Below are 57671 nucleotides of genomic sequence, written 5' to 3' on the forward strand. Positions count from 1 at the left end.
GAGATGATTGCTTGTTCGATTGGTTGGGGAAAAATCAAAGTTATTGAGATTAATGGTTTTGATTTGAATTTAAATGAAACAAGATCAGCTCTTCTTATTATGAACAATGATCATTTTGGTACCATTTCGTCTGTAACTTCTATATTAGCAACACGTAAAATTAATATTAATATGATACGTGTATCGCAACAGGAAAAAGGAAAAATATCTCTATTGGTAATTGAAACTGAGGAACTATTAAATCATGAAGTAATTGAGGAAATTAAAGGATTACCAAAGATTTATCAAACACTAGCCTTAAGTTAGACAGTTTTATTAGGGTTCTGTTGCAAAGTTTGAAAAAAGCATAAACAGGTTGGTAAATGAGGAACAATGTTTAGGAAGTGGCTAGTAATTGTTGAAGTTCATTGTACGTTGAAAAGGCGGAGTCTATTTGAAGACTTCGCCTTTGTTTATATAGGGTAACTTTGCCCATCATTGAATCAATTCGATTTCATTACTACCTATGGCCAGATACTCTCACCCCTCTAAAAGAAAGGGGTTTTACATTGCCTTCTTGATTTTCTCTAACACTTCTTTACTATCAAACCCGCGCTCGCCCATACCGAATACTTCAATTAAACGATTATCTTCATCTAATAAGTAAGAGTTAGAAGTATGAATGTAAAGGCCGCTTCCAGGATCGCGGTAGCGGAAGTTAAAAGATTCGGCTAGTTGTTTCGTTTCTTCCTCATCGCCGCGCAGTAGATGCCAACCTGGTGTTTCCTTCATATCAAACGTTTTAGAGTAATGCTCTAGAATTTCTTTCGTATCATACTTCGGATCAATTGTAATTGTAATAAATTCGATTTTTTTTCCAAACACTTTTTGTTTCTCAAGTTCATCGCGTAAATGTTTCATTTTATATGTTGTAACTGGACAAATATCTGGACATTTTGTATACATAAATTCGACTAACTTTAATTTTTTCGGTAATTGATCAAATGATACAGATGTTCCGTTTACATCTTCCATAACAATCCCCTTTGGTATTTCTGCTGATGCTTTTCGGTAACCGGTAAAATAAAAAATTCCAATCCCGATTGCGATAATCAGTCCGAGCGTAAAAGTAATGTACAACTTCTTCATTCCAATCCCCCCAATTTTTATTTTATAAGAAAAATCTGAAAAATAAGGAGGTAATGAGTGAATATTACATGACAATTCATGGTTCTGGTGCAAAAAATATGAAACTTGGACATACTAATCTAAAGAGGATGGGGATTATGTATGTACCTCTACTGTGCGATACATTCCATAAATTTACGCTTCCTCTACGTCAACTGCTGATACAACACGAGTTATTGTGGAATAAGTTGTATTGATTACAAAATAAGGAGGTAATTAAAATAGCAAAGCATACCTTTAGAGCATTTAATCTTAATAATCAAGTTATTTCTAGGTTGGACGACCCAACCAAAGTCGTATTTCCAATGGTGGAATTTGATCTATCCCATGAATATGATCCAACAACATCTACGTTTGTTCCTTCTGCTAACGGGGTATATTCCATTTGTGCTGGTCTATACATTGACCCACTTTCAGTAACTCAACCTCTTGATATGGCTATTCGGATTAATGGCGTATTAAAAACGTTTCTTTTTGGAGAACCTTCTGTAGAACCAGGAACTATAGTAATGGGGTGTAACATAGTGCGACTTTCCGCTGGAGATACAGTTGATATAATTATAGGTCATGGTTCGGACATCACTTTAGGCGGAGGTAATGATAGATTTTATTTCACAGCTTCTTTGTTTTAAAAATCCTATAAGGGGTAGAGATAGCATCCGGCGATTACGATATTATTCCCCAGTAAATGGTGAAATGACTTGAGAACCTAAGTGATGTCTCAAGTCATTTCACGTTATGTATGGTTTTATGCAATGTAAAAGCGGCAATGGTTTTAACTACCTTGCTGCTTTATTTTCCTTTTAGCTTGTTCTATTTTCCAAAGAACGAACTACAATATTAATAGACAGGCAGCAATGAGGAGGAGAAATCATGCGAAAAGTGATGAGTTGGACACTTTTTTTGTACGCTCTATTTGCATTATTTATATATTGGTACTTATTTGGATGGAGTCATGAGATCATACCGGAAGCGTATAAAGGAACGAGTGCAGATCCAGCAACATTTATGAATGCAAGGGAGCTAACGCTTAGTCAAGATTACTCGCGGGTAAAGGATTTATTATTTTTTTTAGCAACGCCGCTGCAATGGATTGTTTTATTATTTGTACTTATTTTCGGTGTATCAAAGCGGTTTGAACAATGGGCGAAAGATACAACAAAATTCCGCGTACTACAAATTGCGATTTATTTGTTTTATTTATCGCTTGTGACAACGGTGCTCGCATTGCCGCTGCAATGGATTGGTCATCAAATATCTGTTGATTACGGCATTTCAACACAATCAACAGCAAATTGGATAAAGGAGCATATACTTGATTTTTGGATCAATTTTTTGCTTATGTTTCTGATCGTGACGGTGCTATTATGGCTCATTAAAAAATATCCGAAACGCTGGTGGCTGTACGGCTGGGCGCTTTCTGTTCCATTCACGATCTTTTTAACATTCATTCAACCAGTAGTCATTGATCCGCTCTATAATGATTTTTCAACGCTGCATAATAAGGAGCTTGAGAAAAAGATTTTAACATTAGCGGACAAAGCGAATATTCCAACAGAGCATGTGTATGAAGTGGATATGTCAAAGAAAACAAATGCGTTAAATGCATACGTAACGGGAATTGGCTCAAATTCTCGCATCGTTTTATGGAATACGACGCTCGAGCAGTTAAAAGATAAAGAGATATTATTTATTATGGCGCATGAAATGGGTCATTACGTGATGAAACATATATACTGGGGTGTTGGAAGTTATATCGTTTTAACTTTCGTTGGTATGTACCTCATTAGCCGTATTATTCAAGCGTGTATTCGTAAATGGGGCGATACACTGCATATTTCTAAAATTGCTAGTTTCTCAGTTTTACCACTATTTTTCCTTGTCTCTTCGGTGCTTTCCTTTGCGGTAAGTCCTGCCACAAATTACGTATCGCGCGTTGAAGAAAGGGCAGCCGATCAATACGCATTAGACATGACAAAGGATAGTAAGTCGGGAGTTAAAACATTTCAATATTTATCGAAGACGAGCTTAAGTCAAGTGAACCCGCCGGCTCTGGTGAAATTATTCATGTACACACATCCGCCAATTTTTGAAAGAATTCTCACGTTTGAAGAATATAAGAAGAAATAGTCGTTAAGAACAAGAATTGTGTAAAAATGAAAAGAACAAGTAATTTTCTAGTATAAAGACTAGGAAGTTACTTGTTCTTTTTATATATCTATGGAGAATACAACATGCTTACTTTACCCCTTTTGTTTTAAACCTAGCATATGGCAGGAAAGGACCCTGACCGTTCCTATGCGCGGCCAGATGCTCTGGTCTCCTTCCTAAAGAAAGAGGTTTTTTAATAAGTATATAGTTTACAATGTAAATTTAGTATCTTGATCAGTTAGGTCATTATCAAATACATTAGCGGTACTAACCCCATTAAAGACTTTCAGTTCCTTTGCTGCATTTGATGATCCAGAACCATGATATTCTTTATTACGGAATTCAGGAGCTACATTGTATTTGTCTCCTAAATTTACAATCCCATTAATTCTTGAAATGACAATGCTGTCCACAATTGCAGGCATATTCTTCACCTCTTTTTTATTTTTAGTGTATGCTGCTTATTTTGAAAAAAAGATTGTTTATAAAAATTCCTTTCATTTTGCGAAAAATATTTTTTAACCCCCATAAAACTTATTTTTTCTCCGAATATGTATAGTGAAGAAAGCAAATGGAGGAAAAATGAGATGAAAAAGATACTATTAAAAGGAACTATGGTAACAATGATGGCATGCAGTCCATTTTTAATGGGAACGGCGGCGTATGCTAGCAGCAGCACAGACGCAGTAAAAACAACAGAGTCAGAAAAGCCGACTCTAGTGCAAGGAGATTTCTTCTATTTCGTAAAAACGATGGTCGAAGATATAAAAATGGCGCTTGCGAACAATGATTTAGCTAAGGCAAAGTTACTATCTGAACAAGCTAAGGAGCGAATTGCTGAAGCAGGCGTATTAATGCAAAAAGGGAAAGATGATTTTACAAAAGATACATTAGAGAAAGCAGCAGAAAACTTAGAAAAAGCGGACAAGCTTTCAGGAGAAACGAAACCGGAAGTAGAAAAGACTGCTGAAGCAAAGAAAGAAGAAGCAGAAAAAACTGCTGAAGCAAAGAAAAAAGAAGCAGAAAAGACTGCTGAAGCAAAGAAAGAAGAAGCAGAAAAAACTGCTGAAGCAAAGAAAGAAGAAGCAGAAAAAACTGCTGAAGTAAAAAAAGAAGAAGCAGAAAAAGCTGCTAAAGCAAAGAAAGAAGAAGCAGAAAAGGCTGCTAAAGCAAAGAAAGAAGAAGCAGAAAAGGCTGCTAAAACAAAAAAAGAAGAAACAAAGAAGCCAGCTCATAAAGAAAAAACAGAAGCAGAAAAAGTAAAAGTGAATATAGGAAACAATATCGAAGCATTAGCAAAAGCGCTTGATAAAGTGAAAAATCCGAAAGCAAAAGCTGCAATTATCAAAAATATAGAGAAGAGTTTTGCAAAAATTGCTGCTAAAATAGAGAAAGTGCAAGAAAAGCAAGCGCGTGCTGTTGCAAAGGAAAACAAGCCAGCAGAGCCAGCACAACCAGCACAACCAGCACAACCAGCACAACCAGCACAACCGGCACAACCAGCAGAGCCAGCACAACCGGCAAAGCCAGCAGAGCCAGCACAACCAGCACAACCAGCACAACCGGCACAACCGGCACAACCAGCAGAGCCAGCACAACCGGCAAAGCCAGCAGAGCCGGCACAACCAGCACATAAAGCTGTTGTTTCTCATGAGAATCATGGACAATCCAAGCAAAAGGAAAATCATGAAGATAACGGTAAAAAAGTTGGTCATGAAAAACATGAAGATAACGGTAAAAAAGTCGGTCACGAAAAACATGAAGAAAATCATGAAGATAACGGTAAAAAAGTTGGTCACGAAAAACATTAAGAAAAACAAGGGAATACTGTGGTAAAATGGTCACTTCATTAGTGACCGTTTTGTTATTTATAGCAGAGGGGAGGAGAGGGACTACCTGTGTTAAGTTTATTGATGAAAGTCGTAAAAAAAGCGGCAATAGAAGATGTAGTATTAAATATACAAAAAAATGAAGAGGATAAGGAAGCTTTTATCGCTCAGTATCGGCCTTTTATTCTAAAATCGATTTCGGCAGTCTGTCGCCGTTATATTACAGAACAGGACGATGAATATAGCATTGGACTGTTTGCATTTCATCAAGCCATTGAACAATATTCATATAAAAAAGGGAAATCTTTTCTTTCGTTTGCTGAGCTTCTTATAAAAAGAGATGTAATTGATTATATACGTAAGGAGTCTAGGCATAACCTCGTCTTTTTAAAAGAAGACCAGCAAGAGGAAACAATAGAAACGCAGACGGCGCTTACGGAATATATGAAAGAGATAGAGAACAGCAACCGGAAGGAAGAAATTCTTCATTTTCAACGTGTGCTATCTGAGTTTAAAATTTCGTTTACTGAGCTTGTGAAGGAGTCTCCGAAGCATCGTGATACGCGGGAGCATTTAATGGGAATTGTAAAGATTATTATAAAAGAGGAGAAAATGATAGAAGAGCTATTCCGAAAGAAAAAGTTACCTCTTAAACAAATTGAACCATATGTTAGAACAAGTCGCAAAACGCTAGAAAGACATAGGAAATACATCATTGCAATGTGCATTGTTTTTGTAAACAACTACATATATATTCAAGAATATATAAGAGGTGGGCAGGGGAATGAATAAAGGAATTGTGATGGATATAAAAAAACACAGCATAATTGTGTTGACACCGGACGGAGAATTTATTAATTGTAAGAAGAAATTAAACTCTTATATAATCGGACAGGAAATTGTATTTCATGAACAAGAAAAAAGAAAAATGCCTTTTTCAGTTCCTTCAATATTAAAACCGGCATCGCTTATGTTAGCTTGTTTTCTATGTGTTTTTTTATTTTTATTTAATCAGCCGAAAGAACAAGCGCTTGCCTATGTTTCTATCGATATTAACCCAAGCATAGAAGCGAGTGTGACAAAGGATCTTCGTGTTACGGAATTACGAGCTTGCAATGATGATGGCAAGCGAATTTTAAAAGAAATAAAAGGGTGGAAAAATGAGCATTTGCAAGACGTAGTGCGTACGATTGTAAAACAAAGCAAAGAAGATGGGTACTTAACGAGTGATAAGCAAGTTATGCTAACATCTGTTGCGAAAGAAAAGTCACTAGAGTCGCAGTTGCAGAAGGCTATGAAAGAGTTAAAAAGCGAGTATGACGCAAAACACGTTACAGTCATATATCAGGAAAGTACTATGCAGATCAGGGAGAATGCCCAAAAAGCAGGAGTCAGCACAGGGATTTATTTGAAACAGGAAAATGAGAAGAAGAAATCGTCTGTCTCGCCGGCATCGCCGCAAGTGCAGGAGGAACAACCTTCTGAAGTACATTCACAGCCGGAGTCATCAACTCATTCTGATTCGCCATCGAATTCCTCTTCTTCTGTGCAACAAGAAAGAAATGAGCCGAAAAGGCAACAAGAAAAAGAACGAGAACCAGCTCACGTGCAGCCGCCGCAGGAAAGAAATAACGGCCATAGAGAAGAAAATAATAAAGAACAAAAAAAGGAATATAAGGAACAGAAAAAAGAGGACATAGAGCAAAAAAAGGAACAGAAAAAAGAATATCACGAACAGAAAAAAGAACAAAAAGAGTATGAAAAAGGGCAGAAAGAACAACAAAAAGAAGATAAACATGGAAATTCTTCAAAGCATGAAGAAAAAGAAAAGGGAAAACATAATCAATAAAAAGGTATCTTTGTATACGAAGTAATTCCGTTCTCATAACACGGTAATTCATATTATAAATCCTATGCCTAATAAAAAAGCAACGCTTAGAAATCTATCATTCTGAGCGTTGCTTTTTTTGCGTCCCCGTTAGTTTAGTAAACTATTTTCATTTCAGGAAATACCTCTATTAAGTTATTACATCACCACGCAGTAAGATAGTACTCCTACTCAGGACTTTGTAGTTCGTCTTTTACAGAAATATGAAAAGTGCATATAAACCAATTTTGCAATATTGTTAAAAAATTCTAAAAAGTCCTTCCTTTTTGATTTTTTTGTTATATAATATAAACATAAAAACCAAAACTGTTATAAAACAGTTTGTAAAAAGGAGAGGCTAATATGTCGACGCAAACTTCGCGGGTTACACTCGTTGGAGAAGTAATACCGGCGTATTTGGATATTTTGACACCAGAAGCACTCACATTTATAAAAGAGTTGCATGAGAACTTTAACGGACGCCGCAAGGAATTACTGCAGAAACGAGTGGAAAAACAAAAGAGAATTGATGCAGGAGAGTTGTTGCATTTTTTAGAGGAAACTGCAAATGTTCGGGCAGATGATTGGACGATTGCACCGCTTCCGAATGATTTACAAGATCGGCGCGTAGAAATTACCGGGCCAGTTGACCGTAAAATGGTTATTAATGCTCTTAATTCAGGAGCGCGTATCTTTATGGCGGACTTTGAAGATTCAAATGCGCCGACATGGCAAAATGCAATGGAAGGCCAAATAAATTTACGAGATGCAGTTAAGAGAACGATTTCATATACAAATGAAAATGGTAAGGAATATCGTCTCAATGAACGAACAGCTGTATTAATGGTGCGGCCTCGTGGATGGCATTTACAAGAAAAGCATGTGTTAGTAGATGGTGAAGAAGTATCAGGTAGTTTATTAGATTTTGGATTGTTCTTTTTTCATAACGCAAAGGAGTTAATGAAAAAGGGGAGTGGCCCATACTTTTACTTACCGAAAATGGAAAGTTACTTAGAAGCTAGGTTATGGAATGATGTGTTCGCATTTGCGCAAAAATACATTGGCATTCCAAATGGAACAATTAAAGCGACGGCACTGCTCGAGACGATTCACGCTTCATTTGAGATGGATGAGATGTTGTATGAGCTTCGTGATCATTCAGCAGGGTTAAACTGTGGACGCTGGGATTACATTTTTAGTTTCATAAAAACGTTTCGCAATCATGACCAGTTTTTACTTCCGGACCGGGCACAGGTGACGATGAGTGTTCCGTTTATGCGCGCGTATTGTTTACGCGTCATTCAGACGTGTCATCGCAGGGGGGCACCAGCAATTGGCGGAATGGCAGCGCAAATTCCAATTAAGAACAATCCGGAAGCAAATGAAGCAGCATTTGAGAAAGTGCGTGCCGATAAAGAGCGCGAGGCTTGTGATGGACATGACGGGACTTGGGTTGCCCACCCGGGACTTGTTCCTGTAGCGATGGAAGTATTTGATCGCATCATGACAACGCCAAACCAAATTTATCGAAAACGAGAAGAAATTTGTATAACAGAACAAAAATTATTAGAAGTTCCGGCGGGAACGATTACAGAAACGGGCCTACGTACAAATATTAGCGTCGGTATTCAATATATTGCATCGTGGTTAAGCGGCAGGGGAGCTGCACCTATTTATCATTTAATGGAAGATGCGGCAACTGCAGAAATTTCAAGGGCACAAGTGTGGCAATGGATTCGTCATAAGGAAGGAAAGCTTGAGGATGGAAGAAAGGTTACACTTGCATTAGTAGAGCAATTTAAAGCAGAAGAACTAGCCAAAATAGAGCAAGAGATTGGTAGTGATCGTTTTGAAAAAGGACGATTTGTCGAAGCTACGAAACTATTTACGAATCTAGTTCGAAATGATGATTTTGTATCATTTTTAACGTTACCGGGGTATGAAATTTTATAAAGGAGATGGAAAAAATGGGAAATGAAAGAATCGAACAATTACAAGAGAGCTGGGAAATGGATACACGCTGGCAAGGAGTAACACGTCCGTATTCTGCAGAGGATGTTATTCGTCTTCGCGGATCGGTTGATATTGAATATACGTTAGCACGTCGCGGTTCAGAAAAACTTTGGAATTCTCTTCATAGTGAAGACTACGTTCATGCGTTAGGGGCATTAACTGGAAATCAAGCAATGCAGCAAGTAAAGGCTGGATTAAAGGCAATTTATTTAAGCGGCTGGCAAGTAGCGGCCGATGCGAATTTATCAGGTCATATGTATCCAGACCAAAGTTTGTATCCAGCAAATAGTGTACCGGCAGTTGTAAAACGGATAAATCAAACGCTGCAGCGTGCCGATCAAATTCAGCATATGGAAGGAAGCGGCGATGTTGATTACTTCGTGCCAATTGTTGCTGATGCAGAGGCGGGATTTGGCGGACAACTAAATGTATTTGAGCTGATGAAAGGAATGATCGAGGCAGGAGCATCTGGTGTTCACTTTGAAGATCAACTTTCTTCTGAAAAGAAATGTGGTCATTTAGGCGGAAAAGTATTGTTGCCAACACAAACGGCAGTGCGTAATTTAATATCAGCACGTCTTGCAGCAGATGTAATGGGAGTACCAACGCTCATTATTGCCAGAACAGATGCTGACGCAGCTGATTTAATTACAAGTGATATCGACCCTGTTGATCAACCATTTATTACGGGAGAAAGAACACCAGAAGGCTTCTTCCGAACGAAAGCTGGACTGGATCAAGCAATTGCGCGCGGCTTAGCGTATGCTCCGTATGCCGACCTTGTCTGGTGTGAAACATCAGAACCGAATTTAGAAGATGCAAAACGCTTTGCAGAAGCAATCCATGAAAAGTTCCCAGGAAAACTATTAGCTTACAACTGTTCACCGTCCTTTAACTGGAAGAAAAAATTAGATGATAAAACAATTGCAAACTTCCAAAAAGAAATTGCATCTTATGGATATAAATTCCAATTTGTAACACTTGCTGGCTTCCATGCTTTAAATTATGGCATGTTTGAGCTAGCACGCGGTTATAAAGAACGCGGTATGGCTGCGTACTCAGAGCTGCAGCAAGCAGAATTTGCAGCAGAACAGTACGGTTACTCAGCAACACGTCATCAACGTGAAGTTGGTACAGGATATTTTGATGAAGTAGCACAAGTCATTACGGGCGGAACTTCGTCAACGACAGCATTGAAAGGATCGACAGAGGCAGAGCAGTTTACACGATGATAAAAGAGAGGGGCAGCTTTCAAGGGCCACTCAAAAAATCCATTAAAAATAAGAAGATAACTCCTATTGTATATAGGGGGTTATCTTCTTTTTGATTTCTGTATATTGATAAAGCAGGCAATTTTTCATGTGTACTTTCACTATAGAATCAAACCAATGAAAGACTTTTGTAACATTTATGAAAGAGAAATGAAAGGTATTTAAACTAAAATAAATGTATCGGAATTGATTTTAGTTTAATTCGTAGTAAAAATCACATGTGACTTGCATTATAATTTCATGTTGCTAAAGAAGAATTGCTGTATGAGGAAAAGGGCACTGTCGGAAGGCATTGCTTTTTTAATATTAATATAATCTAAATATAAGGAGATAACGAATAATGAATAAAAACATCGTAGACATATCAAAATATAATGACAATATTAATTGGGACGTAGCTGCTCCGAATCTTGATTTAGCAATTTGTCGTGTGCAATATGGTTCAAATAAAGTAGATCATCTATATAAACAGCATGTGGAAAATTTAGAAGCACGTGGCATTCCTCACGCTGCATATGCATATGGTTGTTATGTATCTGTGGAAGATGCAATTGTAGAAGCAAAAGACTTTATGGCTCGCGTTAGTCCTAACGCTAAATTTCTAGTACTAGATGTTGAAGATGACACTTTAGCTAGTTGCGGTTCTACTAATCTAGCAAAAGCGTCACAAGCGTTCATTAATACTTGCAAAGCTGCAGGATGGAAAGTAGGTTTCTATGTATCTCATCATATGTATAAATCATATGGATTACAAAATGTAAAAGCTGATTTCCTTTGGATTCCTCGTTATGGAGCAAAACCTGCATATGCATGTGACTTATGGCAATATGCTGATAATGCAACAGGTGGTTATGTTGAAGGGATTGGGAATTGCGATGTAAACCGTTTAAATGGGGACAAGTCTCTAGAGTGGTTTACTGGTAAGGGAAGTAACAACAGTGCAGGAGATAATAAAGATGTTGTTTTACCTCCAGATTGGCAAACAAACAACTTGGGCGGTATCACTGTAACAGCGGATGTTGCGAATGTGCGAGAAAATGCATCTGCTAATGCAAAAGTTATGCGTCAAGTACAAAAAGGAAGCGGTCATGTTTACCTTGATTGGCATTATGATGGCTCTTACTTCTGGTACAAAATCGCGAATAATAACTGGTTACGTGCTGATGTTTGTAAAATCAACAAAGATGGAAAAAATAAAGGTGTCGTTTGGGTAAATGGTACTGATATCAACCTTAGAAAAGGTGCAAGTACTGGTGATGCTGTTGTTGAGAAGATTAATAAATCTGGAGCATATGATGTACATTATCGCCATGAAAATTGGATTTTCGTAAATGGTGGTGGATTGAAAACTGGCGGTTGGATGTATTTTGATGAGTCTTATGTAAGCTGGATTAGATAAATGAAGAAAGCCGCCCATTTTTAGTTGGGCGGCTTGTTCGTTAAGCTTGTGATGAAGGAAGATTAGCATGACTATAAGTGTTCCCACCCACTTCATTGAGCGCAGCTGCAATAAATGTAGTAATTAAGTCAGCTTTCGAGCTGGCTCTCTCTTTTATTACAAATATTTCAAAATAAAAAAATTGAAATTGTATATAAGATAATTTTATTTTTTATAGGAAGAGTATGTAGTTTCATTCTGTTATTCATACAGACGTATAAAAAGAAATTTTAATTTATTACTAATTAATTGTAAAAAAATTGAAAATATCAGGTATTTTACGTATAAAATGGTACAATTATCCATGTAGATAATTGCATGAAATTATCCAAATTTGACAAAGGAGAGGAAGAAAATGACTGGTAAAGTCGAAAGGTACACACCGCAGTACATTGTGAATTCAAAAACGATTGCACTGCTTCCAATCGTTTTAAATGATAAACGTATTGTAACGCGTGTGATTGAAGAAAATGATGAATTTTTTGTGTATCAAAAGCCACTTGAGATTGTGGAACAAAGTTGTCGTCAATATGGAGCTAGCTTTGGCGGACGAAAAGATGGTACAAAAGAATACACAGGCTTTACGCATAAAGCACCGATTGCAATTAGTCCTACAGATTATATCTATTTCTTCCCTACATTTTCTTACTCCCGCAAAGAATGTGCCTGGTTGTCGCATTTTCATATTGAAAATATAACAAAACTTCCACATGGAAATATTCTAATTGAATTCATTAATGGTCAAACAATTAAGCTAGAAGTATCTAAAAACAGCTTTGAAAATCAACGAAATCGAACAGCACAACTTCGAGCAGAATTTGAAGATAGAAAAAGAAAACAGGCGGCGACAAAATTTTTACTAGTGAATCAAAATGAGGTTTTAGAGTTAACGCCTGCATACGAAAAAATGTATCTTTTTAAAAAAGAAGATTGATAATATGAAGTGAAAATGAGCCAAAAGGCAAATAAGTGCCTTTTGGCTCATTACTTTTTTCCGTTATTGACAATATATCGGCGCTTTTCACGATATATCGACCACTTTTTAGAATATATCGGCGCTTTTCACAATATATCGGCGATTCGACACGATTTAAAGACCCTTCGACGGCATTCGACACAAAAGTAGTCGATCTGCCGAGCTGAAACAGATCCTGATCGGCTTTCCCCTCTAAAAAGAATTTTTTCCTTTATTAGCAGAACTTTTTTTCTGTTTTAAACAGTCATTATGTGAGATAATTTAAATATATATAAATCCATTTTAATTTTTCGACATCTCACTTTATGCGCGGCTAGATGGCTCGTCCATCTAAAAAGAAAAAGTGTTTTTATGTCATTTTTTAATTTGTATTTATATAGATGAGTCCCCAAAGCATATCTATTATCGTATAGTGTGCGTTCTACTATTTCTCAATCTCCCTAATAAAAATTTAACTGGGGCTTTATATATATTCATTTTAATTTGTCGACATGCTTGCTTTCTCCTTTTGTTTTAAATATTGCGTATGGTAGAAATGCGCGGCTAGATGCTCTCGTCTCCCCCCGAAAAAAGGAGATTTTTATGTTGGTTTTTTAACTTGTATATATAGTTATTTGTTCTACATAAATTAAACAAGATTTTTTGAAGGTGATGAAAAATGAAACCTATTAAACTGCTATTTTCTGTAACTGTAGCATCTATTACGTTATTAACCTCGGTTAATAGTGCGTTTGCTAATAGTACACTTATTATTCCAGAGTTACCTAAGGAACCATACCGCAATGGTATAGGCATGTACGAAGGAGTTATAGCACATTCAACTGCTACTCCTGAGGTACCGGCAATTAACATTCAACGTTTTCAGTCTCGTACATGGTCAAACGCTTTTGTTCATTATGTTGTGGATTGGGATGAGACGATTCAGACTGCGAGTACAAAATATCGTGCGTGGGGGGCAGGGCCAACTGCGAATGAAAGATTTGTTCAAGTTGAATTAAGTGAGACGAAAAATCCAGTAAAGTTTAAACGCTCGTACGATCGTTATGTAAGGCTGCTAGCGGAGATTTTACGTAACCGACATATTCATCCGTCTAAAGGGTTATTGACCCATAAAGATGTTACATATAAGTTCGGTGGTACTGATCATGAAGATCCATTAGCTTACTTAGCTAGTCACGGCGTATCGGAAGCGAAATTTCGTGCGGATGTGTTAAAAGCATATAATGGGAATGCTCTTTCAGGCGGGGCGAAAGTGCAGCAAATGAATAAGGCACAAGGTACGGTATATGTTAATAGAAATAATGTGAATTTACGTTCCGGCCCATCAACGAGTAATAGTATTATTCGGAAAGTGCAAAAGGGAGAAGTATATAAAGTGTCCGGGAAATCAGGAAACTGGTTAAATGTTGGCGGGAATCAGTGGATTTACAATGATGCATCGTACATTCGATACACGAAAAAATAATCGTTCTTTACATGTATTTGAACTCTTTTTTTCATAATGTAAGTTCTTAAAATAAAAGAATCGGCGCTCAATAAGCATCGATTTTTTTATTTTTATAAATTATGTTGTACATTCTTTTTTCAATATGGTATAGTCAATATATAGTTGAATACTTAAATCAAGCAATCCATATATTATCAAGTGCCGTGAAACTAGCGAGAAAAATTATGTATGTATTCTGTTTCGCATTTGGTAATGTGTGGATTCTTTTTTTATGTTGTGAAAACTAAACAATATATTTATTTTTAGGAGGAAGTTATTATGAAAACAGGTCAAGTAAAATGGTTTAACAATGAAAAAGGTTTCGGTTTCATCGAAGTTCCAGGCGAAAACGATGTATTCGTACATTTCTCTGCTATTACAACTGAAGGTTTCAAATCTTTAGAAGAAGGCGAAAAAGTTAGCTTTGAAGTAGAAGAAGGTAACCGTGGACCTCAAGCTAAAAACGTTGTAAAACTATAATCTTATAGATCATAGTAAAAAAGGATGGCATTTGCCATCCTTTTTTTTATTTGTAAAAGGATTTTTTCTAAGGAATATGGAAAATAAATATATATTTAGTTGTCAGATAGATTATTTCCCCTAATTGTTCAATAATGGTAAAGTATAACAAGAAAAAGTAAACGATCAATTTTTGTAACTACTCAGTCACTCTATGAAAAAAAGACAGAAAAGCAATTTTTTTAATGGCCTGGGAGGGACTGGCAATGCACCGGAGTTTCCTGCCACGTGCAAAGTTTTAAAACAAAGAAAGGCAATTATAATTCATTAGAGCAAGGTAAAGGGGTACATAGTAGAATGGATTTTCAAACAATTAAAGAATATTTCACAATAGAAAATATGGAACATTTGTTAAAGAGCTATCAAGCATTTGGTCCGTTAATTGGCATTGGACTTCCGATGATTGAAGCGTTTATTCCAGCTTTGCCACTCTTTTTATTTGTGATGGCAAATGCAGTTGCCTTTGGTTTATGGCTTGGCTTTTTTTATTCATGGCTCGGTTCATGTATAGGGGCAATGCTTGTGTTTTTTATCATTCGTCGTTTTGGGAGAAGTCGCTTTTTTGCTTTTGTAAATAGACATCCACGAGTTCGCAGTGCGATGACATGGATTGAGCGAAAAGGATTTGCACCCATTTTCCTTTTATTTTGTTTTCCGTTTACCCCGTCAGCGCTGATTAATGTAGTAGCGGGTTTGTCGCGTATTAGTAAGCGGCAGTTTATTTTAGCACTTTCACTTGGCAAACTTGTGATGATTTTCGTGTTAAGTTACGTTGGCCATGATCTTGCATCTTTTATGCATAAGCCGGTAAAAACAACAATCGTACTAGGTGTCATTTTTGTTTTATGGTATGTCGGAAAGAAAATTGAAGTAAAGCTTGAACTGAGCAGAGACTAAACTTCGTAAGTGAGCGCACCCCTGTTATTGAAAAGAGAAAGGGATGTGGCATGATGAAGCGAAAGTGGAAAAAAGAAAGTATAGAGTGGATGAGAGTCATTTTAATAGGTGTTTTATTAGCTGTATTTTTTCGCACTTTTTTCTTTGCAACGTATGTTGTCGAAGGTAAGTCGATGATGCCTACGCTCCAAGATGGTAATATGCTGATCGTGAATAAAGTTGGCTATCAGTTTGGTGAATTGCACCGCTTTGATGTTGTTGTTTTTCATGCAAATGAACAGGAAGATTATGTGAAACGAATTATCGGACTTCCAGGTGACAAAATTGCCTACAAACATGATAAACTATATATTAACGGACAATTTATTGAAGAGCCGTATTTAGATGCATACAAAAAGCAAATTCATGGTAGACAGTTAACAGGAGATTTTACCCTAGAAGAGTTAACAGACGAACAGGTTGTTCCGCAAGGGTTTATCTTTGTTATTGGAGATAATCGTTTAGGAAGCTGGGATAGTCGTCACTTCGGATTTGTAAAAATAGAACAAGTTGTTGGAAAAGTTGATTTACGCTATTGGCCAATCAATGAAGTACAAACAAATTTCTCTAAAGGGTAATTCGAAATTTCGAATTACCTTCTTTTTCGGATAGATCTTGATTGATCGACGTTTACTTATAGAAAGGCGGGTTTACATGTCACTTCGATTTATAATAGGACGAGCTGGAAGTGGAAAGAGTACGATGTGTTTGCAAGAAGTGCAGCAAGAGCTGCAGCATCGTCCAAAAGGTGAAACGATTTTATATCTTGTGCCAGAGCAAATGACATTCCAAACGCAGCAAGCATTAATTAATGGAGACGTAAGCGGCTCGATTCGTGCACAAGTGTTTAGTTTTTCGCGGTTAGCGTGGAAGGTGCTTCAAGAAGTAGGCGGAGCAAGCCGCCTTCATATTGATGAATCTGGTGTGCATATGTTGCTTCGTAAAATTGTCGAGGCGCGTAAAGAAGAATTATATGTTTTTCAGAAAGCAGCAGAGCAAAACGGATTTTTTGAACAACTGGGCAGTATGATTACGGAATTTAAACGACACAATTTAACGCCGTCAAATGTGTATGCGATGTGGCAGGAATTAGAGGCTCATAGCAATGGCAATGAACAGAAACTGTTAGCGAACAAAATGTATGATTTGCAGCTTCTATATGATGATTTTGAACGAGCGTTAATTGGAAAATATTTAGATTCTGAAGATTATATGCAGCTTTTATTTGAAAAGCTTCCCTATTCAGAGTATGTGAAGGATAGCATCATTTATATTGATGGATTTCATACATTTTCACCGCAAGAGTTAGAAATTGTAAGGCAACTACTGCGATGCGGAGCAAAGATGACAATTGCACTCACGATTGATGAGCAGACGTTATCACAGCAAGTAGATGAACTGGATTTATTTTATCAAACGCTGGTTACGTATGAAAAAATCAAACAAGTAGCAAGTGAAGAGAAAATTGTTATTGAAAATACGATTTTCATGCGAGAAGAGCCGCGTTTTATGTCACCAGCACTTGCGCATTTAGAGGCGCATTTTGATTCTCGTCCGTATGCAGAGTTTCAAGGTGAGTCACACATTACACTATATGCTGCGGCTAATTTGCGGGCAGAAGTGGAAGGTGTTGCGCGCGAAATTCGCAGATTAGTAGCAGAAGAAGGGTATCGTTACCGTGATATCGCAGTGCTTCTTCGTAACGGAGAAAGCTATTACGATATGATGAAGACATTGTTTACTGATTATAATATTCCGTTCTTTATTGATGAAAAACGCCCTATGCTTCACCATCCATTAATTGAGTTTATTCGTTCTGCGTTAGAAGTTATTAGTGGGAATTGGCGTTATGACGCGGTATTTCGTTGTATAAAAACCGAACTGTTGTACCCGTTAGATGGAAATAAAGCGAAAATCCGTGATGAAATGGACGAATTTGAAAATTACTGTTTAGCGTATGGCGTGCGAGGGAAACGATGGACTTCGGAAGAGCCGTGGACATATCGCCGTTACCGTTCATTAGATGGTGTACATGGCGGTCAAACAGATAGCGAACGAGAAATGGAAGAAAAGATTAATCGTCTTCGTGAGATTGTTCGCACACCGATTATTCGTTTGCAAAAGCGATTAAAACGGGCAAGAGCGACAATGAGTATGTGTGAAGCAGTTTACTTATTTTTAGAAGAGCTAGACGTTCCGAAAAAATTAGAAGCGTTACGCCTGCAAGCAGAAGAGGAAGGGAATTTCTTATTTGCTAATGATCATGATCAAGTATGGGAACAAGTCATCACGCTGCTAGATACGTGCGTTGAAATGCTAGGAGACGAGAAGATGTCTCTGTCTATGTTTGTAAATGTGATGACAACAGGTTTAGAGTCGCTCCAGTTCGCGAATATTCCACCGTCTTTAGATCAAGTGTTAATTGCAAATATTGACCGTTCGCGTCTTTCAAATATTCGAGCAGCATTTGTAATTGGAGCAAATGAAGGGATTATTCCAGCGGCGCCATCAGATGATGGAGTATTATCTGATGAAGAACGAGAAGTACTTGTTTCAGCAGGAATCGAACTGGCACCAACAGCGCGGCAAAAGTTACTCGATGAACAATTTGTCATTTATCAAACAGTGACAAGGGCAGCAGAGAAGTTATATATTTCTTGTCCACTTGCAGATGAAGAAGGGAAGACGCTATTAACATCTAGCTTCATAAAGAAAGTGAAAAGAATGTTCCCATCTGCTGCTGAAATCTTTTTAACGAATGATGTCAATGATTTGTCTCATAGTGAGCAAATTTCATACGTTGCGACGCCAGAAGTGACACTTTCTTATTTAACGCAGCAACTCCAAAATTGGAAACGATACGGTTTTGAAGGGAATCTTTCTTTCTGGTGGGATGTATACAATTTTTATGTTACAACGCCGGAATGGAAACAAAAGAGCATTCGTGTGTTATCCAGTTTGTTTTACCGAAACCGGGCTCGTAAATTAAGCAACGCCGTAAGCGAGGAGTTATACGGTGACAAAATTAAAGGCAGCGTATCACGTATGGAGCTCTTTAATCGCTGTGCGTATGCTCATTTTGCGCAGCATGGCTTATCTTTAAAAGAACGTGATATTTTTAAATTAGATGCACCAGATATCGGGGAACTGTTCCATGCCGCTTTGAAAAAAATTGCTGATAAATTATTGAAAGAAAAGCGGACTTGGGCTGATTTAACAGTAAAAGAGTGTGAATATCTTTCCGTTACAGTGATTGAAGAATTAGCGCCGCTTTTGCAACGCCAAATTTTATTAAGTTCCAACAGACATCATTATTTAAAACATAAATTGCAGCAAATCATTTTCCGTACGTCACTTGTGTTACGAGAGCATGCAAAGTCGAGTGGATTTGTACCTGTTGATTTAGAAGTCGGATTTGGTATGGGCGGAACAAACTCGTTGCCAGCTATGAAATTTGGATTACCAAATGGTGTGGAAATGGAAGTGGTTGGGCGAATTGACCGCGTTGATAAAGCGGAAGATGAAACGGGCACGTTTTTACGTATTATCGATTATAAATCGAGTGCGAAAAAATTAGATTTAACGGAAGTGTATTACGGCCTAGCACTGCAGATGCTAACATATTTAGATGTTGTCACAACAAACGCAAGCAAATGGATGGAGCGTGGCGGAAATGTAAATCCTGCCGGAGTCCTGTATTTCCATATTCATAATCCAATTGTTGAAATGAAAGGCGACGTGTCAGAGGCTGAAATAGAACAAGAAATTTTAAAGAAATTTAAAATGAAAGGGCTTGTCCTTGGAGACGCTGATGTCGTGCGCTTAATGGATAACACATTAACGACAGGAAGCTCGAACATCATTTCAGCGGGTCTTAAAAAAGATGGCAGCTTTAGTGCTCGTTCTGATATTGCGAGTGAACAAGAATTTGATGTACTGCAAAAATACGTACATCGTACATTTGAAAACATCGGAACAGATATAACAGAAGGTGTCATCGATATCGCGCCGTATAAAATGGGGAACAAAACAGCATGTACGTTTTGTAATTTCCGCTCTGTTTGTCAATTTGACGAGTCGTTAGAAGATAACAAATACAGAGCACTGCAAGATATGAAAGATAGTGAAGCATTAGAGAAGATGAGAGAGGAGACCCAGTCATGATTCGAACTTGGCCAGCAAAACCAGAAGGAAGTCAGTGGACCGAGGATCAGTGGAAAGCAATCGTTGCGGATGGCCGTGATATTTTAGTTGCAGCTGCAGCTGGGTCGGGAAAAACAGCGGTACTTGTTGAACGTATTATTCGGAAAATGATTCGAGAGGACAATCCAGTTGATGTCGATCGATTGCTTGTCGTAACGTTTACGAATGCAGCGGCGCAAGAGATGAAAAACCGAATTGGAGAAGCGCTAGAAAAAGTATTGACCCTTGATCCAGTTTCGCCGCACATTCGCAAACAGCTGAGTCTTCTAAACAGAGCATCGATTTCGACAATTCATTCTTTCTGTTTACAAGTGATTCGAACGTATTATTATATGCTCGATGTTGATCCGCGTTTTCGCATTGCGAATGAAACGGAGAATGAATTGTTAAAAGAAGAAGTTCTCGATGACATATTAGAAGCAGAGTACGGCATGGAGAATAATGAGTTGTTTTTTGAACTTGTCGATCGTTACACGAGCGACCGCACTGACGATGATCTGCAGCGGATGATTTTGGCGCTTCATACTGAGTCAAGAGCGCATCCGGATCCGAACGGCTGGCTTGATAAATTAGTTGATGCATATAACGTCGAAGGAAAAACAATTGCAGATTTACAGTACGCTTCGTATTTATTAGAGGATGTAAAGGTGCAGTTGGAAACGGCAAAGCAATATATTGAAAAAGCGATTGAGCTTGCGATGTTACCAGACGGCCCAGCACCGCGCGTTGAAACGCTGCAGGCGGATCTTTTGTTACTTCAGAACTTGTCCGAAGCAGCTTACGGTTCTTGGACAAGCACATATGAAGCGATGCAAACTGCTTCTTGGCAAACGTTAAAGCGTATTAAAAAGAGTGATTATAATGAAGAGATTGTGAAGCAAGTTGATGGTTTGCGGAATAAAGCGAAAGATGAAGTAAAGAAACTGCATGAAGAATTATTTAGCCGTAGTCCAGAAAGTTTTTTACGCGATTTTCAAGATATGCACCCTGTGCTGCAAAAGCTTGTTAATCTTGTAAAAGTATTTACAGAACAGTTCCAAGCGATTAAGCGCGATAAAGGGATGGTTGATTTTACAGATTTAGAGCATTTTTGCTTACAAATTTTAAGTGAGCGTACAAATGAGGGAGAACTGCGTCCATCACCAGTTGCGTGGCAGTACCGTCAAAAGTTTACAGAAGTGCTTGTTGATGAATATCAAGATACAAATTTTGTGCAAGAATCGATTATTAAGCTTGTAACGAAAGATTCGGAGCAAGATGGTAATTTATTTATGGTCGGCGATGTGAAGCAAAGTATTTATCGCTTCCGTTTAGCAGAGCCAGGACTATTTTTAGGGAAATATAAACGTTTTACATCTGAAGGCATCGATGGTGGCATGAAAATTGATTTAGCGAAAAACTTCCGCAGTCGTCATGAAGTACTCGCAGGGACAAACTATATTTTTAAACAAATTATGGGCGAAGCTGTCGGAGAAATTGATTATGATGAAGACGCTGAGTTAAAGCTTGGAGCGAGCTATCCGGAAGGGGAGGATACAGCAGCAGAATTGCTGTTTATCCATCAATCTGATAGCGAAGCAACGGATGAAGAGGAAGGCGTTGAATTAGAAAAGGCGCAATTAGAAGCGCGCCTCATTGCCCAAAGAATAAAAGTAATGGTCGATTCTGGTTATGAAATATATGACCGAAAAACAAACGGCATGCGCCCTGTTACGTATCGTGATTTTGTTATTTTACTGCGCTCGATGCCGTGGGCGCCGCAAATTATGGAAGAGTTAAAACAGCAAGGTATTCCTGTGTATGCAGAGCTTGCGACAGGTTATTTTGAAGCGACAGAAGTGAATGTAATGATGAACTTGTTTCGCGTCATTGATAATCCGGCGCAAGATATTCCGTTAGCAGCTGTGCTTCGTTCGCCAATTGTTGGATTAACAGACGAAGAACTGGCGACGCTGCGTTCTCATGGGAAAAAGGGCTCCTTTTATGAAGTAATGCGCTCGTTTTTGCAAGGCGCACCTTTAGAGGAAGAGAAAGAATTGCATGAGAAAATATCATGGTTTTACGAGCATTTACAAGAGTGGCGTGAATTTGCGCATCAGCAGTCGCTTTCTGATTTAATTTGGAAAGTGTATCGTGAAACAGGTTATTATGACTTTGTGGGTGGTCTTCCCGCTGGTAAGCAACGCCAGGCAAACCTTCGCGTCTTATATGACCGTGCTCGTCAATATGAATCGACTTCATTCCGTGGTTTATTCCGCTTCTTGCGTTTTATTGAGCGGATACTAGAACGCGGTGATGATATGGGAACAGCACGTGCACTTGGTGAACAAGAAGATGTTGTGCGCATTATGACCATTCATAAAAGTAAGGGACTAGAGTTTCCAGTTGTATTTGTCGCAGGGCTTGGCAGACGTTTTAATACACAAGATTTAATGAAACGTTTCTTGCTGCATAAAGATTACGGATTTGGTTCGCAGTTTATTGATCCGAAAAAGCGTATTAAATATACGACATTATCGCAGCTTGCGATTAAGCGCAAAATGAAAATGGAGCTGATTGCCGAAGAAATGCGCGTTTTATATGTAGCGTTAACACGTGCGAAAGAAAAGCTCATTTTAATTGGAACTGTAAAAGATAAAGAAAAAGAAATCCAGAAATGGTTAGATGCCCGCGAACATACCGAATGGTTATTGCCGGATTATGTACGTGCCGGGGCAACTTGTTATTTAGATTGGATTGTACCATCATTATGCAGACATAAAGATAGCGACATGCTTTTGCAGATGGGACAAGGAAGTATTCCAGCTGATTTATACGAATATGATGCAAACTGGAAAGTAGAAGCGGTTGACGCGGCAGAGTTGCAAGCACCGGAGCCAATGAAAGAAGAAAAACAAGAGTTGTTAGAAGCGCTCAGGGAGCAGAAAGCAGTTTCTCTTTGCAGTGAAAAGCAAGAGGAAGTGTATAAAAGGTTAACATGGCAGTACAGATTCGAAGATGCAGCAACGCACCGCGCCAAGCAATCTGTTACGGAAATTAAACGAAACTACCAATCGCAAGAGGGTAGTGATACGTCGTTTATTAAACGAGTTCGTGCACCAATTGAAACGCGTCCGCGTTTTATGGAGAAAAAAGGACTTACGTATGCAGAACGCGGGACGGCCGTTCATACGGTTATGCAGCATGTAAACTTAGCGAAAACAATAACGATTGAAGTAATTCAAGAACAAATTGCGGAAATGGTGAATAAAGAGCTGTTAACATTTGAACAAGCAGAAGAAATAGCACCGGAAAAAATTGTTGCATTTTTTGAAACAGAACTCGGAAAACGATTATTAGCTGCAAAGCATGTAGAGCGCGAAGTACCGTTTACAATGATGTTATCAGCAGATGAAGCATATCAAGATTGGACAGATGAACAAGACGAATCTATCCTTGTTCAAGGGGTTATCGATTGTATGATTGAGGAAGAAGATGGCATCGTTTTAATTGATTTTAAAACAGATACAATTGAAGGGCGATTCCCAGGTGGATTCGAACAAGCGCGGCCAATATTAGAAGAACGGTACAAAACACAGCTTGCCCTTTATCGCAAGGCGTTAGAGAAAAGTCTACATCAATCTGTAAAAGAAACATATTTATATTTCTTTGATGGTAGTCACGTATTGCAAGTAGATTGATGGAAAACGAGAAAACGGAGGGAATCCCTCCGTTTTTTTGTTTTCCGCGCTATGCTGTTCCGATTTGGTCTTGATCAGCTACGTCAGAATCAAATGTATTTGTACCACTTACACCGTTAAATGTATTTAAAACAAATGCAACATTTGATGAACCGGATCCGTTGTAAGCTTTCGTATTTTCTTTTGGAGATACATTATAGAAATCTCCTAAGTTAAAAGAACCGTTACTATTTTGAACGACTAAATTTCCGACAAGAGACGGCATGTTTTCACCTACTTCAAATTCCTTTTATGGTACTATATGCGTTCTTGGTGAAAAGGTTCTTTTGTAACAAAGTGGCGAATTTGTAAAATGCGTGAGTTTGCAAATACGTAATCAATAGATCCAATATGAAGACAAGAGGCGTTTAGCATACTTTGAATGGTAATGCAGTCTACCTCGATAAAGGGATTTGTATTAATGACTGTCATTCGCACTTCGTTGACACGAGTTGGAATTGTGATTTTATCGTCGACAAATATTTTATATGCTTCCATGTCTCCTTCTTTAGAAATAAAGTTAGCAATTTCACGCTGGACGATAATCGCTCTAGTTTTTAATTCTGCATGATTTGAATCACCAACTTGAACAACGGAACTGAGTCCTAGCGTCATGACATCGGACTGATGAACAACGGAAATATGTCGAAACAAAACGAGCCCTCCTTATCGAGGAGTGGTAGGTACAGCGGTTACGAGTGGTACAAATGGTCCGCCTGTAACCGATTCAAACGGTGTATCTAAAATAGAAGATGAAATAATAAGGTTTGCATCGCCGACTAAGAATAAAGCAGACGAAGATATCCCAAGAGATCGAATATTTCCGACTTTGATTTCATGATTAATGACAGTAAAATTCATATGCACTTACTCCTTTCGGAAGTTACGTGGTATATGCTGAATAAAGGAAAGAAATGCTTTATCAATATCTTGTTTCATTGCTCGAATAATGACATCTTTCATATACTGCGGATTCGATGTAATTTCGGGATGCGGCTGTACTTGAGATAAATAGTACGGGAGACGATGTTCCATTTGTTGTTTTATATCATCAATCATCATTTGACGGTACATATCATCAAGAGGTGTTCGTTCTTCTTGCTCAAAATGAAGAATCCGGGTATACGCTTCTTCGTCTAGATAGCGATGCATTTCTTGAATGATGTCTTGATAAAAATCGGGATTTACTTGAGTTTCAGGATTTACTTTTAATGTTTCAGTCTCCACATCAAAGTCTTCAATTATTTCGCCCTTGCTCGTAAAAGGATTTAAACCAATATTTAATGTACCACTTAAAGTTTCGACTTTTAGTTGATCAAATTTATATTCGACTTTCCCAATTGAAGAAGATGGGCGCTGTTTTAGTTCTGCTATTTCCTCCGTTATTTGCGTTAGCTTTGTTTCTAAAATATTTATTCTTTCTTGTTGTTGTTGAATTACTTGTTGTAATTGTTGTAAATAAGTATACAGATCTTGATTCACTGCTAGAAGCCTCCTTTTTGATCTGGAGGGTATATTGGTATATGTCTATGATATTAGTCCGTTAAGAAGAACTAGGAGGGGGAGGGGAAACAGAAATAATTTGTCCCTGAGCTGTTAGCGGAGGGGTTGGTTGTGTAAATCCACCTGTATTCGAGAACTTTGATAATGTTTTTATACTACCTGCGCTTCCAATTTGAAAGACAGCTGAAGTTGTAAGGTTCTCTATTCTTATGTTTTTAATAATAATACTTTGGTGTACATACAGTTTCAATTTTTTTCCCTCCTTTAATAAGTAGCAGTGATTGGTTGATCGATTACATCATTATCGTTTACATTTGTTATGTTTTCGTAATTGTATATGGCTACCTGTTCTCCGACATTAAAAGAACCCGCTCCTGCAAATGCACGGGAATAACTAATGGGGCGAATGGCAAAAACATCTCCAATGTGAAATACACCACTTGATCCGACGTTAACAATATTAACGTGTCCAACCATTGCAGGCATAGAAAACACCTTTCATGTTAAAAGTTTTTGTATTTGTCCCTTTTTCATCTGAATGTCTATGATGGGAGTTTTACTCTATTATTGTATGGGCGTTTGTGCAAATATGTGTCTGTTATTTTCTAAATAAAAAACGCACACTCATTGGGAGTGCACGTCTGTATGTTGAGTTGGCATATCATCTATTTGTATGAGTAATATAACATTTAAGAGCCTGTCCAGCTCTTGACTACAACTAACCGTTTTTTGAGATGTCATTCCGTATCGTTTGGCCAAGTATTTCATCTTTTCGCGTTTTTTTTCAATTGCTTGCTCAAACATAGAATCGGCTCCGTCTCCTTATAGATTTTAGGTGTGTCTGTAGTACATATTATACAAACTTTCCATAAAAAAGAAACGTATTCGCTAAAAGAAGAAGGAATTCTACATATTTTGTCAAAAAAATTTTTCGAATATGTGAACATTAGAAAGAATATTGTAAATTAAAAATATTTTCGGGAGGATTTTTGTTAATAGGTGCGAATACAATTACAGTATGAATTTGAAGATGGGATGTGGAAATGTGCGGTTTGTGACAGCAAAAACAGATGAAAAAGTGTTTGTTGGTGTTATAGACGAAACATCACAAACGGTGTTGCATGTAAGAGAAGCGCAACGGAAAAAAGAGGAAAAGGTTACGATTCCTATTACGATGTTAGAATGCATTGACCGAGGAGAATCCTTTATTACAAAAGTAATTGAGATTGTCGAATGGGCGAAAGAACATTGCCAGGATGCTTATTATCCATTATCGGAAGTTAAGTTATTAGCTCCGATTCCAAGGCCAAGAAAAAATATTCTTTGTGTTGGGAAAAACTATTATGAACATGTAATCGAAATGGACAAAGAGGGAACCATTCCAGAAAATATTATTATTTTTACAAAGGCCCCGACAACTGTAATTGGCGAGGGGGATCAAATTTATAGTCATCCGCATGCGACAAATGAGCTTGATTATGAAGGTGAGCTTGCAATTGTGATTGGAAAGCGTGGAAAGGCAATTCCGAAAGAAGAAGCCTTGCATCACGTGTTTGGTTATACGATTGTAAATGATGTGACAGCCAGGGATATTCAAAAGAAGCATAAGCAATTTTTTCTTGGGAAAAGTTTTGATACATTTTGTCCAATGGGACCATCTATCGTACACCACTCAATGATTCATAATCCGAATGCGCTTCATATTGAAACGAAGGTGAACGGGGAAGTACGTCAATCTTCTACAACGGCAAATATGATGTTTTCCATTGAAGAAATTATCTCAATTATAAGTAAAGGTATGACGTTAGAGCCAGGTGATATTATTGCGACCGGAACACCAGCCGGAGTTGGAAAAGGATTTCAACCACCTCGATTTCTACATGCTGGCGATGAGGTTGCTATCACTGTAGAAAATGTCGGAACGCTTCGTAATGCTGTTAAATAATCCGACGCGTTCGCTGTATTTCTGGTTTATCCCCATTATTTTTGCATTGCATAATGCAGAGGAGTATTATTTTTTTCCGGAAATAAAGTATTTCCGCCCGGTTCAAATGGAAGAGAACATGCTACAATCCAAGCATTTTTTCCTAGCGATACTTATACTAACTGTTTTTGTGTGTGCGGTGGTATTAATACACAATCTGTTTTTGAAGAAGGTTACGTTATATGTGATCCTGTTTACACAGGCTATGATTTTTATGAATGGGATTGTTCATCTTGTTGGTGCGATTTTGAAGAGAGGATATGTACCTGGTCTCGGTACAGCTCTCTTTTTAGTCATTCCATTTTCATTGTTTTTGTTTTGGAGAGGAAATGTAGTTGGCTGGTGGAAATGGAAGCGTGTTTGGATATCCTGTATCATCGGTATTTTACTCATGTTTCCTATTTTAGTTAGTCTGTTGTATATAATTAGAACCATTGTATAGCACAAAGAAGGTTGCCTTTTAACGGGCAACCTTCTTTATTATTAAGATAATACTTCTTTAATTTTTTCGAATGCCCATTGTAAATCTTCTTCAGAAATAACAAGAGGCGGAGCAATGCGGATTACATTTTCATGTGTTTCTTTACATAGTAAACCGGATGCTTTTAATTGTTCACAGTAAGGGCGTGCAGGTTCATTTAATTCGATACCGATAAATAATCCTCTTCCGCGCACGTCTGTAATCATTGGATTGTCAATTTCACGTAATTGATTTACTAGCTTTTCGCCTAATTGTAAAGAGCGTTCAGTTAATTTTTCTTCTAATAGTACCTCTAGAGAAGCAAGAGAAACTGCACAAGCTAGCGGATTACCACCGAATGTAGAACCGTGAGAGCCTGGCTCAAATACGCCTAAAACTTCGCGGCTTGCAGCAACGCAAGAAATTGGGAATACACCGCCGCCTAACGCTTTTCCAAGGATGTACATGTCAGGAATCACATTGTCCCAATCACATGCAAATAATTTTCCAGTACGGCCTAAGCCTGTTTGGATTTCATCTGCGATAAATAATACATTTTCTTCTTTACATACATTGTATGCTTCTTTTAAGAAACCTGCTGGTGGAATATTAATACCAGCTTCGCCTTGGATTGGCTCTAAAATAAATGCGGCTGTATTTGGTGTGATTGCTTCTTTTAATGCTTCGATGTCGCCGTAAGGAATCACAACAATACCTGGAAGCATTGGTCCAAATCCGCGTTTATATTCTTCATTAGATGACATAGATACAGCGCCCATTGTACGGCCATGGAAGTTATCTACGCACACAATAATTTCAGCTTTATTTTCTTCTACTTTTTTCACATCATATGCCCAGCGTCTTGCCGTTTTGATAGCAGTTTCGACAGCTTCGGCACCTGTATTCATTGGTAAAATCATTTCTTTATTAGTTAATTTTGCAACTTTTTCATACCAAGGGCCTAATTGATCACTGTGGAATGCACGTGATGTTAATGTTACACGCCCTGCTTGGTCAATAAGCGCTTGAATAATTTTTGGATGACGATGACCTTGGTTTACAGCAGAATATGCACTGAGCATGTCCATATAACGGTTGCCTTCTGGATCTTCTACCCAAACACCTTCAGCTTTCGCAATTACAATCGGAAGTGGATGGTAGTTAGTTGCTCCGTATGTTTCTGTTAATTCGATAATGTCTTTTGTTTGAATCATGCTAGTTCCCCCTTTTGTTTTTACAAGAAGTTTGTAAATACTCTAAATATTATATCATTTAAGTAAGGAAAAAGCTAAATATTTCCTCAAAAGAAATGAACGTGGTATCATGTAAAGTGAAAAAGTTTGTAAAAAAGAGGAGGAGATTGATATGGTACATATGCACATTACGGCATGGGCGCTTGGGGTTATTTTGTTTTTCGTGGCATATTCGATGTATACGAGTGGAAAACAGGCAAAAGGCCTGCACATGGTAGTTCGCTTGCTGTACATCTTAATTATTGCATCAGGGTTATTAGTTTACAAAAACGTGAACTGGATGCCGATGTTATATGGAATTAAAATGCTTGTTGGCATCTGGGTAATTGCTTCAATGGAAATGGTTCTTGTGAAAGCAAGTAAACAGAAAGCAACAGGGGCGTTTTGGACTCAATTTGTTATTGCGTTTGTAGTAGTATTATATCTTGGTTTACGATTACCGATAGGGTTTTCGCCATTTGCTTAATAGAAAAAATGAGGATGTTATCCCTTTGGTAACATCCTCATTTTTATTATTATGTTAATTTTGTAAATGTAACTCATTCCCATCCGTGTTTGTAAATTTAAATAAATCCTTATTATTTGTTGTGTAACGGACATAATGGTGATGGAGGGCACAAATCATTTCTTCATTATCAAATAAGAGAATGTTAACGCCTTCGCATGAATGTTCTCTAGGCTGGAAAGATAAAAAGTTGTGAGCATAGATGCAATCGTAAAGAGAGTAGCCCAGTGATTGTAATGCCTCCATGACAAGTGAAAAGGATGAATCTGAAAGCTCTTCGATCCATTCATGATAGCTTGTCAGTAACTTTTTTCGAATGCGAATTGTCTCACCGTTTTGCAGCGGATGATGTTCATTTGCTACTTGCAAAATGTTATGTTCATAAAAACGAGCGGGTAACCAATTATTGTTATATAAAATCTCAAATCCATCTTCAATCATATCTTCTAATAAAGAAGCTTCATCGCTTTCTTCGTCAAAAAATACCCATTCTTCGTTTATATATTCAACATTTCCAACTGTATGAGCACGCGGTTGACTATACAAAATATGTTTACGCTGTTTCATTCGTGTTCGCTCCTTTTTTAATAGAAGTTTCTGTTCTTGTTATAGACATTTCGGTCTTTCTTTATAACTAATGCACATACAATTAAAATTGGGCATAGAATAAGGTGAAACTTCCGTCAATGGTGGGCTTTATCTACCACTGATAGTTATCGGGCTTTTACGAGCAGTTGATCTCCGCTTATCTTCTTCGTTTCTCTTTTAATCTTTAAGTGGGGGTCTTATTGCCCACAAATAGCGGGGGAAAAACAGACTGCAGATATGAGATGAGAAAGGGTGATCGCAATGTGCGGTATTACAGGGTGGGTTGATTATACAAAAGTGTTATTGCAAGAAAAAGAAGCAGTAACGAAGATGGCAGAAACGCTCGCAAAAAGAGGCCCGGATGACACGAACGTTTGGCTTCAAAATCATGTTGCTTTTGGCCATAAACGGTTAATAGTTGTCGACCCAGAAGGCGGTAGACAACCGATGATGCGGGAGAAAAAAGAAGAACGATACGCCATTTGTTATAACGGCGAACTATATAATACAGAAGATATTCGGAAAGAATTGCTGCAAAGAGGTTATACATTTAAGGGACATTCTGATACAGAAGTGTTGCTCGCTTCTTATGTGGAATGGAAAGAACAGTGCGTCAATCATTTAAATGGTATTTATGCATTTGCTGTATGGGATGAACAGGAAGAAAAAGTCTTTATTGCGCGTGACCGATTAGGGGTAAAGCCGCTATTTTATAAACATGATTTTGGGCGATTATTATTTGGTTCAGAATTAAAAGCGATTTTAGCTCATCCTGATGTGAAGGCGGAGATTACGACAGAGGGATTAGCAGAAGTATTTGGATTAGGTCCGTCTCGAACTCCGGGGCATGGTATATTTGCTGGAATTGATGAATTACGCCCAGGTCATGCACTTACATTTTCGAAAGATGGTTTAAAAATTTGGCGCTACTGGAATGTTGTGAGCGAAGAGCACACACATAATTTTGAAGAAACGGTAGAACAAGTGCGGTTTTTATTGCAAGATGCCATTACAAGGCAGTTAGTATCAGATGTTCCGCTCTGTACATTTTTATCGGGCGGCGTCGATTCCAGCGCGATTACCGCATTTGCAGCGATGGCGTATGAACGAGAAGGGAAAGGGAAGCTTCATACGTATTCGATTGATTATGAAGATAACGAAAAATATTTTAAATCCAATGCGTTTCAGCCGAATTCAGATGCTCCGTATATTACGTTAATGACAGATACATTTGATACGATCCATCATCGCTGCGTGATTTCTAACGAACATTTAGCAAAATATTTAACTGAAGCGGTCATTGTTCGTGACTTGCCAGGGATGGCAGATATCGATTCTTCCTTACTATGGTTTTGCCGAGAAATTAAACAAGATTTTGTCGTAAGTTTATCAGGGGAATGCGCTGATGAAATTTTTGGTGGTTATCCGTGGTTTTACCGCGAAGATGATTTACAATCTAGTGCGTTTCCGTGGATGCGATCAACAGAGGCTCGTGAACAATTGTTAAAAACAGACTGGCGTAAAAAACTAAATTTGCAAGAGTATGTTCAGTATCGCTATGAAGAATCGGTGCGTGAAACCCCGTTGTTAGAAGAGGAAAGCATACTGGATACAAAAAGAAGGCAACTATTTTATTTAAATATGATTTGGTTTATGACAACACTGCTTGACCGAAAAGACCGAATGAGTATGGGCGCTAGCTTAGAAGTGCGTGTGCCGTTTGCTGATCATCGCCTTGTCGAATATGCGTGGAATATTCCTTGGGAAATGAAAATGTATAAAAACCGCGAAAAAGGTCTATTGCGCAAGGCGTTAGAAGGTGTCTTGCCAAATGATGTCTTATATAGAAAGAAAAGTCCATACCCGAAAACCCATAATCCATACTACACGAAGGCTGTCACTTCATGGCTACAAGAGCTATTAACGGATAAACAGTCCATTCTCCATGAATTATTTGATTACGACCAGTTGCATGGATTAATTGAAACAGGCGGCAGTGCATTTCAAACGCCGTGGTTTGGGCAGCTTATGACAGGCCCGCAACTGTTGGCGCATTTAGGGCAAATTCATGTTTGGTTTAAGGAATATGGGATAAATATTAAAGAGTAATAATGAATTGGAAAAATATGATAAAATATTCATAAGGTAGGCATCGCAACTATTTATAAAGTGAAACTTTAATCAGTGGGGGTTTTCTTCATCCCCCACTGATTATCAGCCCTCACCAATCGGGCTTTTACGGGCAGTTTATCTCCCACCTAACTTCTTAAGAAAAGCGGAAGCGGCTCGCTCAGAATCGCAGGACGCCCACGCCCCTGACAGAGAGGCGCTTTTTGCCTCGTCCGAGGGGGCGAAACGGCCGGAGATTCTAGCCGCTAGAGCTAGACTTTGCTTTCGCTGAATTTTGAGGTGGGAGTATTACTGCCCACGAATAGCGGGATAAACTTTGAAAACTCTTACCTTATTTTTCGAAATATATGAAAAGAGAGGTGCCGAAATATGAATAAAAATTATGTGTGGTTGGCGTTGCTTTTAAGTTTTTTAGTGGTAAAGCCATTTAGGTGGTTTTTCCTCACTCATTCATTATTCTTAGATATAATCTATACGTTAACGGAATTCGCTTTGTATTTCTTAGTAATACTACTAATACTTCGCTTGCTGCAATATGTAAAAGATAAATCAAGCAATGAAAAACAAATAATTGAACTACTGAAAGAAATTAAGAATGACATAGAACGTAAAAAGAAAGAAACAGAGAGCTAATTCTCTGTTTCTTTCTTTTTGTTCAAACAAAACCTACCTTGGTGAATTGTAATCCCTTATTACATTTGATATTTCTATATAATCGAAATGCGTTAGTATACGAGAGGAATATAAATTGTTATACTTTTCTTATAATTAGAAAACTTGGGGGAAGCGATGTGAAGAGGGAGTTAGGGAAATATTTTCTATGTTTCATATGTCTTTTGTTTGTATTTCAATTACCCATTCATGTGTCGGCGAAGGAAACGAGGCTGTGGGAAGATGAAATTGTGTATTCTATTATGATTGATCGTTTTAATAATGGTGATTCTAGAAATGACAAAGAGGTTGATACGAGTAATTTAGAAGCATATCAAGGAGGAGATATCCAGGGGATTATAAAGCGACTTGATTATATAAAAGAGATGGGCTTTACTGCCGTTTTGTTGTCGCCGCCAACTGCGAGTAGTAGTTATGATGGGTATCATCCAACTGATATAACAAAAATGAATGAACATTTTGGTGTGATGAAGGACATGCAGCAGCTCGTCCAAGAAGCGCACAAACGAGATATGAAAGTCATGTTTGAATTTGTAATGGATCATAAAGATGAAACGGGTACTATTAAATGTGCGAAACAGTGGATTAAGGAAACGGATGTAGATGGTTATCATTTCATACATAACGAAAATATTACGAAGGCATTTTTGAGTGAAGTGATTGCAGCTGTGCAGAGTATAAAACAAGACTTTTTTATAATAACGGACACGCAAATACAAGGAGGAAAAGGCGTATTTAATCAAGCTTATCAGCAGCGCATTACAGACGTGTTTACAAAGCCGAATCTTTCTATAAAGCCATTGTATGATGTGACAAAAAGCGGCGGTGCTAGTTTGGAAGGAACGTTTGTAGATAATAGCCAAACGGAGCGTTTTGTTAGAACGGCAAAAGAAAATAAACATTTTCCGCCGGCTCGTTTGAAATTAGCACTTGCCTATTTATATACATCACCGGGCATTCCGTTTGTATACTATGGCACTGAAATTGCGTTAGATGGAGGGAAAGTACCTGATAATCGTCGTTTAATGGATTTTAAAGTGGATGATAAGTTTTTGCAGTATATAGAGAAATTAGGAGACCTTCGCAAAACATTACCATCTCTTCGTTACGGAACATTTGAACTATTATATGATCAAGATGGTATGAGTGTAATGAAGCGCACGTATAAAGATGAGACAACGCTTATCGCGATTAATAACAGGACAGAATCAAAAAAGGTGGAACTTGCTGCAAATGAATTTGGGAAAGACCGTGAGCTGCGCGGATTGTTAGAAGATGATCGGGTGCGAGAAGAGAACGGAAAATACTACATTGTGCTGAAAAGAGAAACTGCCAATGTATATGCACTTGCAGGGAAATCAGGGTGGAACTGGTCGTTTATTGCTGCTTTAGTAGGCGTAAATGTGTTATTTATCATCTTTCTTGTATTGGTAAAGAAACGAAAAGGAACTGAATCGTATTGAAATAGAGAAGAAGCTGACCAAAAAAATAAATTTTGGCCAGCTTCTTTTTATCCCGCTATTCATGGGCAGTAATACTCCCACCTCAAAATTCAGCGAAAGCATTGTCCAGCTCTAGCGGCTAGAATCTCCGGCCGCTTCCGCTTTTCTTAAGAAGTAAGGTGGGAGAGAAGCTGCTGGCATGCGCCCGATTGGTGAGGGCTGATTAAAGTTTCACTTTATGTACGACTATCGGTAGTTAAGAAATTGTACGTCGATTGATAAATCAGCTCCGCGTACAGCTGCGATAACTGCTTGTAGGTCATCACGGCTTTTTCCTGTTACACGAACTTGGTCATCTTGTACTTGTGTTTTTACTTTTAATTTTAATTCTTTAATAATGTTATTAATTTTTTTCGCATTTTCTTTATCAATGCCTTGTTGTAATTTTGCGCGTTGACGCACTGTACCGCCAGATGCGCTTTCAACTTTGCCGTAATCTAAGTTTTTGATCGGAACTTCACGCTTAATTAATTTTGAAATCAAAACGTCTTTTACTTGATCAAGTTTATACTCATCATCAGAAGTTAAAACGATTTCCTCTTTTTCTAATTTAATATCACTTTTGCTTCCTTTAAAGTCATAACGATTTTGAATTTCTTTTAATGCGATGTTAATCGCGTTTGTTACTTCTGGAAACTCTACTTTTGAAACGATATCAAAAGAACTATCTTTTGCCATAATAAGCACCTCCAAATTAAATTCCACTTCTACCCCGCCTTAACGGGCTGTAATATCTCGCTTAAAGTATAGCGGAAAATACATTCGTTGGAAAGGCGGGATAAACAGCCCATAAAGGCCCGATTGGTTCGACTAATAATCATTGAAGAAGACCACCTCAATGATTAAAGTCTCACTTTATTATAGAGAATTTTAGCGAGTTGGACAAATAAAGGAAAAAACGTGTATAATGAAACTTTGTTTGGAATGATAAAAAATGAACGAAAGCTATTATCGGTGCGGATGTTTTTACAGTGAGAAACAATGAAAATATCACCCGTTAGAATAAGATAAATTATATAGAAGGGAATTAATAACATGAAGTTACAACCAGGAGCGATTGAAGAAGTAACTGTTTTACGTGAAACAGAAATTGGATACATGGTCGGTTATGAAGAAGATGAAGTGTTTTTACATAAAAATGAAGTCGCTGGAGAGATTGAAGAAGGCGACATGATTGATGTGTTTTTATATCATGATCATCAAGAACGTTTAGCCGCAACGATGAAAACACCGCTTATTACAACGGAAGACTGGAATTGGGTAAAAGTTGTGGAAGTGAAGCCTCGTTTAGGTGTGTTTGTTGATATCGGTGTTTCGAAAGATATATTAATCCCGGCTGATGAATTTCCAATTTATACACCAGTATGGCCAGAAGAAGGCGATGAGTTATATTGTACATTAAAATTAACAAATCGCGGCCGTTTAATTGGTCTTCCAGCAAGAGATGCGGATATGCAAGAAATTGTCGTAGAAGCGACGCCATCTATGCGCAATAAAAATGTAAATGGTCGTGTGTACCGTTCTTTACAAGTAGGATCGTTTGTTTTAACAGATGAACATTTCCGTGCATTCTTGCACTGTTCTGAGCGCAAAGAGCAAGTGCGTATTGGAGAACGTGTAACAGGCCGTATTATTGATGTGAAAGAAGATGGAACAATTAATATTTCTCTTCTTCCTCGTAAAGAAGAAGGAATGGAAGATGATGCAGCGGTTGTTTATGAGTATATGGAAAGCCGCGGCGGCGCAATGCCATTTTGGGATAAGAGCCACCCAGAAGATATTCAGGAGCGTTTTCAGATGAGTAAAGCAGCTTTCAAGCGTGCTCTTGGTAAACTGATGAAAGAAGAAAAGGTTTATCAAGAAGAAGGTTGGACGTATTTTAAAAAGTAATATAAAAAGGAGCTGGCCAAAAGCGAAACTTTTGGCTAGCTCCTTTCATTTTTCGGTATGATTCAGCTCGGTGAATCGATTATTTTATGTCGAATATCGTCGAGGTGTCTTTATTTTGTGTCGAAGCGCCGATATATTTTAAAAAGCGCTGATATATTCGAAAAAGTGCTCGATATATCGGAAAAAGCGCCGATAAATTGCAAAGGAAGGTCCTTTTTTATGATTGCCCTAAACGAGTGAAGGTATCTTTTAAGTCATCGTCTTTTACTTTAATATTTTCTTTCTTTAGTTCGTCTAATAATACTTTTTGACGCCACGTATTATCTTGTATACGTTCGGCTTCAAGTGTTTTGCGAATGGAATCTTTTACGTCGTCGTATGGTTTTAAGTCTTTTTTGTCTGTTAATTTAATAATATGGTAGCCTTTTGCTGATTTGATAGGTTCACTTATTTCGCCGACATGTAATTTATAAGCAGCAGTTTCAAATTCAGGTACCATTTTCCCAGGGCCGAAGTAACCTAAATCTCCACCATTTTCTTTTGAAGCCGTATCTTCTGAATATTTTTTTGCTAATTCTTCAAATGATGCACCGCCATTTAGTTGTCTTTTTATATCGTTAGCTGTTTGTTCGTCGTTTACTAAAATTTGGCTAGCTTTAATTTCTGGTTTATACCTGGCTTTTATGTCTTTTTCAGTTATCGTTTGCTTGATCGCTTTGTCGATGGCTAAGCTAGAACGAATTTGTTTTTTTAAATCGTCTTCGTTTTTCATTCGATTACTTTCAAGGAACATTTTAAAATTATCGCCGGCTTGGTCTTTTACTTTTTTAAATTCCTTATCAACATCATCATCAGACACTTTATATTTTTTAATCATAATATCTTGTGCCATCATTTCGTAGAGCATATCTTTTCCGAAGCGCTCTTTTAACGCCTTATCAAATTCGCTTTTTGTTATCGTGCTCGTAGCAGAAGTAGCGATGGGATCGGAACCTTCTTTTGGATCGCAGGCGGCTAACATTAATGTGCCGAGCGTCGCTGCTGCAATGAATAATTGTCTTCGTTTCATGTACACACCTCATCCGAAAATTGTTATCTCTATTGTAGAAAAAGGAAGTGAACATGATGTGAATTTGAGATGACTTTTGTCGAAAGAAAAAGTACATCAACAAAAATGTTGATGTACAAAGAGGGCTTGTTCTTATGAAATAGAGGATTCGAGTTTAGAGTATAAGTGAAAAATGGTCTTTATAGATGATCCGTCTTTTTGGAGTAAGCGCGTTTTCCTTGCGCTATATTTTTTTGTTCTTCTTCATTTTTTTGCGTACGCTTTGCGTTGTTATCACGCGCTTTTTTGTCGTTGTCACTTGTATGAGGCATATGGTTCAACTCCCTTCATAACAGGTTGTACGTTTATCATTTCCGTTTTCGTTAAGACTATGTATAATGTATACGATGGAATTTATATAAAGGTGGGCTGGGAGATATGGACTTAAAACTGAACTATGCTGAGCTTACAAAAAAATTAGTCGTTGTTATCATTGCCGGTTTGTTAAATGCGATTGGAATGAACTTATTTTTAACACCAGCGAAAGTGTACGCTAGCGGTTTTGCAGGATTGTCGCAATTGCTTTCGCAAGTGTTAGGAGATTTTCTGTCAATACATATTTCAACGGGAGTTCTTTTTAGCTTGTTTAATATTCCGGTTGTTATTTTAGCTTGGAAAAAAGTAGGGAAGTCATTTACATTCTTTAGTTTTTTAAGTGTCGTGTTTATGACGATATTTTTAGAAATAGTGCCAGTAAAAGCGGTATCTCATGATATTATTTTAAATGCCATTTTTGGAGGGTTAATTTCTGCGGTAGGAGTAGGGCTGGCTTTAAAATTTGGAGCTTCAACAGGTGGTTTAGATATCATTGCGATGATTTTATCTAGAGTGAAAGATAAGCCGGTTGGAACATATTTCTTCTTATTTAATGCAATTATTATTATCGCAGCCGGTTATTTATATGGCTGGGAAAAGGCACTTTATACGTTAGTGACTTTATATGTATCTTCGCGCATTATTGATGCCATACATACGCGTCATGTGAAAATTACGGCATTTATTGTAACGAAAAATGGAGCCGAGGTAAGCAAGGCAATTCATGAACGATTAGTTCGAGGGATTACTACAATTCCAGCAACAGGTGCGTTTACGAAGGAAAATAAAGAGATGCTAATGATCGTTATTACTCGTTATGAGTTATATGAATTAGAAAGAATAGTAAAAAAAGTAGATCCAGGTGCATTCACAAACGTTCTCGAAACGGTTGGGGTGTTTGGACAGTTCCGGAAAGATTAAGAAAAGAGGACCGCGTTTGGTCCTCTTTTTGTTTGTTCCTTTAGTCACAGCTCGTCGGTTGTGGAAATGTTTTGCAATTCCTCTTGCATTTCGCGCAATTGTACTTTTTCAGCAGTAGAAGAGTTTGTATAAGCAGACAGCAATGCATTTTTTGCTTGACTAACAAGTGCTTGCTGCTCGCTGTCATTAGAACAAGATACAGCTTGTGAGACGGCATCTCGTGCTTGTTGGAATAGTAAATTACCCATTAGAACCCTCCGAGTGAAGAGTTATTTCGTTCTTTTTCTGCTTCAGCTAATGTACCACGGTATGGGAATCTTGCGTCGTGTTTCATAACAGAATCTGATCCTTGTTGTACGAAACGTTTTGATTTGTTCTTTTTACCCATTCGTAATGCCCCCTTTTAGCAGAAAAGCATGGACACATTTGCTGTGTCTCCTATAGTATGTGCGCTTGGCGCGATACTATAAGCAGGGAATTTTCACCTTACAATCCAAGTGCCTCCTCTAAATAAAGAGCAATGCCGTCTTCTTCGTTTGATAATGTTATGTGATTTGCTAATGATTTTAATTCTGGAATGGCGTTCCCCATGGCAATTCCATGTCCGGCAAATTCAATCATTTCAAAGTCGTTATCTTCATCACCGAACGCGATGATACGTTCTTTTGGGATATTGTAGTGACTTGAAATTCTTTGTAAGCCAATTGCTTTATTTAACCCGCTTTTCACAATTTCAATAATCGGCCAAGGAGCTCCCCATTTGCGATGGTCGATTACTTCTGCATGTATATCCGTTAAATGTTGACGAATAGAATTTGACTTTGACTCATGTGCATCAATTAATAAACACGTTGGATGATCTTGTAAAATATTGAGTAAATCACCTGTGAAAATTTTTGGTGATCCGAACTCAAAAATATGTCTTTTGTCTTCATCAAGTTGTTTCATATACACATCATCAATTACTTCTGCGTAAATATTTTCTACTCCAAATTCCATACACGTACGAACGATTTCCTGCGCGGTAGCAAGTTCAAGTGGCGAGTGATGTGTTCCCCAGTTCATATCAAGTGGATGATGGACGTATGCACCGTTAAAATTTACAATCGGTGTATTTAAGCCAAGTTCTTTATAATATGCGTGACTCGCACGATATGGACGGCCCGTTGAGATCACAACGATGTGACCTTGTTCTTTTGCTTTGGCAATGGTCTGCTTTGTACGAGCTGAAATGATTTTTTGATCTGTAAGTAAAGTACCATCTAAATCTAATGCAATTAAATGTTGTTTTTTCATGCGTCTCACACCTTTTATAAAAAGTTTTTGTGTATATTCATCTTAATTCCTCTATGATTGCGCTGTCTACTATTTGTCATTGGTAATGAGAAAAGTCAAGTTTTTTTCTGAAAGTTCGAATATTGTTCCTTTCCATTTGTACAAATTGTGAAAGGGGTTACAATGTAGTGATAATCATGTTTATAATGAGAATGTAATCTTCTCGTATAAGTTGTTTGACTCTCCTTTGATGCTGGTCTTTATGGCCAGTTTTTTTTTGTTTCTACATATACTAATGTATCTCCTGCTAAAATGTGTAATTTCATTATATGAGCATGGTTTCCTAAACATAACAGTAAAGGTTTTGTAAAATGGGACATACTAAAGATGTAATGACGGAATGGAAGGAGAATGAATATGGGACAAAGTCATCGATTCCGAGCTGGTCAAAAAGCACCTAATGATGGTATCTATGTTGAAATTGGTGAAACAGGAAGCATGGTTAAAGATCCAAAAATGGTAAAGCTCTCTGCTGGAGATAAATTTCCAGGAGTTACAAATCAAAATAGACAATGGACATATAAACGAAGACCATAAGAAATCCCGCAGTTATAAGCTGCGGGATTTGTTGTGGTGAATAAGTAAAAAAAGGCAGGAAAGCATTTTTTTAAATGGTCTGGGAGGGACTGGCTATGTATAGGAGTGGTCAGGGCCTGTTTCTGCCACATGCAATGTTTTAAAACAAATAGAGGCAACGAGGTGTATTGCCATTTTTATCTTCGTAGCAGCAATCTATATGTTGGGAAATGAAGAGGAATTTTCGTAACTACTCAGTCACTCTATGAGAAAAAGGCAGAAAAGCATTTTTTTAAATGGTCTGGCTATGTATAGGAGTGGTCAGGGCCTGTTCCTGCCACATGCAACGTTTTAAAACAAATAGAGGCAACGAGGTGTATTGCCATTTTTATCTTTGTAGCAGCAATCTATATGCTGAAAAATGAAAATGATTTTCTATAGGTAAGTGTATTTCTACTTACATCATCCCCCTTACCAAATTTCTAAATGAAACGTATGGCTGAGTCGTTATAAAAAAATAAGATCTCACAAAGTCTTCTCCGTTGAATAAAATAGGTGATTTATCGTATAATCAACTCAAAGGTCAAAAAAAGTCAAACTATAAAGGAGTTGTAGGTGCGATGGACTTAAATAGAATGACGACAAAAACACAAGAAGCGATTATGGGCGCACAATCAATTGCTACTAAGCATCATCATCAAGAAATTGATATTGTACATCTTTTAGCTTCGCTTCTTCAGCAGCAAGATGGATTAGCAATTCGTATTTTTCAAAAAATGAATGTAAATATAGATCAGCTCATGCAAGGGGTGGAACGATTATTAAAGCGAAAGCCATCGGTTACAGGTGGCGGCGCAGAAGCAGGGAAAGTGTATATTACAAGTGCGCTTCAGCAGCTGCTTGTGCGAGCTGAAGAAGAAGCAAAGCATTTACAAGATGATTATATTTCAGTGGAACATATTCTTCTTGCGTTATGCAATGAGAAGAATGTGAATGATATACGTGAATTATTTACATCGGTTCATATTACGAAAGAAGCGTTATTGCAAGCATTAACAGCAGTTAGGGGGAATCAAAGAGTGACGAGTCAAAATCCAGAAGTAACATACGAAGCTTTAGAAAAATATGGCCGTGATTTAGTAGCGGAAGTACGGCAAGGAAAAATTGATCCAGTCATCGGCCGTGATAGTGAAATTAGACGTGTGATTCGCATTTTATCGCGCAAAACAAAAAATAATCCGGTATTAATTGGTGAGCCTGGTGTTGGGAAAACAGCAATCGTTGAGGGATTAGCGCAGCGTATTGTCCGTAAAGATGTACCGGAAGGACTAAAAGATAAAACGATTTTTGCGCTTGATATGAGCGCGCTTGTTGCAGGGGCGAAATTTCGCGGTGAATTTGAAGAGCGTCTGCAAGCAGTATTAAATGAAATTAAAAAAAGTGAAGGAAATATTTTATTATTTATCGACGAGCTGCATACCATTGTTGGTGCTGGTAAAACAGAAGGGGCAATGGATGCTGGGAATATGTTAAAACCAATGTTAGCGCGCGGCGAGCTGCATTGTATCGGAGCGACAACGCTTGATGAATATCGCAAATATATTGAGAAAGACCCGGCATTAGAGCGCCGTTTCCAACAAGTATTAGCAGAAGAGCCGACAGTTGAAGATACGATTTCTATTTTGCGCGGTTTAAAAGAACGATTTGAAATTTACCATAGTGTGAATATTCATGACCGTGCTCTTGTCGCAGCTGCGACGTTATCGGATCGCTATATTTCTGATCGTTTCTTACCAGATAAAGCAATCGATTTAGTTGACGAAGCATGTGCAACGATCCGGACAGAAATTGATTCGCTGCCAACAGAGCTAGATGAAATAACACGCCGTATTATGCAGTTAGAAATTGAAGAGGCTGCGCTTAGTAAAGAAACGGACCATGCAAGTAGAGAGCGCCTGCAAACATTGCAGCGTGAGTTGTCGGATTTAAAAGAAAAAGCGAGTGGAATGCGGGCGCAGTGGCAAAAAGAGAAGGAAGAAATTCATAAAGTACGTGATTTGCGCGAAAGCCTAGAACGTTTGCGAAGAGAGCTAGAAGAAGCGGAAGGAAATTACGATTTAAATAAAGCAGCAGAGCTTCGTCACGGCAAAATTCCAGCTGTAGAAAAAGAATTGAAAGAAGCGGAAGAAGCAAGTGCAAATAAACAGCAAGATAACCGTCTTCTTCGTGAAGAAGTAAGTGAAGAAGAAATTGCGAATATCGTATCGCGCTGGACTGGTATTCCGATTGCAAAGCTCGTAGAAGGAGAACGTGAGAAGTTGCTTCGTTTAGAGCAAATTTTATCAGAGCGTGTTATTGGACAAGAAGAAGCGGTCGGTCTTGTGGCGGATGCGGTGTTGCGCGCTCGTGCGGGAATTAAAGATCCAAATCGTCCGATTGGTTCGTTCATTTTCTTAGGACCGACAGGTGTTGGGAAAACGGAACTTGCGAAAACATTGGCACAGTCATTATTTGATAGCGAAGAACAAATCATTCGAATTGATATGTCAGAGTATATGGAAAAGCATGCTGTATCTCGTTTAATCGGAGCGCCTCCTGGGTATGTCGGATATGAAGAAGGCGGACAATTAACAGAAGCTGTGCGCCGTAAACCGTATTCTGTCATTTTATTAGATGAAATAGAAAAAGCGCATCCGGAAGTGTTTAATATTTTACTGCAAATGTTAGATGATGGGCGTATTACAGATTCACAGGGGCGTACAGTTGATTTCAAAAATACAGTCATTATTATGACGTCCAATATCGGATCGCAATATTTACTAGAAGGATTAGGAGAAGATGGTTCGATTCAAGAAGAAGCAAGAAACCTTGTCATGGGCCAACTCCGTGGTCATTTCCGCCCAGAGTTTTTAAATCGAGTGGACGAAATTATTCTCTTTAAACCACTTACAACAAATGAAATAAAAGGTATTGTTGATAAAATTGTGAAAGAGCTGCAAAATCGTTTAACAGATCGCCATATTACAGTGGAACTTACAGATGCTGCAAAAGAGTTTGTTGTAGAGTCTGGGTTTGATCCAATGTACGGTGCGCGTCCTCTAAAACGCTACGTACAGCGGCAAATTGAAACGAAGTTAGCGCGTGCGCTCATTGCGGGCACGATTACCGATCATAGTCATGTATTGATTGAGGTAGTGAATAACGAGTTAGTTGTTAGAGTTCAATAAAAAAGAGTCCGGGTATCCGGACTCTTTTTTTTATTAATGCTGCTCTGCAGGTTCGTTTGGAATTAATGCTCCAAGTGCGATTACTAGTACAGTAATAACTACAGAAAAGATAGACGCTTGCCCAAAATCGTATGTAACACCTGGCGTCATTGCGCTAACTACGTAACTCATCATTTGCACAAGCAAGAACGACCAGAAAAAGGCCCAAATTACACGCATCTTTTTACACCTCTATTCGTTCAGTTTGTCTTTATTGTATCATAACTCGAAAAAGAATATAGAAAAAATATTTGTCGTTTTTGCAAAGCAAATTGCTCTTCATATCATACATTATAAAAGAGTGAAATTGATGTTGTCATATAAGGCGGGAGAAGAATGAGTATTACGGAACGTTTTTTCTTTTTAGAACAAGAGGCATGTGTAATTCATTTACCGGAAAAGCCGAATGGATTTGGGATATTGTTATTAGGTGACTATAATTACTTTATCGAGAATGGTACAAGTTTATGGCTGCAACACGCTGGGCGGTTACAGCTTTTAAACGAATTGCGGAAGAATGGCTATACAGTTTTTTCCTCTAATTTATACGGTAGACATTGGGGGAATGAACAGGCAGTTCGTTTAGCGAAGCGGTTGTATCATGTTGTTATGAAAAAGGAAATTTTGAACGGAAAGATTCATATCATAGCAGAGGGAATGGGTGCGCTTGTTGCTTTGCAAATGATGGCGCAATATCCAGAATGTGTGCGCTCTGTTCTTATGTTTAATCCGTGTCTTCATTTACCGGCACACGTTGAAATTGAAAAAGAGCACAAATTTTTTTATAAGCGGTTAATTCGTGAATTGATGCAAGCATATAATGCAACAGAAGTCGGATTACAACAGAAAATTGAGAAGAAAGCATTTCCGTATTTAGTATCTTCCGTTCCGGTCAAAATATTCGTATCTGCTCAAGAAAAAAAGGAACGAAAACAGTTACTCCGGGAATATGAAAAGAAACGTTTACAAGAGAATTCTCCAACTGCATTATCCTTTCATTTACAAGATGTAAAATATAAAATGGCGCAAAATGCATGTCAATTTTTTAAGTGGTATGAAGGTTTATAAAGCTCCTATACATAAGGAGCTTTTTATGTATGTGGGGAGGGAGATAAATTGAAACGAGTAGTTATCATTGGAGCGTTAACATTTGTAGGTTACCATCTTGTGCAGAAGTTTCTTAAAGAAGAAGTTGAGGTATATGCATTTGATTTTGATAATATGAGCAGTATGTCCAAGGTGAACGAGGAAAAATTATGTTTAATTGGTCGAAATGCATTGTTTATATACTCTTCACTACGAGATCGTGAAGGGTGGGAAGCGTTAGAGGAACACGAGATTGACGTTGTGTATTTTTGTTTATGTGAGCCAAATCAGCAAAGAGCTTTTCGGAATGAGCGTCTTATACTGCGATATGTAAAGAGTGTTGAAAGTTTGTGTAAACGAAAAGAAATAAATTGTATTATGCTCTCTTCCAAAAAGGTGAATCAAATTGATAGCAATGACAAAAACGGTTTGTTCTTTCAAACAATTGAAGGAGAAATAAAAAAAGGCGGAGCGGATTATTGTATACTACGTGTTCCGGCAGTATATGGACCGTGGCAACCGTCATTTATGGCATATCACCATATCATTCTAGCTCAATTAAAACAGCGAACGATTTCTCTTCCTATAGAAGAATGTACATGTGATCTATTGTATGTTGAAGATGTTGCGAACTATTTATATACGATTGGTCAAGAGAAGATGGAAATGAACATATATACTCTTTGCAGCGAAGAAAAAAATCGGTGGCAAAAAGGAATTGATATATTACAAAAAAGAGGAAGAGTTCAAGTGCAGAAGAAGGAGTGCCTAAAAGGTGATGAGGAAAAAAAGATAGTTGTTCCAAGTGAGTTTTCTTTAGAAAAGGGGATGCTGCGTCAAATTTCTCATATAAAACAATATAGGGAGTTATACGAGGCAAGTAACACGTGGTAAACTAGAAAAGAGAGTTTTGATGTGGAAAGGAAGATGAAAAATGAACGAAAAAAATATTCAGTTTTTACAAATCGCAATGAAATACTTACCAGAAGCAAAGGCGATTTTAGATGATAACGGCGTGGCGTTGGATATGGCTAAGGCACAGCCTGTGTTGGAGTTATTGATGAAGGTTATGGGCGAGGCGTATGAACTTGGGAAAGCGGATGTGAAAGAGTAGAATAAATATGAATTGAACAACAGACATAAAAACCGCCTTTTTTAGGTGGGCGAGAGGATCTGGCCGTGCATAGGTGCGGTCAGGGCCTATTTCTGCCCCGTGCGAGGTTTAAAACAAAGGGAGAAAGCAAGTAGCGTTCATGTTGTGTTCTGCATAACAGTGATTATTGTCGCTTTAAAATAAAGATTGATTAAATGCATATTCTTTATAATAAAGTTTGATTATTTCTACTTAAACTAGCGCCCTCTATTATTTAAGTGCTTTTTTTACTCATAAAATGGATTCCCATTTAATAAAATTCATCATACTCTGAACAAAAACTTTCTATTTGCTTATTTGATAGTTTAAAGAATGTATTCTGAGATACTTCTAAGACTAATGCTTGATCTTTTGTTAAACCTTGATATACACCTCTTATTATTCTTCCGGTAAGTCCATGTGACATCACTATCACTTTTTCTTTATTCTGTATAGAATGCAGCCATCCTGATACTCTCTTTACAACTGAATCATAGCTTTCTCCACCAGGGGAATTAAAATACCAATTGTAATTGTTCGTATTTTTCATAAGTTTTGGCCAAGATTCTTCAATTTCTTTTGTGGTTAGACCAGCCCATTTACCGACAGAGACCTCTTTTAATCGTTTGTCCATTATAACTTTGCTTTTATCGTAACCTATAACTTCACATATTATATCAGTACTTTGTTGCGCTCTTCCTAATGGACTGGAAATAAACTCCCACTCTCTAGGGTTGTCTATAAGTACTTTTAGCAATTTTGCATTTTTTTTAACTTGTTCAACGCCATCAGACGTTAGTGTTGAATCAAGTTCTCCCTGATATCGGCCTTTTACATTTAATTCAGTTTCTCCATGTCTAAGTAAGTAAATGATTTGTTTCAAATGCATCCCCTCCAAAGATTTAAAATCTAATACCTATTCTTCATTAAGTTAAACAACTTCTAACTTAATCTTAAACTAACCAGCCAGCTTGGAAAATTAAAATTTTCTCAATCACCCGTTTTTGTGAAGATTGAATGTTCGAAACTAAAATAAGTAGGGAGACGGTGCAGTGAGCGAAATAGATAAACAAAACAGATTAAGTAAAGAACCTTTTGCTTATCAAATAACGAAAAAAGGAACGGTAATAATCTATTACGGGGGTAAACAAATTAAAATTGTAAAGGATAGGGAGGCAGAGCGTCTTATAGCAAAAATCAAAGAGGGTGACGATAATATAACAGCAGTACAGTTATTGTTAGCTAAAATTACGGGTAATTTTAAACGTGGTAATGAGAAATTAGGTAAAAATAAAAGAGAATAAACTAAGCCTTTACTTTGTAGTTCGCAAACAATGTTGGATGGTTTAACAATCGGGCACGATTATGGAACAACATATAAAGAGACCTTTCCGTTTTGATGGAAAGGTCTCGCTTTTTATTTGGCCACTTTATTTTTTCGTTTGAATTTGCTTACTACTTCATACACGATCGGTACGATTAGTAATGTTAATAGGGTAGAGCTTGTTAATCCACCGATTACTGTGACGCCAAGGCCTTTTGAGATAAGGCCGCTTCCTTCGAATCCTAATGCAAGTGGAAGTAAGGCGCCGATTGTTGCGATAGCTGTCATTAAGATTGGTCGTAATCTTGTTGCACCAGCTTCTAATAATGCATCGCGCGTTGTAAAACCTTCGCGTTCTTTATGGATAACGCGGTCAATTAATACGATGGCGTTCGTAACAACGATACCGATTAACATAAGGGCACCAATCATTGCGGAGATGCTTAATGTTTCACCGGAAATGAGTAAGGCAACAACGCCGCCAATTATCGTAAATGGAAGTGAGAATAAAATCGCAAATGGCGCCAGTGCTCCGCCGAATGTTATAACAAGAACGAAGTATACAATCGCAATGGCAGCTAACATCGCTAAGCCAAGTTGTGTAAATGATTCTTGGATATCTTTCGATACACCGCCCATTGATACATCAATGCCAGATGGTAAGTTCAGTTTATCTACTTCTTTTTGAATGTTGCGAGTAGCTTTTGCAATATCGTCTGTCGTTGGTTTTGCGGTTACTGCTGCATATACGCGGCCGTCACGTCTTGTTACGGTATTAGACGTTTCTCCTTCTTTTACCGTCATAATATCTTTTACAGCCACTTCTGTACCTAGCGGCGTTTGTACTTTTCGATTTGTTAAATCATCGACGTTTTCGTAGTTTTGTTTGTTTACTTCAACATACACATTCATTTCTTTGCCGTCTTTTTTAACTGTTGTTAAGACAGGGCGGTCGTGAGAGTCGGAAAGTCCCATGCCAACTTGCGCAGCAGTTAGACCGAGTTTACTTAACTTCTCTTGATCTGCCACTAATGTGTATTCATCGTATGTTTTTGAAAGGCTTGAGTCGACATCTTTTAACGTTTTATCTTTTTTCATGATATTTTGAATGTCTTTTACGACAGGTTTAATTTCTTCTATATTATCGCCGTAAACGTATAACTTCATTTCATTGTTGCCCCCGCCAGATGAGAAGTCTTGGTTTTTCCATTCTCCTTTGTCCGTCATCTTTTGCAGGTCCTTCACAACTTTTTCTTTTTCTTTCTCAAAGTTCTTTGTATCGTTTTTGTATTGAACGAAGAATAATGCTTGGTTCGATTTACCTGGGCTCATCGGATTTTCTCCGCCAAGTGAGAACTGAATTGTATTTACATCTTTATTTTTCTTAAAATAATCTTCTGCTTTTGTTGCAATATTTTCAACATCTTGCATTGTTTGTCCAGGTTCTGGATTATAAGAGGCGATGACTGTTTTCTCTTCTTCAGATGGTAAGAAACTTACACCGACAATCGGAAGAAGTGCAATGCTACCTATTAATAATAAAACCGCAATGCTAGACGTAATTACTTTATGGTTTAATACCCACTCTAAAAGACGTTTATATCCATTAGCAAGTTTACTTGGCTTCTCTTCATGGTTATGTTGTTTTTCTTTCATGCTTTCTTTTTTAAATAAAGAATGTGCCATCATTGGAACAATTGTAACAGCTACAAGAAGAGATGCTAATAAGGCGAAAACAATTGTTAAAGCAAACGGTAAGAATAGTTCACCGATCATTCCTTTCACCAAACCGAGCGGTAAAAAGACCGCGATGGTTACGATTGTTGATGACATAATAGGAACGAACATTTCTTTCGTTGCTTCGCGAATTAAGTCTTTTCCTTTTAATTTTTCACCAGATAAAGCCATGCGCCGATAAATATTTTCAATAACAACGATGGAATCGTCGACAACGCGGCCGATAGCGACAGTCATTGCCCCGAGCGTCATGATATTTAATGTAATATCCATTTCTTTTAATACTAAAACGGCAATTAATAAAGAAAGTGGAATGGAAATAACCGAAATAAGTGTTGTTCGAATGTTACGCAAGAACAACATAATGATAATAACAGCGAAAATGGCACCGAAAATAGCTTTGTTTAACATTGTGCTAACTGATTTTTCGATTGGTTCACCTTGGTCAAATGTTGAAGTGATTTCGATGTTATCAAATTTCTTTTCAAAGTCATTTGCCTTGTTTTTTACAGCATTTACTACGTCAACTGTATTCGCATCAGCAGCTTTTACAACTTGCAGACTGATCGCTTCTTTTCCGTTTGTACGCGAGATGGATTCTGCCTTTCCAACTTGTTTAATATCGGCAATATCTTGCAGTGATACAGTTGGAATACCTAATGCTAGTCCCGCTGCAGCTGGATTCATACTAGGCTGCTGCGCCTGAGCTGGTCCATGCGAACTTCCTTGATTTGCAGAAGGGATAAGCGGAATCTTCATTTCTTTTAAAGCGTTCAACGTTGTAATATTGCCATCTACAACAACGGATTTTTCTTTATCTTTAAATGTATACATTCCTAGCGGCATCGAAACGTTAGAACCTTTAATCATATTCTTGACTGTCTCTTCGCTAAGGTTTAATTCTTTCATTTTCTCTTTGTTGAAGACGAGTTGTACTTCTTCTACTTGTTGACCGGAAATTTGCACATCGGCAACGCCGTCTAATCCTTGTAAGCCTGGAACGATATCTTTTTCTACTCGCTTTGTTAGCTGGGCAAGGGATTCATTTTTATTTGTGACACTTAATGAAATAACTGGAAAAGCATTGATGCTCAGACGAGAAATTTTTGGCTCTTTTACGCCTTCCGGTAAAGGGAAGTTAGCGAGAGCCTCTTTTACTTCTGTCTCTGCTTTTTCCATATTTTTATCAAAGTTATACTCTACTTGAATAGAAGACGCGTTTTGATAAGAAGAGGAGCTGACAACATTTACTCCGCTTAAATTTTGCAGCCTTTGTTCGATTGGTTTAGAAATCTTTTCTGCTACTTCAGTCGGAGTGGCGCCAGGATACACAGTTGTGACTGTCACAAGTGGTGTTGTGATGTCCGGGATTGTTTCCAACTTCATACGAAGACCAGAATAGATTCCGGCAATCGTAATAATAATCGTTAATAGCCAGACGGCAAACTTATTGTTTAACGAAAAGTTAATAATTTTGTTCATTTCTACTCTCCTTTTTATAAAAACTGACTAATCGGTCATAACAACCAAAGTATAAATGACCGATCGGTCAATAGTCAACGGAAAGGTAAAATACTGTGAACTACTTGCAATTTTTGACTGATGAGTCATAATTCTGATAAGAGTGTTTTTTTAGGAGAGAAAAATGATGAAGGAAAAAGAACGGTTAATTATTGAGGCAGCAATTAAATTATTTGCGATGAAGGGCGTGAATGCAACGTCTATTCAAGAAATTGCAACAGAATGCGGCATTTCAAAAGGTGCTTTTTATTTGCATTTTAAATCGAAAGATAACTTAGTATTGGCAGCGCTAGAGTATTACTACGATCAGATTCAAAATAAATTGATGGATTTCGAAAAAGAACCATTACTTCCGCGTGAGAGATTTGAAAAGCAATTGTACTGTCAGTTTTACGAATTACAACAAAAAAAAGAATTTATTATTATGTGTATGAGAGAAAATGTAATTCCTTTTAATAAGGAAGTAGAAGTGTTTATGAAGAGGATGAAATTAGAATCACATACTTTTTATCGAAACAATTTACTTTCTCTTTACGGGGAAGAGATTACCCCTCATCTTGTTGACTTAATTATCATACTAGAAGGAATATCAAATGCATATTTAGAGTTAATTATCTTTAATACGGTAAATTTAGATATACCGTATACGGCGAAGTTTATCTTAAAGAGAATCGATGATATCGTAGCGGGACTGCAACGTTCAAATGAAAAACCGGTTATTTTAGAACGAGAACTCAATCATTTTTTGTGTAATACGAATGTAATGAACGGACGTAAGGAAGAATTATTTATAAATGAAATTCTTCAGTTAAAATGTACGCTGGTAGATCAATTAGGAAATGAAGAATTAATGGTTACACTAGATGTACTAGAATCAGAAATGAAAACGGAGCATCCGCGCGTTCCGGTTGTTCAAGGGATGTTGTCTAATTTAAAACTGTATCCAGATTTGCGTGATTTTCGGGAAAGACTTGCGATGTACTATAGAATAACAAATTAATAATATATAGACAAAAGAGAATTTATCATTTAAAATTAGTACCAAGTCATAAGAATTGATATAAATCGGAGGGTTGCCCTGTGAATGTAGGCATTTTAGGGATCGGAAGATATGTGCCAGAAAAAGTTGTCACAAACCACGACTTAGAGAAAATAATGGATACATCTGATGAATGGATTCGAACAAGAACAGGAATTGAAGAAAGACGAATTGCTGATGATACAATAGATACTTCACATATGGCCGCGGAAGCTGCAAAAAAAGCACTTGAAGATGCAGGAATGAGCGGAGAAGAAATTGATCTTATTTTAGTTGCAACAGTAACACCAGACCGTTCGTTTCCAGCGGTTGCTTGTGTAGTTCAAGAAGAAATCGGAGCAAAGCATGCAGCAGCGATGGATTTAGGTGCAGCGTGTGCTGGTTTTATGTATGGAATGATTACAGCACAACAATTTATTCAAACTGGAACTTATAAAAATATATTAGTAGTTGGTAGCGATAAATTATCTAAAATTGTAGATTGGAATGACCGAAATACAGCGGTTCTATTTGGAGATGGAGCAGGCGCTGTTGTTATGGGGGCTGTTTCAGAAGGAAAAGGTATTCTTTCGTTTGAATTAGGAGCGGATGGAAGTGGTGGCAAGCACCTTTATCTAGATGAATATGTTATGATGAATGGCAGAGAAGTCTTTAAGTTTGCTGTTCGTCAACTTGGTGATTCATGTCTTCGCGTTTTAGAAAAAGTGAATCTTACGAAAGAAGATGTGGACTTTTTAGTGCCTCATCAAGCGAATATTCGTATTATGGAATCAGCGAGAGAACGGCTAAATTTACCGCAAGAAAAAATGAGCATGACAATTTCCAAGTTTGGGAATACGTCAGCTTCTTCAATTCCGATTGCGATGGTAGAAGAATTGCAAAACGGACGCATTCAAGATGGTGATCTCATCATATTAGTTGGTTTTGGCGGCGGATTAACATGGGGAGCAGTTGCTCTTCGTTGGGGTAAATAAGGACTGAGAGAAAAGGAGTGTATTTTGTATGGAAAAAAAGCGTGTTGTAGTTACAGGAGTAGGAGCAGTTACTCCAGTAGGAACGGATGTAAAAACTGCTTGGGAAAATATTAAAAATGGTGTATCTGGAATCGGACGTCTTACACGCTTAGATGCAGATCAATTTCCTGTGAAAGTTGCAGCGGAAATTAATGACTTTGATGTTGAAAAATATATTGATAAAAAAGAAGCGCGTCGTATGGACCGTTTTACACATTATGCATTAGCAGCATCAAAAATGGCTGTGGAAGATGCAAAGCTAGAAATTACAGAAGAAAACGGACCGCGTATTGGTGTGTGGATTGGTTCTGGAATCGGCGGTATGGAAACATATGAAGAGCAGTTCAAAATCTTTAATGAAAAAGGCGCACGCCGCGTTAGTCCATTTTTCGTACCAATGATGATTCCTGACATGGCTGCAGGCCAAGTGTCCATCGCATTAGGTGCAAAAGGGATTAATACATGTACAGTAACAGCTTGTGCATCTGGTGCACATTCTATTGGTGATGCATTTAAAGTGATTCAGCGCGGAGATGCAGATGCGATGATTACAGGCGGAGCGGAAGCACCGTTAACAAATATGGCGGTTGCTGGATTTTGTTCAGCGAAAGCATTAACATTTAGTGAAGATCCAGCAACTGCTTGTCGTCCGTTTGATAAAAATCGAAGCGGCTTCGTAATGGGAGAAGGAGCAGGAATTCTTGTATTAGAAGAATTAGAGCATGCGTTAGCGCGCGGTGCTCATATTTATGCTGAAATCGTTGGATACGGAGCGACAGGTGATGCATTCCATATTACGAGTCCAGCTCCTGGCGGTGAAGGCGGCGTCCGTGCGATGCGTCAAGCATTAGAAGAAGCGGGTCTACAGCCAGAAGATATTGATTATATTAATGCGCACGGTACAAGTACAGAATTGAATGAAAGATATGAAACGATGGCAATTAAAGAAGTATTTGGCGAGCAAGCATATAAAGTAGCGGTAAGCTCAACAAAATCAATGACAGGACACTTATTAGGTGCAGCTGGTGCGGTAGAAGCAATTATATCTGTGAAAACAATTGAAGATGGCATTGTTCCACCAACAATTAACTATGAAACACCAGATCCAGAGTGTGATTTAGATTGTGTACCAAATCAAGCAAGACAACAAAAAGTACGTGCTGTATTAAGTAACTCATTAGGTTTCGGTGGCCATAACGCAGCATTAGTATTTAAAGAGTATAAATAATAAATACAAATTGAAAAACCTTCTTTTTAGATGGTTGAGAGCACCTGGCCGTTCGTAGAAGCGGTCAGGGCCTTTTTCTACCACCCGCGAAGTTCAAACAAAGAGAGGGAAACGAGTGTAGACCACTTTTTGTTTTGCCTGGCGGCGATTTGTATGTTGAAAAACAAAATGGATTTATATAATAGAAATTCCATTAAATATATAGAATTTGAAAGGAAGATAACCGTCCATATAGTAGATGGTTATCTTCTTTTTTTATGGGCTTTTTCAATGACTTTGATGAAAATCTGCATTTTTTTATGCTTTCTTTCGTTTTTTTGCATATGTATGGAACAAAAGGAGAGTGGGAGAGATGGGAGTGGTCCAAACGGCAGAGTGGATGCGTACGCATTATCAAGAGCCGGAAAAAATTTGTGAGAAGTTTACAAAGTATATTCCGCTCCAAAAAGAAGAGGTGTATAGATTTCTTGTGTCAAAAGGAATGTTTCGCCCGGTAGCAGGTGGTGAGAAAGAAATAGACATATTGCAAAAAGAACGAGTATGGGAGCGATTGGCAGTAGAATATAAAAAACTACAGGAATGGTTAAACGGGCCTAATATACCGGTATTTACGCTGTTATCAAATCCGTATAATCGAACGATTCAACAAGAGTATAACGGTAAAACGGGATTAGCGATGCGAAATGCTTTGTTTTTATTTGTAAGTTCACAAAATTCAATTGCTGAGCTTAAGGCATTGCTTACTCATGAATATCACCATATATGCCGCATTCATGCAAGTGAGAAGAAAGAAGAAGCGTATACCATTTTAGATACAATGGTAATGGAAGGATTAGCGGAACATGCGGTGTATGAACGGCACGGAGAAAGTTACTATGCGCCGTGGGTGTCTTATTACAACAAAGAAGACGCGATTATGTTTTGGCGCCGATATATACAAGACAGGTGGGACATACAACGAGGATCGAGTGAGCATGATATATTGCTAAATGGACGAGGGTTATTCTATCCGAAAATGCTTGGGTATGCTATAGGGTTTTATATTGTAAAAGATTGTGCGTGGCGTAAGAAATGGGATACAACTTCTTTATTAGGAATGGATGCGAAAGCTATTTTAGAAGAGGCGTTGTCTTTTTATAATGCATGACCCAGCACTTCAAAATTCCAAGAGAACAATCAGTAGAGGATGAAGAAAAAATCCACTAAATAAGCATGAAAGATAGAGGATAATGAAGAAATTAATTAAGGAGAATATATTTCCTCTCTTGGAATAAATTTTACGAAATATGACCATAATGAGATTTACAAACAGTTGTGAAGTGAGGGGTAAGCAATGTTATATCTACATGATGTATGGGTAAATTGGTTTGAAGGTGAAGAAAATGGGTATAACGTCTGTCATTTTTATGAATGGCGCAAGGATGATACGATCGAATTGTTAGATCAAGTACCATTAGTAAAGGTAGATTCCACATTATATCATTACATCGAGAACGAATTACTAGAGCTTCCGCAAAGACTAATGGAAGACGTACATCATAAGGCGTATATTCGAAAAAATCATGAACGGCTGCAGCAGGAGTATTGTTTTGTTGTATCAGATGGCAAAGGAATAATTGCAATTGATACAATTGGATACAACATTCCAATCCGAAAAAGTAGGTTGATTCCAAGACAAGAGCAAATGGTGTATGAAATGGTAGAAAACGTACAAGCAGAAACATATGATTTTGAAATGGAATCACCACAAAAGGAACATCATATTTTATCACCTTCCCCACATATGATGAATGGGTTAACACGGAAAGAACGACAATTAAAACAACTGCTCTTTATGGCGCTAGATCAACTACATACAACGAAAAATCCAGCGGAGATTCGCTATTGGTTTACAGAATGGGATCCAGCAGCATATCCAGCTGTGCAACATCTGCCATTCGAAGAAGTATGGAACCGCTTATATGAAGAAGCAAAGCACGGATGGTCAGATAAACATGAACAGCTCTGTGAACGACTAGTAAGAGGACAACCATTCTTCGAAAAGTTGTGGGAAATGGAAAATGAACAAAAGGTAAATTAAAAGGAATGATCCAAAAGGCACGGATGTGCCTTTTCGGATCATTCTTTTTTTGGTGACCACAGATATATCGGCGGAAATGATACATTTATCGGCGCTTCGACACGATATAAAGACACCTCGACAAATTTCGGCATGAGAATGAACGATCTAGCTCCGGCGGCTAGAATCTCCGGTCGTTTCGCTCCCTCGGTCGAGGTAAAGAACACCTCTCGTTCGGGAGCTCCAACGCCCTGCGATTCTGAACGAGCTGCCTCCGCTTTTCGAGATGTCCAGCTCCAGCGGCTAGAATGGTCGGTGGCTTCGCGCCTTCCTGCGAGGTAAAGAACACCTCTACGTCAGGAGCTCCATCCCCCTCCCATTCTAAGCGAGCCGCTTCCGCTTTTTGATGATGTCTAGCTCCGCCTCCTAGCCCTTCCTGTCTAAGAACCTTCCGCACGAGAAAGTAAAAATCACTTTCTGTGCGAAAGAACCTTAGCCAACAGGGCTAAACAGTCGGCTCCGCTATTCTTCTTATCTTCGTTTTCTACTTAATCCCATTGCGTTTTCAACTTTACGTAGTTGTTTCATTGCGACGCGGTTTGCTTTTTCAGCTCCTTGATCAAGGATTTCGTCTAGTTCAGGAGAGTTGATCAGTTCGTTATATTTCTCTTGAATTGGACGGATTGCTTCTACAACAACTTGTGCTAAGTCGCCTTTGAAGTCGCCGTATCCTTTACCCTCGTACGCAGCTTCTAATTCTTCTACTGTTTTTCCTGAGAAAGAAGAGTAGATTGTTAATAAGTTTGAAACACCTGGTTTATTTTCTTTATCGAATTTTACGATGCCGTCTGAATCGGTTACAGCACTTTTAATTTTCTTTTCGATCGTTTTTGGATCGTCAAGTAAACTAATCATCGATTTTGGATTTGGATCAGATTTACTCATTTTTTTCGTCGGCTCTGTTAATGACATTACGCGTGCGCCTACTTTTGGAATGCGAACTTCTGGAATTGTAAACACCTCGCGATAACGCTTGTTAAAACGTTCTGCTAAATCGCGTGTTAACTCCATATGTTGTTTTTGGTCCTCTCCAACTGGAACAATTTCTGTATTATATAGTAGAATGTCAGCTGCCATTAAAGGCGGGTATGTTAATAAAGCGGCTGGAACAGACTCTCTTCCTTTTGCTTTATCTTTATATTGCGTCATACGCTCTAATTCACCGACATACGCAGTACACTGCATAATCCATCCAAGCTGAGCGTGTGCTGGAACTTCTGATTGTACAAACAACGTAGCTTTCTCAGGATCGATGCCGCATGCTACGTATAATGCAGCTAGACTACGAATATTTTTACGAAGCTGTACTTGGTCTTGCGGTACAGTAATTGCATGTTGGTTTACAATGCAGAAGTAGCAATCGTGTTCATTTTGCAGTTCTGTAAACTGCTTCATTGCTCCTAAATAGTTCCCAAGTGTAATGGTTCCGCTTGGTTGAATGCCTGAAAAGATAACTGACATATCATTTCCTCCTTGAAAAGATGTATTGTTTTTAATTTTTTATATTTCCGTCTAGAATCCGAACGTCTTGTGGTTTTGAACGAGCCGCTTCCGCTTTTCTTTGTCTAGCTCCGTCTCCTAGCCCTTCCTGTCTAAGAACCTTCCGCACGAGAAAGTAAAAATCCCTTTCTGTGCGAAAGAACCTTAGCCAACAGGGCTAGACAGTCGGCTCCGCTTTTCGAGATGTCCAGCTCCAGCGGCTAGAATGGTCGGTGGCTTCGCGCCTTCCTGCGAGGTAAAAAGCACCTCTACGTCAGGAGCTCCATCCTCCTCCCATTCTGAGCAAGCCGCTTGCGCTTTTCGAATACAAAAAAGCCCATTCATCCCTGAAAATAGGGACGAATGGACCGCGGTACCACCCTAATTATTTTGCGAACGCAAAATCTCTTTATCCATTGTAACGTTGGATGTGACGCCAAAGCCTACTCCTGAAACGTTTCGGTTTGGTG

The 57671-nt window shown here is 38.0% G+C and carries 56 protein-coding genes, 2 pseudogenes and 1 other annotated feature (2 of these 59 running past the window's edge); of the genes and pseudogenes, 36 read left to right on the top strand and 22 right to left on the bottom strand.

Annotated elements, in window-relative coordinates; all coding sequences use genetic code 11:
- Positions 1 to 306 carry the 3' portion of an L-serine ammonia-lyase, iron-sulfur-dependent subunit beta gene (gene sdaAB, locus BM211_RS05100; RefSeq protein WP_035437367.1) on the top strand. It extends 354 nt beyond the left edge of the window, so the window shows 306 of its 660 coding nt (coding positions 355-660); the start codon falls outside the window, past its left edge; the stop codon is at positions 304 to 306.
- 70 nt (positions 307 to 376) lie between these two features.
- Here sdaAB and BM211_RS27460 read toward each other — a convergent pair.
- Both BM211_RS27460 and BM211_RS05105 read right to left on the bottom strand, forming a co-directional pair.
- Positions 377 to 460, bottom strand: a pseudogene (locus BM211_RS27460) (IS6 family transposase); the annotation flags it as partial.
- 83 nt (positions 461 to 543) lie between these two features.
- Positions 544 to 1128, bottom strand: a complete 585-nt coding sequence (locus tag BM211_RS05105) for an SCO family protein (RefSeq protein ID WP_035437365.1) — start codon at positions 1126 to 1128, stop codon at positions 544 to 546.
- Between the two features lie 53 nt (positions 1129 to 1181).
- On the opposite strand from BM211_RS05105, the gene BM211_RS25785 reads away from it, so the two are divergent.
- The 3 genes from BM211_RS25785 to BM211_RS05115 all read left to right on the top strand — a co-directional run bounded on the left by BM211_RS25785 (position 1182) and on the right by BM211_RS05115 (position 3297).
- Positions 1182 to 1364: a hypothetical protein gene (locus tag BM211_RS25785; protein WP_035437363.1), complete on the top strand. Its 183-nt coding sequence runs from the start codon at positions 1182 to 1184 to the stop codon at positions 1362 to 1364.
- Between the two features lie 108 nt (positions 1365 to 1472).
- A complete protein-coding gene (locus tag BM211_RS05110) occupies positions 1473 to 1799 on the top strand; it encodes a hypothetical protein (protein ID WP_051957397.1) in 327 nt (108 codons plus the stop codon).
- Between the two features lie 241 nt (positions 1800 to 2040).
- Entirely contained in the window at positions 2041 to 3297 is a 1257-nt protein-coding gene (locus BM211_RS05115; protein WP_035437361.1) for a M48 family metallopeptidase, read from the top strand.
- Between the two features lie 230 nt (positions 3298 to 3527).
- Here the strand turns inward: BM211_RS05115 and BM211_RS05120 are convergent, their stop codons facing one another.
- Positions 3528 to 3743, bottom strand: a complete 216-nt coding sequence (locus tag BM211_RS05120) for a spore germination protein (protein WP_035437358.1) — start codon at positions 3741 to 3743, stop codon at positions 3528 to 3530.
- Between the two features lie 162 nt (positions 3744 to 3905).
- Between BM211_RS05120 and BM211_RS26665 the strand changes: the two genes are divergently transcribed.
- The 13 genes and pseudogenes from BM211_RS26665 to addA all read left to right on the top strand — a co-directional run bounded on the left by BM211_RS26665 (position 3906) and on the right by addA (position 23536).
- Complete coding sequence (locus BM211_RS26665) at positions 3906 to 5129, top strand: DUF5667 domain-containing protein (protein WP_218160782.1); 1224 nt, start codon at positions 3906 to 3908, stop codon at positions 5127 to 5129.
- 102 nt (positions 5130 to 5231) lie between these two features.
- Complete coding sequence (sigI, locus tag BM211_RS05140; RefSeq protein ID WP_051957405.1) at positions 5232 to 5939, top strand: RNA polymerase sigma-I factor; 708 nt, start codon at positions 5232 to 5234, stop codon at positions 5937 to 5939.
- A complete protein-coding gene (locus BM211_RS05145; RefSeq protein ID WP_090995481.1) occupies positions 5932 to 6996 on the top strand; it encodes an anti-sigma factor domain-containing protein in 1065 nt (354 codons plus the stop codon). The genes sigI and BM211_RS05145 overlap by 8 nt, the downstream gene beginning before the upstream one ends.
- Positions 6997 to 7377: 381 nt before the next feature.
- Positions 7378 to 8967 carry a malate synthase A gene (gene aceB, locus BM211_RS05150; protein WP_090995484.1) on the top strand — a complete coding sequence of 530 codons (1590 nt, stop codon included), beginning with the start codon at positions 7378 to 7380 and terminating at the stop codon, positions 8965 to 8967.
- A gap of 14 nt (positions 8968 to 8981) precedes the next feature.
- Positions 8982 to 10259, top strand: a complete 1278-nt coding sequence (gene aceA, locus BM211_RS05155; protein ID WP_035437348.1) for an isocitrate lyase — start codon at positions 8982 to 8984, stop codon at positions 10257 to 10259.
- Between the two features lie 379 nt (positions 10260 to 10638).
- Positions 10639 to 11697 (top strand): GH25 family lysozyme, encoded by a 1059-nt coding sequence (locus BM211_RS05160; protein WP_035437346.1) that lies wholly within the window; start codon positions 10639 to 10641, stop codon positions 11695 to 11697.
- Between the two features lie 394 nt (positions 11698 to 12091).
- Positions 12092 to 12670, top strand: a complete 579-nt coding sequence (locus BM211_RS05165) for a competence protein ComK (protein ID WP_035437343.1) — start codon at positions 12092 to 12094, stop codon at positions 12668 to 12670.
- 700 nt (positions 12671 to 13370) lie between these two features.
- Positions 13371 to 14165 (top strand): annotated as a pseudogene (locus tag BM211_RS05170) (N-acetylmuramoyl-L-alanine amidase); the annotation flags it as partial.
- Between the two features lie 312 nt (positions 14166 to 14477).
- The gene (locus BM211_RS05175) at positions 14478 to 14678 is read left to right on the top strand and encodes a cold-shock protein (protein ID WP_035437341.1); all 201 of its coding nucleotides are present in this window, start codon (positions 14478 to 14480) and stop codon (positions 14676 to 14678) included.
- 336 nt (positions 14679 to 15014) lie between these two features.
- Positions 15015 to 15614: a TVP38/TMEM64 family protein gene (locus tag BM211_RS05180; protein ID WP_090995722.1), complete on the top strand. Its 600-nt coding sequence runs from the start codon at positions 15015 to 15017 to the stop codon at positions 15612 to 15614.
- Positions 15615 to 15667: 53 nt separating this feature from the next.
- The gene (gene lepB, locus BM211_RS05185; RefSeq protein ID WP_035437583.1) at positions 15668 to 16231 is read left to right on the top strand and encodes a signal peptidase I; all 564 of its coding nucleotides are present in this window, start codon (positions 15668 to 15670) and stop codon (positions 16229 to 16231) included.
- Positions 16232 to 16307: 76 nt separating this feature from the next.
- The gene (gene addB / locus BM211_RS05190; protein ID WP_035437338.1) at positions 16308 to 19817 is read left to right on the top strand and encodes a helicase-exonuclease AddAB subunit AddB; all 3510 of its coding nucleotides are present in this window, start codon (positions 16308 to 16310) and stop codon (positions 19815 to 19817) included.
- Positions 19814 to 23536 (top strand): helicase-exonuclease AddAB subunit AddA, encoded by a 3723-nt coding sequence (gene addA / locus BM211_RS05195; protein ID WP_090995487.1) that lies wholly within the window; start codon positions 19814 to 19816, stop codon positions 23534 to 23536. Before addB ends, addA begins: the two co-directional genes overlap by 4 nt.
- Positions 23537 to 23585: 49 nt before the next feature.
- Here addA and BM211_RS05200 read toward each other — a convergent pair whose 3' ends face one another.
- The 7 genes from BM211_RS05200 to BM211_RS05230 form a co-directional block, all read right to left on the bottom strand.
- Positions 23586 to 23801, bottom strand: a complete 216-nt coding sequence (locus BM211_RS05200; protein WP_020059858.1) for a spore germination protein — start codon at positions 23799 to 23801, stop codon at positions 23586 to 23588.
- Positions 23802 to 23833: 32 nt separating this feature from the next.
- On the bottom strand, positions 23834 to 24229 hold the full coding sequence (locus BM211_RS05205) for a spore germination protein GerPE (RefSeq protein WP_035437333.1): 396 nt from the start codon (positions 24227 to 24229) through the stop codon (positions 23834 to 23836).
- Between the two features lie 12 nt (positions 24230 to 24241).
- Positions 24242 to 24436, bottom strand: coding sequence for a hypothetical protein (locus BM211_RS05210; protein WP_035437330.1), 195 nt, complete (start codon positions 24434 to 24436; stop codon positions 24242 to 24244).
- Between the two features lie 6 nt (positions 24437 to 24442).
- Entirely contained in the window at positions 24443 to 25057 is a 615-nt protein-coding gene (gene gerPC / locus BM211_RS05215; protein ID WP_035437327.1) for a spore germination protein GerPC, read from the bottom strand.
- A 61-nt stretch (positions 25058 to 25118) separates the two neighbouring features.
- Positions 25119 to 25328 (bottom strand): spore germination protein GerPB, encoded by a 210-nt coding sequence (locus tag BM211_RS05220; protein ID WP_035437325.1) that lies wholly within the window; start codon positions 25326 to 25328, stop codon positions 25119 to 25121.
- A 14-nt stretch (positions 25329 to 25342) separates the two neighbouring features.
- Positions 25343 to 25564, bottom strand: coding sequence for a spore germination protein (locus BM211_RS05225; protein WP_035437322.1), 222 nt, complete (start codon positions 25562 to 25564; stop codon positions 25343 to 25345).
- Between the two features lie 138 nt (positions 25565 to 25702).
- Complete coding sequence (locus BM211_RS05230) at positions 25703 to 25882, bottom strand: aspartyl-phosphate phosphatase Spo0E family protein (protein ID WP_035437320.1); 180 nt, start codon at positions 25880 to 25882, stop codon at positions 25703 to 25705.
- Positions 25883 to 26096: 214 nt separating this feature from the next.
- Between BM211_RS05230 and BM211_RS05235 the strand changes: the two genes are divergently transcribed.
- Together BM211_RS05235 and BM211_RS05240 are read left to right on the top strand one after the other, a co-directional pair.
- Positions 26097 to 27023, top strand: coding sequence for a fumarylacetoacetate hydrolase family protein (locus BM211_RS05235; RefSeq protein WP_256216854.1), 927 nt, complete (start codon positions 26097 to 26099; stop codon positions 27021 to 27023).
- Positions 27010 to 27504, top strand: coding sequence for an HXXEE domain-containing protein (locus BM211_RS05240; protein WP_256216875.1), 495 nt, complete (start codon positions 27010 to 27012; stop codon positions 27502 to 27504). Before BM211_RS05235 ends, BM211_RS05240 begins: the two co-directional genes overlap by 14 nt.
- Before the next feature lie 41 nt (positions 27505 to 27545).
- Here the strand turns inward: BM211_RS05240 and BM211_RS05245 are convergent, their stop codons facing one another.
- Positions 27546 to 28736, bottom strand: a complete 1191-nt coding sequence (locus tag BM211_RS05245) for an ornithine--oxo-acid transaminase (protein WP_035437315.1) — start codon at positions 28734 to 28736, stop codon at positions 27546 to 27548.
- Positions 28737 to 28887: 151 nt separating this feature from the next.
- Here BM211_RS05245 and BM211_RS05250 point away from each other — a divergent pair, with 151 nt between their 5' ends.
- A complete protein-coding gene (locus BM211_RS05250; protein WP_035437312.1) occupies positions 28888 to 29241 on the top strand; it encodes a YisL family protein in 354 nt (117 codons plus the stop codon).
- A gap of 54 nt (positions 29242 to 29295) precedes the next feature.
- Here BM211_RS05250 and BM211_RS05255 read toward each other — a convergent pair whose 3' ends face one another.
- Positions 29296 to 29847 carry a DUF2777 domain-containing protein gene (locus tag BM211_RS05255; protein ID WP_035437310.1) on the bottom strand — a complete coding sequence of 184 codons (552 nt, stop codon included), beginning with the start codon at positions 29845 to 29847 and terminating at the stop codon, positions 29296 to 29298.
- A 282-nt stretch (positions 29848 to 30129) separates the two neighbouring features.
- Here BM211_RS05255 and asnB point away from each other — a divergent pair, with 282 nt between their 5' ends.
- The 3 genes from asnB to BM211_RS05270 all read left to right on the top strand — a co-directional run bounded on the left by asnB (position 30130) and on the right by BM211_RS05270 (position 34133).
- Positions 30130 to 31977, top strand: coding sequence for an asparagine synthase (glutamine-hydrolyzing) (asnB, locus tag BM211_RS05260; protein WP_090995493.1), 1848 nt, complete (start codon positions 30130 to 30132; stop codon positions 31975 to 31977).
- 390 nt (positions 31978 to 32367) lie between these two features.
- On the top strand, positions 32368 to 32631 hold the full coding sequence (locus tag BM211_RS05265) for a hypothetical protein (protein ID WP_035437305.1): 264 nt from the start codon (positions 32368 to 32370) through the stop codon (positions 32629 to 32631).
- Positions 32632 to 32789: 158 nt separating this feature from the next.
- A complete protein-coding gene (locus tag BM211_RS05270; protein WP_090995496.1) occupies positions 32790 to 34133 on the top strand; it encodes an alpha-amylase family glycosyl hydrolase in 1344 nt (447 codons plus the stop codon).
- Positions 34134 to 34358: 225 nt separating this feature from the next.
- Here the strand turns inward: BM211_RS05270 and BM211_RS05275 are convergent, their stop codons facing one another.
- Positions 34359 to 34850: a YajQ family cyclic di-GMP-binding protein gene (locus BM211_RS05275; RefSeq protein WP_090995499.1), complete on the bottom strand. Its 492-nt coding sequence runs from the start codon at positions 34848 to 34850 to the stop codon at positions 34359 to 34361.
- Positions 34851 to 35207: 357 nt separating this feature from the next.
- Here BM211_RS05275 and BM211_RS05280 point away from each other — a divergent pair, with 357 nt between their 5' ends.
- Complete coding sequence (locus BM211_RS05280; protein ID WP_035437300.1) at positions 35208 to 36062, top strand: CvfB family protein; 855 nt, start codon at positions 35208 to 35210, stop codon at positions 36060 to 36062.
- Positions 36063 to 36279: 217 nt separating this feature from the next.
- On the opposite strand, the gene prsA is transcribed toward BM211_RS05280, so the two are convergent.
- Entirely contained in the window at positions 36280 to 37131 is an 852-nt protein-coding gene (prsA, locus tag BM211_RS05285; protein ID WP_090995502.1) for a peptidylprolyl isomerase PrsA, read from the bottom strand.
- 179 nt (positions 37132 to 37310) lie between these two features.
- The gene (locus BM211_RS05290) at positions 37311 to 37442 is read right to left on the bottom strand and encodes a DUF3941 domain-containing protein (RefSeq protein ID WP_081904971.1); all 132 of its coding nucleotides are present in this window, start codon (positions 37440 to 37442) and stop codon (positions 37311 to 37313) included.
- A gap of 106 nt (positions 37443 to 37548) precedes the next feature.
- Here BM211_RS05290 and BM211_RS05295 point away from each other — a divergent pair, with 106 nt between their 5' ends.
- Positions 37549 to 38406, top strand: coding sequence for a YitT family protein (locus tag BM211_RS05295; protein WP_035437295.1), 858 nt, complete (start codon positions 37549 to 37551; stop codon positions 38404 to 38406).
- A gap of 44 nt (positions 38407 to 38450) precedes the next feature.
- Here BM211_RS05295 and BM211_RS05300 read toward each other — a convergent pair whose 3' ends face one another.
- The 3 genes from BM211_RS05300 to BM211_RS05310 form a co-directional block, all read right to left on the bottom strand.
- On the bottom strand, positions 38451 to 38654 hold the full coding sequence (locus BM211_RS05300) for a DUF3813 domain-containing protein (protein WP_035437294.1): 204 nt from the start codon (positions 38652 to 38654) through the stop codon (positions 38451 to 38453).
- Complete coding sequence (locus BM211_RS05305) at positions 38654 to 38794, bottom strand: hypothetical protein (protein ID WP_035437292.1); 141 nt, start codon at positions 38792 to 38794, stop codon at positions 38654 to 38656. The genes BM211_RS05300 and BM211_RS05305 overlap by 1 nt, the downstream gene beginning before the upstream one ends.
- Positions 38795 to 38892: 98 nt before the next feature.
- Positions 38893 to 39702 carry a Cof-type HAD-IIB family hydrolase gene (locus tag BM211_RS05310; RefSeq protein WP_035437290.1) on the bottom strand — a complete coding sequence of 270 codons (810 nt, stop codon included), beginning with the start codon at positions 39700 to 39702 and terminating at the stop codon, positions 38893 to 38895.
- Between the two features lie 396 nt (positions 39703 to 40098).
- Here BM211_RS05310 and BM211_RS05315 point away from each other — a divergent pair, with 396 nt between their 5' ends.
- Together BM211_RS05315 and clpB are read left to right on the top strand one after the other, a co-directional pair.
- Entirely contained in the window at positions 40099 to 40278 is a 180-nt protein-coding gene (locus BM211_RS05315; protein ID WP_035437288.1) for a YjzC family protein, read from the top strand.
- A gap of 599 nt (positions 40279 to 40877) precedes the next feature.
- A complete protein-coding gene (clpB, locus tag BM211_RS05320; protein WP_035437286.1) occupies positions 40878 to 43484 on the top strand; it encodes an ATP-dependent chaperone ClpB in 2607 nt (868 codons plus the stop codon).
- A 33-nt stretch (positions 43485 to 43517) separates the two neighbouring features.
- On the opposite strand, the gene BM211_RS05325 is transcribed toward clpB, so the two are convergent.
- Positions 43518 to 43703 (bottom strand): YjzD family protein, encoded by a 186-nt coding sequence (locus BM211_RS05325; protein ID WP_035437283.1) that lies wholly within the window; start codon positions 43701 to 43703, stop codon positions 43518 to 43520.
- A 156-nt stretch (positions 43704 to 43859) separates the two neighbouring features.
- Between BM211_RS05325 and BM211_RS05330 the strand changes: the two genes are divergently transcribed.
- The 3 genes from BM211_RS05330 to BM211_RS05340 are packed head-to-tail and all read left to right on the top strand — an operon-like array spanning position 43860 to position 45723.
- A complete protein-coding gene (locus BM211_RS05330) occupies positions 43860 to 44591 on the top strand; it encodes a lipase family protein (RefSeq protein WP_035437280.1) in 732 nt (243 codons plus the stop codon).
- A 48-nt stretch (positions 44592 to 44639) separates the two neighbouring features.
- Entirely contained in the window at positions 44640 to 45503 is an 864-nt protein-coding gene (locus BM211_RS05335; protein WP_035437277.1) for an NAD-dependent epimerase/dehydratase family protein, read from the top strand.
- A 40-nt stretch (positions 45504 to 45543) separates the two neighbouring features.
- A complete protein-coding gene (locus BM211_RS05340; protein ID WP_090995506.1) occupies positions 45544 to 45723 on the top strand; it encodes a ComZ family protein in 180 nt (59 codons plus the stop codon).
- Between the two features lie 289 nt (positions 45724 to 46012).
- Here the strand turns inward: BM211_RS05340 and BM211_RS05345 are convergent, their stop codons facing one another.
- The gene (locus BM211_RS05345) at positions 46013 to 46630 is read right to left on the bottom strand and encodes a histidine phosphatase family protein (protein ID WP_371261854.1); all 618 of its coding nucleotides are present in this window, start codon (positions 46628 to 46630) and stop codon (positions 46013 to 46015) included.
- 163 nt (positions 46631 to 46793) lie between these two features.
- On the opposite strand from BM211_RS05345, the gene BM211_RS05350 reads away from it, so the two are divergent.
- Positions 46794 to 47045 carry a hypothetical protein gene (locus BM211_RS05350; RefSeq protein WP_090995511.1) on the top strand — a complete coding sequence of 84 codons (252 nt, stop codon included), beginning with the start codon at positions 46794 to 46796 and terminating at the stop codon, positions 47043 to 47045.
- 113 nt (positions 47046 to 47158) lie between these two features.
- Here BM211_RS05350 and BM211_RS05355 read toward each other — a convergent pair whose 3' ends face one another.
- Positions 47159 to 50284: an efflux RND transporter permease subunit gene (locus BM211_RS05355; protein WP_090995514.1), complete on the bottom strand. Its 3126-nt coding sequence runs from the start codon at positions 50282 to 50284 to the stop codon at positions 47159 to 47161.
- A 166-nt stretch (positions 50285 to 50450) separates the two neighbouring features.
- Here BM211_RS05355 and BM211_RS05360 point away from each other — a divergent pair, with 166 nt between their 5' ends.
- From BM211_RS05360 to BM211_RS05380, 5 genes are all read left to right on the top strand, one after another.
- A complete protein-coding gene (locus tag BM211_RS05360) occupies positions 50451 to 51323 on the top strand; it encodes a TetR/AcrR family transcriptional regulator (protein ID WP_090995517.1) in 873 nt (290 codons plus the stop codon).
- Positions 51324 to 51403: 80 nt separating this feature from the next.
- Complete coding sequence (gene fabH, locus BM211_RS05365; protein ID WP_035437261.1) at positions 51404 to 52336, top strand: beta-ketoacyl-ACP synthase III; 933 nt, start codon at positions 51404 to 51406, stop codon at positions 52334 to 52336.
- A 28-nt stretch (positions 52337 to 52364) separates the two neighbouring features.
- On the top strand, positions 52365 to 53603 hold the full coding sequence (gene fabF, locus BM211_RS05370) for a beta-ketoacyl-ACP synthase II (protein WP_035437258.1): 1239 nt from the start codon (positions 52365 to 52367) through the stop codon (positions 53601 to 53603).
- A 352-nt stretch (positions 53604 to 53955) separates the two neighbouring features.
- Positions 53956 to 54750 carry a DUF2268 domain-containing putative Zn-dependent protease gene (locus BM211_RS05375; RefSeq protein ID WP_035437255.1) on the top strand — a complete coding sequence of 265 codons (795 nt, stop codon included), beginning with the start codon at positions 53956 to 53958 and terminating at the stop codon, positions 54748 to 54750.
- 186 nt (positions 54751 to 54936) lie between these two features.
- Complete coding sequence (locus BM211_RS05380) at positions 54937 to 55683, top strand: YjbA family protein (RefSeq protein ID WP_035437252.1); 747 nt, start codon at positions 54937 to 54939, stop codon at positions 55681 to 55683.
- A 510-nt stretch (positions 55684 to 56193) separates the two neighbouring features.
- Here the strand turns inward: BM211_RS05380 and trpS are convergent.
- On the bottom strand, positions 56194 to 57183 hold the full coding sequence (trpS, locus tag BM211_RS05390) for a tryptophan--tRNA ligase (protein WP_090995523.1): 990 nt from the start codon (positions 57181 to 57183) through the stop codon (positions 56194 to 56196).
- A 370-nt stretch (positions 57184 to 57553) separates the two neighbouring features.
- Positions 57554 to 57671 (bottom strand) — a binding site (T-box leader) (it continues 99 nt past the right edge of the window).

Origin of the sequence: Bacillus sp. 491mf, from assembly GCF_900112415.1 — a bacterium.
Taxonomy (GTDB): domain Bacteria; phylum Bacillota; class Bacilli; order Bacillales; family Bacillaceae_G; genus Bacillus_A.

Coding starts and splice junctions, on each gene's coding strand:
- BM211_RS05105 (WP_035437365.1), bottom strand. CDS start 1,128: ATGAAGAAGTTGTACATTACTTTTACGCTCGGACTGATTATCGCAATC.
- BM211_RS25785 (WP_035437363.1), top strand. CDS start 1,182: ATGAGTGAATATTACATGACAATTCATGGTTCTGGTGCAAAAAATATG.
- BM211_RS05110 (WP_051957397.1), top strand. CDS start 1,473: ATGGTGGAATTTGATCTATCCCATGAATATGATCCAACAACATCTACG.
- BM211_RS05115 (WP_035437361.1), top strand. CDS start 2,041: ATGCGAAAAGTGATGAGTTGGACACTTTTTTTGTACGCTCTATTTGCA.
- BM211_RS05120 (WP_035437358.1), bottom strand. CDS start 3,743: ATGCCTGCAATTGTGGACAGCATTGTCATTTCAAGAATTAATGGGATT.
- BM211_RS26665 (WP_218160782.1), top strand. CDS start 3,906: ATGAAAAAGATACTATTAAAAGGAACTATGGTAACAATGATGGCATGC.
- sigI (WP_051957405.1), top strand. CDS start 5,232: ATGAAAGTCGTAAAAAAAGCGGCAATAGAAGATGTAGTATTAAATATA.
- BM211_RS05145 (WP_090995481.1), top strand. CDS start 5,932: ATGAATAAAGGAATTGTGATGGATATAAAAAAACACAGCATAATTGTG.
- aceB (WP_090995484.1), top strand. CDS start 7,378: ATGTCGACGCAAACTTCGCGGGTTACACTCGTTGGAGAAGTAATACCG.
- aceA (WP_035437348.1), top strand. CDS start 8,982: ATGGGAAATGAAAGAATCGAACAATTACAAGAGAGCTGGGAAATGGAT.
- BM211_RS05160 (WP_035437346.1), top strand. CDS start 10,639: ATGAATAAAAACATCGTAGACATATCAAAATATAATGACAATATTAAT.
- BM211_RS05165 (WP_035437343.1), top strand. CDS start 12,092: ATGACTGGTAAAGTCGAAAGGTACACACCGCAGTACATTGTGAATTCA.
- BM211_RS05175 (WP_035437341.1), top strand. CDS start 14,478: ATGAAAACAGGTCAAGTAAAATGGTTTAACAATGAAAAAGGTTTCGGT.
- BM211_RS05180 (WP_090995722.1), top strand. CDS start 15,015: ATGGATTTTCAAACAATTAAAGAATATTTCACAATAGAAAATATGGAA.
- lepB (WP_035437583.1), top strand. CDS start 15,668: ATGAAGCGAAAGTGGAAAAAAGAAAGTATAGAGTGGATGAGAGTCATT.
- addB (WP_035437338.1), top strand. CDS start 16,308: ATGTCACTTCGATTTATAATAGGACGAGCTGGAAGTGGAAAGAGTACG.
- addA (WP_090995487.1), top strand. CDS start 19,814: ATGATTCGAACTTGGCCAGCAAAACCAGAAGGAAGTCAGTGGACCGAG.
- BM211_RS05200 (WP_020059858.1), bottom strand. CDS start 23,801: ATGCCGTCTCTTGTCGGAAATTTAGTCGTTCAAAATAGTAACGGTTCT.
- BM211_RS05210 (WP_035437330.1), bottom strand. CDS start 24,436: ATGAATTTTACTGTCATTAATCATGAAATCAAAGTCGGAAATATTCGA.
- BM211_RS05225 (WP_035437322.1), bottom strand. CDS start 25,564: ATGCCTGCAATGGTTGGACACGTTAATATTGTTAACGTCGGATCAAGT.
- BM211_RS05230 (WP_035437320.1), bottom strand. CDS start 25,882: ATGTTTGAGCAAGCAATTGAAAAAAAACGCGAAAAGATGAAATACTTG.
- BM211_RS05235 (WP_256216854.1), top strand. CDS start 26,097: ATGAATTTGAAGATGGGATGTGGAAATGTGCGGTTTGTGACAGCAAAA.
- BM211_RS05240 (WP_256216875.1), top strand. CDS start 27,010: ATGCTGTTAAATAATCCGACGCGTTCGCTGTATTTCTGGTTTATCCCC.
- BM211_RS05245 (WP_035437315.1), bottom strand. CDS start 28,736: ATGATTCAAACAAAAGACATTATCGAATTAACAGAAACATACGGAGCA.
- BM211_RS05250 (WP_035437312.1), top strand. CDS start 28,888: ATGGTACATATGCACATTACGGCATGGGCGCTTGGGGTTATTTTGTTT.
- BM211_RS05255 (WP_035437310.1), bottom strand. CDS start 29,847: ATGAAACAGCGTAAACATATTTTGTATAGTCAACCGCGTGCTCATACA.
- asnB (WP_090995493.1), top strand. CDS start 30,130: ATGTGCGGTATTACAGGGTGGGTTGATTATACAAAAGTGTTATTGCAA.
- BM211_RS05265 (WP_035437305.1), top strand. CDS start 32,368: ATGAATAAAAATTATGTGTGGTTGGCGTTGCTTTTAAGTTTTTTAGTG.
- BM211_RS05275 (WP_090995499.1), bottom strand. CDS start 34,850: ATGGCAAAAGATAGTTCTTTTGATATCGTTTCAAAAGTAGAGTTTCCA.
- BM211_RS05280 (WP_035437300.1), top strand. CDS start 35,208: ATGAAGTTACAACCAGGAGCGATTGAAGAAGTAACTGTTTTACGTGAA.
- prsA (WP_090995502.1), bottom strand. CDS start 37,131: ATGAAACGAAGACAATTATTCATTGCAGCAGCGACGCTCGGCACATTA.
- BM211_RS05290 (WP_081904971.1), bottom strand. CDS start 37,442: ATGCCTCATACAAGTGACAACGACAAAAAAGCGCGTGATAACAACGCA.
- BM211_RS05295 (WP_035437295.1), top strand. CDS start 37,549: ATGGACTTAAAACTGAACTATGCTGAGCTTACAAAAAAATTAGTCGTT.
- BM211_RS05300 (WP_035437294.1), bottom strand. CDS start 38,654: ATGGGTAATTTACTATTCCAACAAGCACGAGATGCCGTCTCACAAGCT.
- BM211_RS05305 (WP_035437292.1), bottom strand. CDS start 38,794: ATGGGTAAAAAGAACAAATCAAAACGTTTCGTACAACAAGGATCAGAT.
- BM211_RS05310 (WP_035437290.1), bottom strand. CDS start 39,702: ATGAAAAAACAACATTTAATTGCATTAGATTTAGATGGTACTTTACTT.
- BM211_RS05315 (WP_035437288.1), top strand. CDS start 40,099: ATGGGACAAAGTCATCGATTCCGAGCTGGTCAAAAAGCACCTAATGAT.
- clpB (WP_035437286.1), top strand. CDS start 40,878: ATGGACTTAAATAGAATGACGACAAAAACACAAGAAGCGATTATGGGC.
- BM211_RS05325 (WP_035437283.1), bottom strand. CDS start 43,703: ATGCGTGTAATTTGGGCCTTTTTCTGGTCGTTCTTGCTTGTGCAAATG.
- BM211_RS05330 (WP_035437280.1), top strand. CDS start 43,860: ATGAGTATTACGGAACGTTTTTTCTTTTTAGAACAAGAGGCATGTGTA.
- BM211_RS05340 (WP_090995506.1), top strand. CDS start 45,544: ATGAACGAAAAAAATATTCAGTTTTTACAAATCGCAATGAAATACTTA.
- BM211_RS05345 (WP_371261854.1), bottom strand. CDS start 46,630: ATGCATTTGAAACAAATCATTTACTTACTTAGACATGGAGAAACTGAA.
- BM211_RS05355 (WP_090995514.1), bottom strand. CDS start 50,284: ATGAACAAAATTATTAACTTTTCGTTAAACAATAAGTTTGCCGTCTGG.
- BM211_RS05360 (WP_090995517.1), top strand. CDS start 50,451: ATGAAGGAAAAAGAACGGTTAATTATTGAGGCAGCAATTAAATTATTT.
- fabF (WP_035437258.1), top strand. CDS start 52,365: ATGGAAAAAAAGCGTGTTGTAGTTACAGGAGTAGGAGCAGTTACTCCA.
- BM211_RS05375 (WP_035437255.1), top strand. CDS start 53,956: ATGGGAGTGGTCCAAACGGCAGAGTGGATGCGTACGCATTATCAAGAG.
- BM211_RS05380 (WP_035437252.1), top strand. CDS start 54,937: ATGTTATATCTACATGATGTATGGGTAAATTGGTTTGAAGGTGAAGAA.
- trpS (WP_090995523.1), bottom strand. CDS start 57,183: ATGTCAGTTATCTTTTCAGGCATTCAACCAAGCGGAACCATTACACTT.